This is a genomic window from Paenibacillus nanchangensis (genome assembly GCF_046543445.1).
Classification (GTDB): Bacteria; Bacillota; Bacilli; order Paenibacillales; family Paenibacillaceae; genus Paenibacillus_AQ; species Paenibacillus_AQ nanchangensis.
Genome location: NZ_JBHOFD010000027.1, coordinates 1 through 57671, shown reverse-complemented (window position 1 = coordinate 57671; position 57671 = coordinate 1). Strand labels below are relative to the sequence as shown.

Annotated in this window: 51 protein-coding genes (1 of these 51 running past the window's edge); 4 read left to right on the top strand and 47 right to left on the bottom strand. The window is 48.0% G+C overall.

Going from position 1 to position 57671, the window contains the following annotated elements; translation table 11 throughout:
* Positions 1 to 93, bottom strand: partial view of a hypothetical protein gene (locus tag ACE6ED_RS20545; protein ID WP_410829277.1) — the start only. Its footprint begins 648 nt before the window's first position; only the first 93 of its 741 coding nucleotides appear in the window; its start codon is at positions 91 to 93; its stop codon lies beyond the left edge, outside the window.
* Positions 94 to 298: 205 nt separating this feature from the next.
* Positions 299 to 1246 carry a ketopantoate reductase family protein gene (locus ACE6ED_RS20540; RefSeq protein ID WP_410829276.1) on the bottom strand — a complete coding sequence of 316 codons (948 nt, stop codon included), beginning with the start codon at positions 1244 to 1246 and terminating at the stop codon, positions 299 to 301.
* 163 nt (positions 1247 to 1409) lie between these two features.
* On the opposite strand from ACE6ED_RS20540, the gene ACE6ED_RS20535 reads away from it, so the two are divergent.
* Positions 1410 to 1961 carry a TetR/AcrR family transcriptional regulator gene (locus ACE6ED_RS20535; RefSeq protein WP_410829275.1) on the top strand — a complete coding sequence of 184 codons (552 nt, stop codon included), beginning with the start codon at positions 1410 to 1412 and terminating at the stop codon, positions 1959 to 1961.
* A 41-nt stretch (positions 1962 to 2002) separates the two neighbouring features.
* Here the strand turns inward: ACE6ED_RS20535 and ACE6ED_RS20530 are convergent, their stop codons facing one another.
* Positions 2003 to 2509, bottom strand: a complete 507-nt coding sequence (locus ACE6ED_RS20530) for a TetR/AcrR family transcriptional regulator (RefSeq protein WP_410829274.1) — start codon at positions 2507 to 2509, stop codon at positions 2003 to 2005.
* 129 nt (positions 2510 to 2638) lie between these two features.
* On the opposite strand from ACE6ED_RS20530, the gene ACE6ED_RS20525 reads away from it, so the two are divergent.
* Complete coding sequence (locus tag ACE6ED_RS20525) at positions 2639 to 2770, top strand: hypothetical protein (RefSeq protein ID WP_410829273.1); 132 nt, start codon at positions 2639 to 2641, stop codon at positions 2768 to 2770.
* Positions 2767 to 3744 carry an alpha/beta hydrolase gene (locus ACE6ED_RS20520; RefSeq protein ID WP_410829272.1) on the top strand — a complete coding sequence of 326 codons (978 nt, stop codon included), beginning with the start codon at positions 2767 to 2769 and terminating at the stop codon, positions 3742 to 3744. Before ACE6ED_RS20525 ends, ACE6ED_RS20520 begins: the two co-directional genes overlap by 4 nt.
* Positions 3745 to 3944: 200 nt before the next feature.
* On the opposite strand, the gene ACE6ED_RS20515 is transcribed toward ACE6ED_RS20520, so the two are convergent.
* The 26 genes from ACE6ED_RS20515 to ACE6ED_RS20390 all read right to left on the bottom strand — a co-directional run bounded on the left by ACE6ED_RS20515 (position 3945) and on the right by ACE6ED_RS20390 (position 38922).
* Complete coding sequence (locus ACE6ED_RS20515; RefSeq protein ID WP_410829314.1) at positions 3945 to 4184, bottom strand: NifU family protein; 240 nt, start codon at positions 4182 to 4184, stop codon at positions 3945 to 3947.
* A gap of 47 nt (positions 4185 to 4231) precedes the next feature.
* Positions 4232 to 4444: a hypothetical protein gene (locus ACE6ED_RS20510; protein WP_410829271.1), complete on the bottom strand. Its 213-nt coding sequence runs from the start codon at positions 4442 to 4444 to the stop codon at positions 4232 to 4234.
* A gap of 45 nt (positions 4445 to 4489) precedes the next feature.
* Entirely contained in the window at positions 4490 to 5887 is a 1398-nt protein-coding gene (gene sufB, locus ACE6ED_RS20505) for a Fe-S cluster assembly protein SufB (RefSeq protein WP_410829270.1), read from the bottom strand.
* A 51-nt stretch (positions 5888 to 5938) separates the two neighbouring features.
* Complete coding sequence (gene sufD / locus ACE6ED_RS20500) at positions 5939 to 7240, bottom strand: Fe-S cluster assembly protein SufD (RefSeq protein WP_410829313.1); 1302 nt, start codon at positions 7238 to 7240, stop codon at positions 5939 to 5941.
* A 29-nt stretch (positions 7241 to 7269) separates the two neighbouring features.
* Positions 7270 to 8049, bottom strand: coding sequence for a Fe-S cluster assembly ATPase SufC (gene sufC, locus ACE6ED_RS20495; RefSeq protein ID WP_410829269.1), 780 nt, complete (start codon positions 8047 to 8049; stop codon positions 7270 to 7272).
* Positions 8030 to 8551 (bottom strand): MarR family transcriptional regulator, encoded by a 522-nt coding sequence (locus ACE6ED_RS20490; protein ID WP_410829268.1) that lies wholly within the window; start codon positions 8549 to 8551, stop codon positions 8030 to 8032. Before ACE6ED_RS20490 ends, sufC begins: the two co-directional genes overlap by 20 nt.
* A gap of 272 nt (positions 8552 to 8823) precedes the next feature.
* Entirely contained in the window at positions 8824 to 10695 is a 1872-nt protein-coding gene (locus ACE6ED_RS20485) for a beta-L-arabinofuranosidase domain-containing protein (RefSeq protein ID WP_410829267.1), read from the bottom strand.
* A gap of 27 nt (positions 10696 to 10722) precedes the next feature.
* Positions 10723 to 12747, bottom strand: coding sequence for a right-handed parallel beta-helix repeat-containing protein (locus tag ACE6ED_RS20480; protein WP_410829266.1), 2025 nt, complete (start codon positions 12745 to 12747; stop codon positions 10723 to 10725).
* A gap of 147 nt (positions 12748 to 12894) precedes the next feature.
* Positions 12895 to 13098, bottom strand: a complete 204-nt coding sequence (locus ACE6ED_RS20475; RefSeq protein WP_410829265.1) for a hypothetical protein — start codon at positions 13096 to 13098, stop codon at positions 12895 to 12897.
* A 351-nt stretch (positions 13099 to 13449) separates the two neighbouring features.
* The gene (locus tag ACE6ED_RS20470; RefSeq protein ID WP_410829263.1) at positions 13450 to 14733 is read right to left on the bottom strand and encodes a Gfo/Idh/MocA family protein; all 1284 of its coding nucleotides are present in this window, start codon (positions 14731 to 14733) and stop codon (positions 13450 to 13452) included.
* 29 nt (positions 14734 to 14762) lie between these two features.
* Positions 14763 to 15614, bottom strand: coding sequence for a glycoside hydrolase family 43 protein (locus ACE6ED_RS20465; RefSeq protein WP_410829261.1), 852 nt, complete (start codon positions 15612 to 15614; stop codon positions 14763 to 14765).
* Positions 15615 to 15631: 17 nt separating this feature from the next.
* The gene (locus ACE6ED_RS20460; RefSeq protein WP_410829259.1) at positions 15632 to 16465 is read right to left on the bottom strand and encodes a carbohydrate ABC transporter permease; all 834 of its coding nucleotides are present in this window, start codon (positions 16463 to 16465) and stop codon (positions 15632 to 15634) included.
* Positions 16465 to 17409 carry a carbohydrate ABC transporter permease gene (locus tag ACE6ED_RS20455; RefSeq protein ID WP_410829257.1) on the bottom strand — a complete coding sequence of 315 codons (945 nt, stop codon included), beginning with the start codon at positions 17407 to 17409 and terminating at the stop codon, positions 16465 to 16467. The genes ACE6ED_RS20460 and ACE6ED_RS20455 overlap by 1 nt, the downstream gene beginning before the upstream one ends.
* A 90-nt stretch (positions 17410 to 17499) precedes the next feature.
* Entirely contained in the window at positions 17500 to 18801 is a 1302-nt protein-coding gene (locus ACE6ED_RS20450) for an ABC transporter substrate-binding protein (RefSeq protein ID WP_410829255.1), read from the bottom strand.
* 127 nt (positions 18802 to 18928) lie between these two features.
* A complete protein-coding gene (locus tag ACE6ED_RS20445) occupies positions 18929 to 20506 on the bottom strand; it encodes a response regulator (protein WP_410829253.1) in 1578 nt (525 codons plus the stop codon).
* Positions 20503 to 22260 carry a sensor histidine kinase gene (locus ACE6ED_RS20440; RefSeq protein ID WP_410829251.1) on the bottom strand — a complete coding sequence of 586 codons (1758 nt, stop codon included), beginning with the start codon at positions 22258 to 22260 and terminating at the stop codon, positions 20503 to 20505. Before ACE6ED_RS20440 ends, ACE6ED_RS20445 begins: the two co-directional genes overlap by 4 nt.
* 285 nt (positions 22261 to 22545) lie before the next feature.
* Positions 22546 to 22707, bottom strand: coding sequence for a hypothetical protein (locus ACE6ED_RS20435; RefSeq protein ID WP_410829249.1), 162 nt, complete (start codon positions 22705 to 22707; stop codon positions 22546 to 22548).
* 49 nt (positions 22708 to 22756) lie between these two features.
* Positions 22757 to 23917 (bottom strand): glycoside hydrolase family 27 protein, encoded by a 1161-nt coding sequence (locus ACE6ED_RS20430; RefSeq protein ID WP_410829247.1) that lies wholly within the window; start codon positions 23915 to 23917, stop codon positions 22757 to 22759.
* Positions 23918 to 24021: 104 nt separating this feature from the next.
* Positions 24022 to 25836: a family 43 glycosylhydrolase gene (locus ACE6ED_RS20425; RefSeq protein WP_410829245.1), complete on the bottom strand. Its 1815-nt coding sequence runs from the start codon at positions 25834 to 25836 to the stop codon at positions 24022 to 24024.
* Positions 25837 to 25938: 102 nt separating this feature from the next.
* A complete protein-coding gene (locus tag ACE6ED_RS20420) occupies positions 25939 to 27453 on the bottom strand; it encodes a glycoside hydrolase family 43 protein (protein WP_410829243.1) in 1515 nt (504 codons plus the stop codon).
* Between the two features lie 363 nt (positions 27454 to 27816).
* Positions 27817 to 28734 carry a carbohydrate ABC transporter permease gene (locus tag ACE6ED_RS20415; protein WP_410829241.1) on the bottom strand — a complete coding sequence of 306 codons (918 nt, stop codon included), beginning with the start codon at positions 28732 to 28734 and terminating at the stop codon, positions 27817 to 27819.
* Positions 28735 to 28749: 15 nt separating this feature from the next.
* Positions 28750 to 29721 (bottom strand): ABC transporter permease, encoded by a 972-nt coding sequence (locus ACE6ED_RS20410; protein WP_410829239.1) that lies wholly within the window; start codon positions 29719 to 29721, stop codon positions 28750 to 28752.
* Between the two features lie 101 nt (positions 29722 to 29822).
* Complete coding sequence (locus ACE6ED_RS20405; RefSeq protein WP_410829238.1) at positions 29823 to 31511, bottom strand: ABC transporter substrate-binding protein; 1689 nt, start codon at positions 31509 to 31511, stop codon at positions 29823 to 29825.
* 135 nt (positions 31512 to 31646) lie between these two features.
* On the bottom strand, positions 31647 to 33368 hold the full coding sequence (locus tag ACE6ED_RS20400; protein WP_410829236.1) for a sensor histidine kinase: 1722 nt from the start codon (positions 33366 to 33368) through the stop codon (positions 31647 to 31649).
* 12 nt (positions 33369 to 33380) lie between these two features.
* Entirely contained in the window at positions 33381 to 34937 is a 1557-nt protein-coding gene (locus ACE6ED_RS20395) for a response regulator transcription factor (protein ID WP_410829234.1), read from the bottom strand.
* A gap of 316 nt (positions 34938 to 35253) precedes the next feature.
* Positions 35254 to 38922, bottom strand: a complete 3669-nt coding sequence (locus tag ACE6ED_RS20390) for an alpha-amylase family glycosyl hydrolase (protein WP_410829312.1) — start codon at positions 38920 to 38922, stop codon at positions 35254 to 35256.
* 615 nt (positions 38923 to 39537) lie between these two features.
* On the opposite strand from ACE6ED_RS20390, the gene ACE6ED_RS20385 reads away from it, so the two are divergent.
* Complete coding sequence (locus ACE6ED_RS20385) at positions 39538 to 40407, top strand: helix-turn-helix transcriptional regulator (protein WP_410829232.1); 870 nt, start codon at positions 39538 to 39540, stop codon at positions 40405 to 40407.
* A gap of 83 nt (positions 40408 to 40490) precedes the next feature.
* Here ACE6ED_RS20385 and ACE6ED_RS20380 read toward each other — a convergent pair whose 3' ends face one another.
* From ACE6ED_RS20380 to ACE6ED_RS20295, 18 genes are all read right to left on the bottom strand, one after another.
* The gene (locus ACE6ED_RS20380; RefSeq protein ID WP_410829311.1) at positions 40491 to 41642 is read right to left on the bottom strand and encodes a glycoside hydrolase family 88 protein; all 1152 of its coding nucleotides are present in this window, start codon (positions 41640 to 41642) and stop codon (positions 40491 to 40493) included.
* 167 nt (positions 41643 to 41809) lie between these two features.
* Complete coding sequence (locus ACE6ED_RS20375) at positions 41810 to 42565, bottom strand: ABC transporter permease (RefSeq protein WP_410829230.1); 756 nt, start codon at positions 42563 to 42565, stop codon at positions 41810 to 41812.
* Complete coding sequence (locus ACE6ED_RS20370; protein WP_410829228.1) at positions 42562 to 43344, bottom strand: ABC transporter permease; 783 nt, start codon at positions 43342 to 43344, stop codon at positions 42562 to 42564. The genes ACE6ED_RS20375 and ACE6ED_RS20370 overlap by 4 nt, the downstream gene beginning before the upstream one ends.
* Positions 43341 to 44063, bottom strand: coding sequence for an ABC transporter ATP-binding protein (locus ACE6ED_RS20365; RefSeq protein WP_458782636.1), 723 nt, complete (start codon positions 44061 to 44063; stop codon positions 43341 to 43343). The genes ACE6ED_RS20370 and ACE6ED_RS20365 overlap by 4 nt, the downstream gene beginning before the upstream one ends.
* Positions 44064 to 44146: 83 nt before the next feature.
* Positions 44147 to 45157, bottom strand: coding sequence for a HAMP domain-containing sensor histidine kinase (locus ACE6ED_RS20360; RefSeq protein ID WP_410829224.1), 1011 nt, complete (start codon positions 45155 to 45157; stop codon positions 44147 to 44149).
* Entirely contained in the window at positions 45154 to 45831 is a 678-nt protein-coding gene (locus ACE6ED_RS20355) for a response regulator transcription factor (protein WP_410829222.1), read from the bottom strand. Before ACE6ED_RS20355 ends, ACE6ED_RS20360 begins: the two co-directional genes overlap by 4 nt.
* A gap of 322 nt (positions 45832 to 46153) precedes the next feature.
* Complete coding sequence (locus tag ACE6ED_RS20350) at positions 46154 to 47140, bottom strand: SIS domain-containing protein (protein WP_410829310.1); 987 nt, start codon at positions 47138 to 47140, stop codon at positions 46154 to 46156.
* Positions 47141 to 47242: 102 nt separating this feature from the next.
* Positions 47243 to 48658 (bottom strand): aspartate ammonia-lyase, encoded by a 1416-nt coding sequence (gene aspA, locus ACE6ED_RS20345; protein WP_410829220.1) that lies wholly within the window; start codon positions 48656 to 48658, stop codon positions 47243 to 47245.
* Positions 48633 to 50090: an NAD-dependent malic enzyme gene (locus tag ACE6ED_RS20340; RefSeq protein WP_410829218.1), complete on the bottom strand. Its 1458-nt coding sequence runs from the start codon at positions 50088 to 50090 to the stop codon at positions 48633 to 48635. The genes aspA and ACE6ED_RS20340 overlap by 26 nt, the downstream gene beginning before the upstream one ends.
* Before the next feature lie 40 nt (positions 50091 to 50130).
* Complete coding sequence (locus ACE6ED_RS20335) at positions 50131 to 51330, bottom strand: MFS transporter (protein WP_410829216.1); 1200 nt, start codon at positions 51328 to 51330, stop codon at positions 50131 to 50133.
* A 224-nt stretch (positions 51331 to 51554) separates the two neighbouring features.
* Positions 51555 to 52208 (bottom strand): amino acid ABC transporter permease, encoded by a 654-nt coding sequence (locus ACE6ED_RS20330; RefSeq protein ID WP_410829214.1) that lies wholly within the window; start codon positions 52206 to 52208, stop codon positions 51555 to 51557.
* A complete protein-coding gene (locus ACE6ED_RS20325; protein ID WP_410829212.1) occupies positions 52159 to 52887 on the bottom strand; it encodes an amino acid ABC transporter permease in 729 nt (242 codons plus the stop codon). Before ACE6ED_RS20325 ends, ACE6ED_RS20330 begins: the two co-directional genes overlap by 50 nt.
* 26 nt (positions 52888 to 52913) lie before the next feature.
* Entirely contained in the window at positions 52914 to 53654 is a 741-nt protein-coding gene (locus tag ACE6ED_RS20320) for an amino acid ABC transporter ATP-binding protein (protein ID WP_410829210.1), read from the bottom strand.
* A gap of 31 nt (positions 53655 to 53685) precedes the next feature.
* On the bottom strand, positions 53686 to 54600 hold the full coding sequence (locus tag ACE6ED_RS20315; protein WP_410829208.1) for a transporter substrate-binding domain-containing protein: 915 nt from the start codon (positions 54598 to 54600) through the stop codon (positions 53686 to 53688).
* A gap of 63 nt (positions 54601 to 54663) precedes the next feature.
* Positions 54664 to 55497 (bottom strand): TIM barrel protein, encoded by an 834-nt coding sequence (locus ACE6ED_RS20310; protein ID WP_410829309.1) that lies wholly within the window; start codon positions 55495 to 55497, stop codon positions 54664 to 54666.
* Positions 55498 to 55529: 32 nt separating this feature from the next.
* Complete coding sequence (locus ACE6ED_RS20305) at positions 55530 to 56351, bottom strand: sugar phosphate isomerase/epimerase family protein (RefSeq protein WP_410829206.1); 822 nt, start codon at positions 56349 to 56351, stop codon at positions 55530 to 55532.
* A 276-nt stretch (positions 56352 to 56627) separates the two neighbouring features.
* Positions 56628 to 57056: a secondary thiamine-phosphate synthase enzyme YjbQ gene (locus ACE6ED_RS20300; RefSeq protein ID WP_410829204.1), complete on the bottom strand. Its 429-nt coding sequence runs from the start codon at positions 57054 to 57056 to the stop codon at positions 56628 to 56630.
* Positions 57044 to 57671 (bottom strand): amidohydrolase family protein (locus tag ACE6ED_RS20295; RefSeq protein ID WP_410829202.1); only part of this gene is annotated, 628 nt, incomplete at its 5' end. The genes ACE6ED_RS20295 and ACE6ED_RS20300, both read right to left, overlap by 13 nt.

Genomic DNA, 57671 nt, shown 5'->3' with positions numbered 1-57671 from the left:
CTTTTTCAATCGAAGCACAGCAATCACAGAAATGAATGTCGCCAATACTGCTCCACCAATAGAAATGATAAGTACCGATAGTTGGATCTTCACCCAGTTGTCCTCCGCTCCTATTTTCTTCATTATACACTTTATCCACTTATTGACTAAATCTTGGGATGGTATCTAACTGCTAAAGTCTTTTGTTCGATCACACAAAGGCACCGTCAATGCTGCATAGAAAAGAACCCATGTTTTTCATGGGTTTTAACTAGTACCTTATAAGTAAATCTGTTACAAGGCGAGCATGCTCTCTTTTTCATCTAGCGCCCAAAGACTTACATGATTGAATAACCCAATCATTCTCTAACGCGTCCCAGTTTGGCGTAGGCACATCCGACCTTGCCCTCCATTCGGCAAAGGCTTCATTCAAGGCTGTGAGCTCAACTGCCGTTCCATCAATCAACCGGCTAACCGGAAGCATAAAGAAAATCTTTAAAGCCTGGCGGATGAAGTTTGGATAGCGGGTAATCCAAGACGCCTGTATCGCAGGGGTTAACGGATACCCCAGTGATTCAAGTACACGGAAGCCTTCCCCCATCGCCGCCACTAACTGACGCATTCGCTTGTTGTCGCGGGCAACCTGTTTCATCTGGAAGCTATGGAACAAAATGACCATAATCATGGGCACGATCAGCACCATGTGGTTTTTTAGCCAGGCATCGATCTGATCATGGTAACTGAGCTTGTACTTGGTTCGCGTGAATGCCTGCTCCAGCAGAGAGCGAAACGGAATGGGGCCGTTTAGACCACCGATGACCATCCCTCCATGACCGCCACGGATGCAAATGACTCGTCCGTCGGTACGTGTACCTGCCGTAGTTTGAAATCCAAAAGCGACCTGTTTGGGCGGCTGTCCGTGTTTATTCAAATGGTCCTGCATGGTGTGAGTATCCATATTGTTACCGACCAATACGATATGACGGCTAACGTTTTCTGCGAGGGTGGGCAGTACAGCACCGAAATCCGAATACTTCATCATGACGAAAATCAAGTCATACGCGTCACCTGATTCCAATCTACGGATTACGCGAACCTGATCGACAGTTGTCTTGCGCTGAAGGTAATGCCGAATGACCAGTCCCTCCTGTTCCAGTTCCTCCGCTCGCTTTCCTCTTGCCAATACAGTCACGTCATGACCGCCCTTTACCAGAACATGTGCCAGATAGCTTCCCTGCACACCTGTACCATACACAAGTATATTCACTAATATCCCTCCTTTTATAATTAACAGTTGTTGTATATCTTACATCTGTGAATTACAATCAAGATATCATCGGAACGGTTGCAGGTGCAATGGTTAATCGCTTTCGTTTCTGTTGAAAAATGAACAACGAATACTGGATGTGTTCAGAAAAGAGGGGGAAACTATGGATCGGCGCATTGTGCGATCAAGACAAATGATTATGCAAGCGTTTATCGGGCTGTTGGGAGAACAGGAATTTGAGAGGGTCACCATTCAAGGGATTGCGGATCGGGCCAATGTCAACCGCGGAACGGTTTATTTGCATTTTACTGACAAATATGACCTGCTGGAACAGAGCGTGGAAACGTATCTGATGATGCTTGCTGAGAGTTGTGTGCCGGAGAATGGGCAAACCAATGAACTGTCCCGGGACTTGCTGATTCGTGCGTTTACATATCTTAAAGAGCATGCAGAAATCTATCGCGTTTTGATTACCAATAAAGGGATTCCCACATTCAGACACCGTATGACACAGATCATTGAAGCAAATATCACCTTGGTGGTGAATCAAATGAAGCTAGACACCGGTATCCATAAGGATGTATTGGCGCAATTCTTATCCGTTTCCATTACAGGGTTGATTGAGTGGTGGGTCGTCCATTCTATGCCATATACGCCTGAAGAGATGGTTGAACAGATGGCTAAGATTTTGGAAGCAAGGCTGCAGCTATGGTAAACAAATTAAATTATACTTGACTGCTCCCAGTTAGATATTTATTATCTCATTCCGGAAGAGGCCAGCTTCTCCGACATGGTCTCTGCTGATTCCTGCATACCTCTTGCAATCCACTCTTCAATCCATCCATATGTTCCATAAGTTACAAAGGAAACGACGTATGCTGTCATGTTATCCTGCTCCGGTTTTGTTCCATACAGCTCTAGAAAAACCTGTAAAAACATGTGAAAAAGGTTCCGCTTCTTCAGAAGCAGAAAAAAGTCTTTGTGTTCCTTGAGATGTTTGAAGAGATCTCCGTAAAGTTCTGCATTGGAATTCATTCCGGATCGTTCATAGTCTGCCTGCCAGCTTTGCATCATAGAGCGGATATAATGCAGAAGGATATCTTCTATAGCGTTATAGTTTCTATAAAAGGAGTTTCGGCTGACTTGTGCGGTCTGGGTGATTTGAATGATGGAAATTTCTCTGAATTCATTATTCTCTAAAAGGCCGATCAACGTATCAGTTATTCGTTTTTTGACATATGTGTTTTTTTCTTCATTGTTCATGATGGAACATTCCCTCCAGTTTTGTACCATTTTCATCACATCCCTTGATCTCTTAAATTCGAGATGGTACATTTGCTACGTCAAAGATGGTACAGAAGTGCCATCGTAAAGTCAAGGAGGATTTGAAACATGATGACAAAGCCAAGATGGGCCATTCTTCTGATTGTAATTTTGGCAGGATTATTTTTTGGAAGATTCACCGTTCGTCTTTTCTTTAACTTGATGGTAGGCGGTTCGCTGTTCGGAGGTAATTTCTTATGAGAAACAAAAAACAGAAAGGAAATAAAAGAGGGATGTTTGTCATCGTGTGTATTCTGGCATTCATCATCTCATTTGCTGGCTCTGCAGTATTTAAGTTAACTTATAAACCCTCCGCTTTTAAAAAATATACAGTGGAATGGAGCGATGCAATCGGCACTTCCTATACAGATATAGCCTATGGCGAAGGAGAAAAAAACAAGTTCGATCTCTATGTTCCAGCGGACAATACAAGAAAAACTTATGGACTTATTGTTTATCTGCATGCAGGCGGATTTACATCCGGCGATAAATCGGATGACGCCTCCACCCTACAGTGGCTCAGTTCAAAGGGATATGTCACAGCAGGTATAAATTATACATTGCGAGATAATGATCACCCGGAGGCCAGTATCTATTCACAGTCCATGGAGATCAAGCAGAGTATTCCGGTAATTGTAGAGGAAGCGAAGAAGCTTGGTTACAATCTGGATGAAATGGCTATTGCCGGTGGGTCTGCAGGCGGAACGCTAGCCATGCTGTACGCATACCGCGATGCTGCGGATTCCCCTGTTCCAGTAAAAATGATGTTCGAAGCGGTTGGACCTTCCAGCTTCTATCCGGAAGACTGGGGTGTTTATGGTCTCAATGAGAATCCGGAAGCTGCAGCCAATCTTTTTGGCATCATGGCAGGGACGGAAATTACAGCGGATATGTTTGGAACAGAAGCTTATGAAGAGGCGATAAAGCCGGTCTCGGGTTATATGTGGGTTAATGAAGATTCCGTACCATCTGTCATCGCTTACGGCGTCTATGACAAAGTATGCCCATTCCTGTCTGCAAGACATTTGGTGAAAGCACTGGAAGACCATCAAGTTACTCATGAGTATATTGAATTCCCTCATTCCGGTCATGCGTTACAAAATGATAGTAAGCTTTATATGAAGTATCTGGATACAGCACTTGAATATCTGGATACCTATATGCCAATAAAGTAACGTAAGTAAAGGGTACTCAACCTCCCGGGAAGCTTCAATGAAAAACAACCCCAACTAAATCACATTTGATTGGGGTTGTTTAGTATATGGTTGCCATCTAGGAAACACTAACATGATTCTATTTACAGAATTATCTTCTCGGCGTGATAGCTTCTGACAAGAAGATCCGTTGTAACTACTGTAGAAACTGCAGGAGGAATCTAGAATACTTGTATCACTTCTTTAATGTCATCGATTTCCTCAAGAATAGCGCGTTCAATAGCGGCCTTTAACGTAATCGTAGCACTTGGGCAACCGTTGCAGGCTCCCAAAAATCTTAATTTCGCAATACCGTTCTCAACCTCGACCAATTCAGCATCTCCACCGTCACGCAATAAGAAAGGACGTAGTTTGAGAAGCACTTCCAGTACTTCATCAAATAAAATACGATTATTTTCCATACTATCTACTCCTTTCATAGTTTACCCCCATTCGATTCATGCGCTTTTTATTCTAGATGGTCTGATTGATCCTTCGCTTTTTGTTTGAGAAGGGCCTCTTGAGCTGAAAGTTCCATTAAAATCGTATAAAGGGGATCTGTAGGGATCACCACACCACAACTTCCGCTCAATCCTAAGAGCATATTAAGGTAGAACTGAACTTTCTTTTTCTCTCGAGTAATTTGTTCTAATTCTGAGTTGTCCGAGTTTTTTTTCTTCATTAAAATACACCCCGTGCCTCTTAAAAAGTTGATCAAATTAATGAATCAACCGATGCTTCCCTCCATCTCGAATTGAATCAGACGATTCATTTCAACGGCATATTCCATGGGCAATTCTTTGGTAAACGGCTCAATAAAGCCCATTACAATCATTTGTGTGGCATCTTGTTCGGTAAGCCCGCGGCTCATTAAATAAAATAACTGCTCCTCGGACACTTTGGATACGGTTGCTTCGTGCTCCAACGTTATCTGATCGTTTTTAATTTCATTGTACGGAATGGTGTCTGATGTGGAGAGGTTGTCTAAAATCAACGTATCGCATTTAATATTGGACTTGGATCCTGCGGAATCCCGGCTGAAACTGGACAATCCCCGGTAGTTTACTTTGCCGCCGTGTTTGCTGATGGATTTAGATATAATGGTAGATGTGGTCTCGGGAGCAAGGTGAATGACCTTCGCGCCGGCATCTTGATGCTGTTCTTTTCCAGCGACGGCAATAGACAGGATAGACCCTTTGGCTCCCCGTCCTTTTAACAATACAGCCGGATACTTCATTGTTACCTTGGAGCCGATGTTGCCGTCCACCCATTCCATTGTGGCGTTTTCCTCTGCTACAGCTCTTTGGGTTACCAAGTTGTAGATATTAGGAGCCCAATTCTGAATGGTCGTGTAACGGACACGGGAATCTTTGCGGCAAATAATTTCAATAACCCCGCTATGCAGAGAACTGGTACTATAAATAGGTGCTGTACATCCTTCAACATAATGGACAAAGCTGCCCTCTTCGGCAATAATCAATGTCCGCTCGAATTGGCCCATATTTTCAGAATTGATACGGAAATACCCTTGTATAGGAACCTCACACTGAACGCCCCTCGGAATATATACAAAGCTGCCGCCTGACCATACCGCACTGTTAAGTGCCGCAAATTTATTGTCTGCGGGAGGGATGATCGTTCCAAAATATTGTTTAAACACTTCGGGATATTGCTTTAATGCCGTATCCGTATCAAGGAAAATAACGCCCTGATCCTCCAGTTCTTTCTGCATGCTGTGATAGATTACTTCCGACTCGTATTGAGCGGATACACCCGCCAGGAACTTTTGCTCTGCTTCAGGAATTCCCAGCTTGTCAAAGGTTGCTTTGATCTCGGAAGGAACCTCCTCCCAGGTCTTTCCTTGTTTTTCAGAAGGGCGAACGTAATATTGGATGTCATCAAGATTTAGTCCGGACAAATCAGCTCCCCATTGTGGCATCGGCATTTTGTTGAACTGATTCAAAGCTTTCAGCCGAAAGTTGAGCATCCATTCCGGTTCTTCTTTGATTCGGGAAATTTCCCGGACGATCTCTTCAGTCAATCCTTTTCCGGATTGAAAAATAGATTGGTGATTGTCGCGGAATCCATATTTATATTCGCCCATATCCGGTGCTTTTTTAGCCATTCGTCTCACTCCTTTTTTTACCTTTCAAGACTCCTTTTGATTTGCTATGATCTATGATCTGCCGAGCTTGCTCTCCACTAAATTTTGCAGACGACCGCGAACACCCTCCAGCGGAATCTCCGAAATAACAGGAGCGAGGAATCCGAAAATAACCAGATATTCGGCTTCACTTCGGGATATCCCCCGCGACATCAGATAATAAATTTGTTCTAAATTTACTTGCCCCACGGATGCAGCATGACCGGCAGTTACATCATCTTCATCGATCAGCAGGATTGGATTGGCATCGCCGCGTGCTTTGGGACTTAACATCAGCACGCGTTCTGTTTGCTGACCATCACAATGGGTTGCCCCTTTTTCAATCTTAGTGATGCCGTTGATTATCGCCGTAGCCTCATCAAGCATGACTGCACGTGTAATCATCTGGCTCTCCGAGTTTCTGCCAAAATGCCGGGCTTGCGTGGTATAGCTCGATTTTTGACGGCCCGTTGCGACTGCAATCACTTTAGTGTCCGAAACCGATCCGTTGCCTTGAAGCAGAGTCTTGGTATCACTGGCGGTATAACCATTGTTCATCTCACCGATAATCCACTCCACACCGCTATCAGCAAAAGCGACCGCCCGCCGCTGGGTGAAATCAGTGGTTGCTTCAGCAAGCTGATGAACCGAGGCAACTTGCACCTTGGAGCCCGCTCCCGCAAAAACTTCAACCACACCGTTATGTAACACCTTTACGTCATCCCTGCTGGATACGCAATGATCCACATAAATGATCTTGCTGTTGCTCCCGGCCACAATTAAGATGTGCGGCGCAAAACGTACACCGCTTGTATCGTTAAAAAAGATCGCTTGAATGGGCGCTTCAACCTCTACACCGTCCGGCACATATAGAAAAACGCCACCACTCCATAAGGCACTGTTTGCAGCAGATAAGCAGTGTTCTTCCGGCTTCACTGCCTGATAGAGATAACGTTGAACCAGCTCCCCATGCTCTTTTGCCGCAGTATGCAGGTCCGTTAAAATCACTCCCTGGGCCGCTAAGCTCTCCGGCAATGTCGTATACACTACATCCGAATTGCACTGAACAATTAGTCCGCCTTTCACTGGAGAAGTTACCAAACCTCGAACAGCCTCAGGCGCATCCTCCAAACCTGACCACGCATTTTCAGTTTTGTAATTTCCGCTTTCGTAGAGTTCCCATTTTTCAAGTTTGATTTTCTCCACACTAGGGAGCGCCAGCGTCTCTGCCAGCTCGAGTGCCTGCATCCGGCGTTCAAGCAGCCAGCGAGGTTCACCCTTAGCACTTGACCAAGCGCTTAATTTGTTTGCATTTTCTGAGATTTTTGCCTGCATCCCCACTTGCTTTCCCTCCTCTTCCGCGTTTAAACTTCCTCGCTTACTGTTTCATCCATAATCCCAAGCTCCTCTTTCACCCAATCGTATCCTTCAGCTTCCAAACGGTGGGCAAGCTCCGGACCGCCAGATTTAACAATCCGGCCCTGCATCATGACGTGCACAAAATCTGGAGTGATATAATTCAACAGACGTTGGTAGTGGGTGATGATTAAAAAACCTCTATCCGGACTGCGCATCTCGTTTACCCCATTCGCGACAATACGCAGTGCATCAATATCAAGCCCGGAGTCTACTTCATCCAGAATCACAAACTTGGGTTCAAGCAGCATCATTTGCAAAATCTCATTCCGTTTTTTTTCACCGCCGGAAAATCCCTCATTCAAATAACGATGGGCAAACTCCGGATTCATCTCCAGCCCCTTCATTTTGCTCTCCATTTCACGGATAAAACGGATTAAGGAGAGCTCCTCGCCTTCTTCACGCCGTGCATTGATAGCACTTCTGAGAAAGTCCGAGTTCGTTACGCCGGCAATTTCACTTGGGTATTGCATAGCGAGAAACAAACCAGCCCGGGCACGCTCATCCACTTCCATCTCCAGCAGATCTTCATTGTCCAAGGTCACCTTGCCGTCCGTAACCTCATATTTGGGGTGGCCCATTAAAGCTGAAGCCAACGTACTTTTTCCAGTCCCATTAGGCCCCATAATCGCATGAATCTCTCCGCCATGAATCTCCAATGTGAGCCCTTTTAATATTTCTTTTCCTTCAATTTTGCTTCTTAATGCTTCAATCTTTAAGGTCGTCATTTTCCCCTGCTCCCCTTCCGTAGTCTTCTTCAGCACGCGCCAACAAATCACTTATAAATTTTCCGATAGTCTGTAACTCAGCCTCTGAATAGGATTCAATGAAACGGTAAAAACTTTCTTCTTTCTCTTGATGCAGCTTTTTATGCAAATGATAAACACGTCTTCCCTTATCCGTTAAGCTAAAATAAATTTCCTTACGATTGTTGTTCAGCTGGCTTCTCATAATAAAGTCCGTTTCCATCAGCTTTGAACAAATATTAGTAATGCTGGCTTTGGACAAATCCATTTTCTTCACAATTCCGGTATGGTTTATAGGTTCATAATCACCAATGCAATCGATAACGTGTACACTTGTAATATTGTTAGAGAGCATGTCAATTTGTTGCTCCCTGGCTAGTTCCCGAAACCTGTCAATTTCCTGCTCCGTGTACAACTCATTCAGATGCAGCATTTTTATATACTGTTCGTAAAGATGGCCTTTAGATGGATGCAGAAACTCCAATTGCCCAATCTCCCCTCTCTTGTATTCATTGTTGCAGGCCAAGTTCATTAGCCGCAGCAGACAACCGGTCTTTTTGTTCAGTACTGAACAAAATGTATAATAACATGAATGAGAATGATTTTCAATATCATTTATGTTCTGTTAGGCGGATAACCTATCTTTTGATAAATGCTATTCTGTGATCATCCATTTACTCATTCGATGCTCCAATTTATTAATTTATTAAGACGCAAAAAAAAACCCATCCCCTTAGGGACGGAGTTGTTACGCGTTTATTTTAATTTTGCCCGCGTTACTTTGAAGTAAATTTGATAAGGTTCGTACCCGATATCCCGAATTCGTTTGAACGTGATGGCAGGATCCTGGTTGACTGTCTTGAAAAAATACCGCCAGCTCCCCCACTCGCGTTCATTTTCGTTTTCGATAACGGACGCAATCTCCTCATCCTCCACATAGAGCTGCCGTTCTGTTTCGCACAAGCCGGCCAGCACTTCCGGCCCGTATCGGAATGCACCTGTCCGTTCGTCGTCCGGCAGTGGAACAAACCGAATGCCGATTGGCAGCATAATCGAGACGGTATCGCCTTCCTTCCATGCTCTATGGAGGTCATAAAAGTTCTCGCTGTCCCGAGTCGTTCCCTGCAAAACGTCATTGACGTAGACGGATGCCTCCCCCGTGATCCACTCCGGTATGCGGAAGCGGAGCGTGAACGTTGTCAAAGCAGCAGCAGAAACTATGAAATCGTATTTGCGGAAAGCAGGTATATTTTCATTTGTCGCCGCTGTATCATTAATGGCTTGATATCCGGCCGTATTAGACGAGGATAGGAGGCTGCCGCTCATTTTATCCTGCGTTTGTATGATTTTAACGTCAGTTCCAGCGATGTTTGTCCGCAGCTCGGAATCGAAATATTGACTGATATAGACGATATCCCCATCCTGATAATAGATTCCCTTGTTCCAGGCTGCATTTGCCTGAACCATCGTGCCGTGGCAACAGAAGAAGCTGTCGGTTTCCGTGCTCCACTCCTTGCGCAGACCTGCCTTCATGGGGAGGAAATAGGTCAGCAGGCCGGTTCGGGGATAGTTAGGCTGACTACCCGTCAAGCCATATTCCTGATAATAGGCTTGAGCCATGATGCCATTGTACAGATTGTATTCGGTATATTGCGCGAAGGAGGGGTCGCCCGATTGACGAAATAAAAAATCTGCTAGTCGTATCATGTTATAAACAGTGCAGTGCTCCTGATTTTTGTCACCCAGGCGAGCTTTCATCTTCATCTTCGGCATCCAGACCTCTCCGGCGGTTTGACCGCCTGTTGCGAGACTCCCCCTTTCTGCAACAGCGCATTTCCAATACGCTTGTACGATGGCCAGCCACCTTGCGTCTCCGGTAACCTCATAAGCTCTAGCACAGCCGATCACTTCCGGTATCGTAGTGTTGGCATGCATGTTCGTAAGCGGATCCTTCCCCTCCAGCAAGGGTTGAAACAACCGGCTGCGATAATACCGGTCTAACAGCACACGATATTTGTCCGCTCCGGTTATCTGCAGCAAATCAGCCCAAACCTCAAGCATTCCGCCCGTCTCCACATCGAGAATATCGTCGAATTGCTCTCTTGTGAATGTGCCGCTCCATCCGGCAAACCAGTCTGCGAACCGGTCCACGATATCCAGAGCCTGTTGATTACCTGTATATTTCCAGGCGTCAACCAGCCCCATTAAAATTTTATGTAAATTGTATTGGGGCGCCCAGATGCTTTTTCCTTGTGCAATCCAGTGCAGATATTTTTCGGGAATCGGACCGACCCACTGACCGCCGTTATCCTGTTGGCATTCCTGCAACTCCTGCACAATAGCATCCAGTTTGGCCTTTAATTCGATATCCCCGCTTTCTTCATAATGGAGCGCCGCACCAGACAACCAATGACCTAGAAAATGGCCGCGCAATTGGCAGACCGGCGATTCCCAACCGCCGTGCGCACCTTCGGGAATCGTTCTTCCATGAAATCTTCCGGCCTCCAAGTGATAATTAAACAATAGGTGACCGCTGTCCAATTTCATCAGATAGCTTCTGTTCGCTCGTTCTCGGCGAATCAGTTCTTGGTCTTTCAAAATGACCTGCTTGCCGCTCAGTGCTATCATTCAATTTCCTCCTTTCGCCGCTTCTATTTACAGAACGATCTCTATCGGAGCGTTATCAAAGATTTCAAACGGCCCTGGTGTTACATTTTTTTCTGGGCGCGGCTTATGAAAAAAGTCGTGGTCGAAACGGTAAGAAGATCCATCCGTTTCCTCATAGAACATCTCGGCGTGATGGCTTCTGCCAAGAAGATCCGTTGTGACTACTGTAGGAGCTGCAGCACGTATGGTTTCCGGGCTTTGAATATGCACTTGTACCCGGCAAGCAGCCGGGTCGGTTTCGATCTCGATCCCGTTGCCGACATAAACCTTTGCACCTGATTCATGGCTGCTTGGCACTGCGCCTTTCAAATACAGATTGCCTTTTATCGTAACGGGAAGTGCCATCTTATCGGGCTCCCATGGCTTTCCGGACTCCTTTAATGATGCAATTTCATCCTTGGTATATTCCCACCACTGCTTTTGATGAGAATTCGGATAGCCATTGTAACCGCCCAGCCCGACAGGATGAAGATAACAGAGAGAGTTATCTGGCACACCGTCCATCACTGCGGCGCCTCCGTAATCCATATTCTCCCTTGGCGTGAGCGGAAGATGCTCGAAGAAGGTCATAGGCTGCGGCTTTTTGCTGGGATCATCGTCACCTATAAAGATGTTATTGTAATACCTGTCGTCGCCGCCCGTGATGTTGCTGTACCCGGCAACCGCTGTTTCATGAGGCATATGGTAGGGGGTATAGCGGGTAAGTTCGGAGCGCACTACAAATCTGCCGGTAAACAGATTGTGAACAAACGCGCCGCCTTGCGCCATATTGCGGAAGTTCATAGGCGATAGGAACAAGTTATGATCTACCAGATACGGGCCGTGGCAGACCTCCACAAAGAGATCCTCGGACAGATTGTCATAAAAAATATTTCGGCTGATGCGGGTGCCCTGCGCCTGCCAATCCAGCCAAAGTGCCCGATAGGAGCTGTAGATGACATTCCCGCTAATCTGGGTATCCAGCGCGGCATGGAGTTTGATTCCCGCTACTTCTGCGCCATGGAAGATGCGTTTGTGGTGAATATTATAAATACGGTTCTGATAGATCTGGCTAAAAGCAGCGCCTAAATGTCCAACGATACCAGCCTGCTCACAATCATGAATTACGTTGTTGCGGACAATATGGCTTCCGATGTGATCCTTATGCCAATCTTTGCGCAATGCACAAAAAATCACCTCCTGCTCCCGTTGCGTTCCGCCTTTGATGCGGTTGTTCGAGTATTCGTTCTGCCCGGTAGTTATCTCTTTACCTAAGCTGATCCCTGTACATTTGGACTCGCTAATCAGGTTATTCTCAATAATCCAGCCTTTGCTCCAATGAGGACCTATAAGTCCTTCTTGCAATGCCGTTGGCGGAGCCCACTGCGGGGAAGCCTGCCGGAGCGTAAACCCTCTGACGGTTATATAGTTGCGGCCGGTTTTCTCAGGCCAAAAGCAATAAGGACGCACATTGATTTCCACATTCTCTTGGCGGGGGTCCTTGCCGCCGAAGTTCGCCCATAGGGTGGTGGTAGTTGAGCTTACTTCCGCATACCATTGCATCAACGAGTCCTCCGCATATTTGGCCTGCGGCCAAACCTGTGGATTGTGCAATTTGTTAACGCTATCAACTTCATATAGAGATTTTCCGTCAAGATACACATCCCCCAGATGCGGCTCGAACTCCCCTTCAAACAACCAATCACCGTACAATTTCGTCTGATAGGGATTGCGGACGGTAAACAAACTGTTTGGCACCTCCGTCCTCCAGACACCGTTCCCTTCGTTTTTCCAGTCAGCCACAGGCTCAGCACCCGTAATAACCACTTCTCCATCCCCGGCGGATTGGTATAGTATCCTCTGTTCCTTTGTTCCCCCATTGGCAGGGTTGATCCATTCCCTGTATACGCCGGCATGCACGGTGACGATATCTCCCGGCTCTGCTATAGCCGCAGCGCGGGAGATCGTGCGGAAAGGTTGTGCCTCTGTTCCCGGCGCTTGATCGCTTCCTTGAACTGCAACATGATATTCCACTAGATAACCACCCTTTCCTTTCATGTTTTAAGTTAACCGCTACTATGTACCTCATTTTCAGATACGGTTGCTGCCAGCGGTTAAACTCCAGAACAACTTCCATGTTGTCTACTTCATCGATTACCGGTTGTTTATCAAACACACCACCTATAGTTTATAATGCAACACTGAAGCAGCGCATTGATATATCCAGTGCTTTTGTTGATCTATCCAAAGATTAAGGAGACTATGAAAGGTTAACGAATCAAAAAGCGGTTTGAGTTTCTCCGCACAATCCGGCTTTAAGTAAACCGTATTCTCTCCAAATTCTACCCATGGCAACAACTTGACCGGCACAATTGGCTGGGTCATAGCCCGACCTCCTTTAACTTATGTTTCAGAATTGGAAAGTATCGGATAGGCACCGTGTTTTTCGGTGCCAACCGATTCCCGCATTAAACTCAACAAGTACTTTACTTTTGCTTCAGATAAGTCGTTCAGTACTTTGCAACTCTATGGTCCTTTGCAATTTATGTTCATGTGCAGATCAATGAATACTTCTTTACCTTTAAGTTCTCCATGCCTGTAATGTTGTCCTTCTGTTCGAAAATACAGCCTCAATGAGCCTGAAATTGCCTTCCGTTCGTATTCAGCCGTGCAGAGACGTTCTTCAACACGTATCACTCTAGTACCCGCAGCAAGAATAGAATTATGATCTTGCTGTCAGGTATTATGCAGGGATACAGGATACAATAAATCTCCGATGGATACCGCTCTGCCCTCACGGTTAGATACCCATACTGCTTCGCCAGCCGCTATAGAATACGCTCCTGCTTCCGCACCGGCAAGAATCTCATAGCCCCGGTGCTTGTCCGGGTGATCAAACAAGTCACGGAGCAGCACCGGATCTCCGCCGCCATGTCCGCCTTCCCCCCGCACCACGTAAATGATTTCTTTGGCTCCGAATAACGGGTAATAATCAATAGTCTGCTCGGGGACCGGGAAAGGCACGCGGCTCGGTTCATGATATTCGGTGCTTTCGATTCTTCCCAGCGTTCCATTGATGGCCAGACGGTATCCCTCATAAGGGGCCGAGAAGTTAATGGAATAGCTGAGCAGTGTTCCCTGGTCATACTTGACGGTTGCCGCGTAGGTATCCTCTATTGAAATATCGGAGTCAAATATGCAGGCGTCCGTGCGGTAATTGGTGTACTTCGGAGTCGTATTATCTTCAGCCCGCAGATGATCATCACGCACATCGGCGGCAGACCAGCGCATGACATAGCTGCAGTCCTCACGCTCCTGACAGGATTCACAGAAACGCCCGTCCCGGCGGGATGGATTATGCGGGGAGTCCGCACCGTAATAATTCAATCCGCCGAAAGCGAATACTTTTTGCGGCTTCTGGTCCAGCCACCAGTTGACCAGATCAAAATGATGGGTCGATTTATGGACAGACAATCCGCCGGAAAGCTCACGGTTTCTGTTCCATCGGCGGAAGTAGCTGGAGCCGTGAAAGGTATCGACATACCAGTTCAAATCGACCGAGGTTACACGCCCCACCTTCCCGCTGAGAATCATTTCCTTGATTCGCCGGTGGATGGGGTTATAACGGTAGTTGAACAGAACAGTTACTTTTCCTTTGCTGGCCGCTTCTGCCGCCATTACTTTAGCCGCATCAGCGGCATGGATGACCATCGGCTTCTCAGCAAGTACATCCATATCATTACGCAGCCCAGCCAATATGTAGCTGAGATGAGTATCATCGCGGCTGGAGACGATCACTGTATCGGCCCGTGTCTCCTCAATCATCCGGTCAAAGGCTTCCGGCGCGTACACCGGAACCTCAGCCAGTGCCGGAAACTGCGATCGTGCTACTTCAAAGCGCAGCGGATCACTATCAAGCAGTCCCACAATCCGATGCTGTCCAGCAAACGTGGTGAGCAGCGGCTCAATGAACATAATTAACGCCCGGTTGCTCACCCCGCAGATCACATAATTCTTCATCGCTCATTTCCCCTTCTTTCTTTACGCTATTAAAGTACTTCCGGCAGACGGAGGACGGATGCATGCCTCAGCCCGGAAGGCAGAGCAGTTTCACTGGCAGGAATGCGTTCCCAATGCTCAAGATCAGCCGATCCCATTACCGTATAGGTAGCATCTTGAAACCCGTCTGCCAGCATCACCCAACGGTAACAGGCGGCATGATTTTCCGGAAGCACGTATAAGGTTGGTCCTTCCGTAAGAGCCGGGGTCAGAAGTTCTGAGATCCGTCCAAACCGGACGCTTCCATCAGGTTCGTTGTAGACAGGACAGGAACGGATCGCTTTATACTCCGTCCCTTGAACATTACTGCCCCGTTCATCCTTAAAAAGCATCAGATAATCATTGTCCGTATCGCCTGTATCAACAATACTGGCATCAATGACATTGTATCCCGGATCAAAAAACAGAGCTGCGGGCGAAAACGATTTGAAATCCATGGTTTTACTTGACCAGATCCGGTGATTTCGCACCCCTTCGCCTACAGTGGACGACCAGATAATCCGGTAAGCTTGTAGAGATCTGTCATAGTAAGCTTCAGGAGCCCACACGTTTTGTGTTTGCGGCTGATGTTCCATGAGCGGGATCAGCCGCTCGTCCCCCCACTGCTTCAGATCAACTGAGGAGGCATAACCGATACTGCGGCTGCTCCAGCCGTCCGTCCAGAGCAGATGATAATGCCCGCTGCTGTCCAGCAGGAGAAAAGGGTCGCGGATTCGTCCCGTTCCAACACCGGATTTATGTAACGGCAGCCCGCCGTTTTTTTCACTCCAGTGCAATCCATCTTTACTTTCAGCAAGAAAAAAGTGTTCAGCATCTTCTTTAAAATAACTAAGCAGGTACACAGTGATCTCCTCCGCAATTATTTAAGTCCGCTGGTGGCCACACCTTCCACAAAGTGCTTCTGAGCGATAAAGAAAATTAGCACCGGCGGGATGATGGCAATGATCGACATGGCGAACAAGGAGCCCCAGTTAATTTGGGCGGCATTGTCGACGAACATCTGTAGTGCAAGCGGTACTGTATACTTCCGTACCTCGTTAAGATACAGCAGCTGATCGAAATAATCGTCCCAGCTCCACAGAAAAGCGAAGATGCCCATAGTGTAAAGAACCGGCTTACAGTTAGGCAGCAAGATATTATAGAACGTCCGGAATGGCCCGCAACCGTCCATAAGGGCAGCTTCATCCAGCTCCCGCGGAAATCCGCGCATGAATTGAATCATCAGATAAACAAAGAAAGCATTACTGGCCACAAAATATGGGATGATGAGCGGAAGGATCGTGTTGATCCATCCCAAATTCGAAAACATCACATATCGGGGAATCAGCAGCACCTGGGTCGGCAGCATGAGTGTTCCAAGCAGTATGGCGAACCAGATTTTTTTTAGCGGGAAATTCATACGGGCAAACGGGAAAGCCACCAGCGAGCTTGACACTAGGCAGCCAGCCACGGAGAGCAGCGAGATCAGCAGCGAGTTCAGGATAAATTTGCCGAAGGTGAAGCCGGGAACAGCTTCCCACCCTTTTGCATAGTTGCTCCACTGAAATTGGCTTGGCCAGAGACTGGTTGCCGTAAAGATTTCATCATTGGCTTTAAAGCTGCCGAGAAACAGCCAAATTATCGGATAAACCATCGTTAGTGCCATAAGGACAAGCAGGGCATTTTTGGCTACAGCCGCCGTCTTTAACTTCATTATTTCCTCCCCGCTTTCGTATCATTTTCATAATAAACCCAGCGTTTGGAAGTCAGGAAAATGATTGCTGTCACAGCTGCAATCAGCAGCAGCAATGTCCAGGAGACAGCCGAAGCATAGCCCATCCGCTGTTGCTTGAAGGCCAGATCGTAAATATACAGTACGGAGAACAACGTTTCGTCCATTGGTCCGCCTTTGGTAATAATGTAGCCTTGGGTAAAGACTTGGAAAGAGCTTATAGTCTGCAGAATAAGGTTAAACAGCAAAATCGGTGAGATCATTGGCAGTGTAATCTTGAAGAATCTGGCCATTGAGCCCGCTCCGTCGATTTGGGCAGCTTCGTAAAGGTCACCCGGAACATTTTTAAGCCCCGCCAGAAAAATAACCATTGACGAACCAAACTGCCAGACGACAAGCAGGATGAGGACATATAATGCATAGTCGGGTTGACCTAGCCATTCTTTTCCGGTAATCCCCATTAAGCTGAGAAAACTATTAAGCAGGCCGTCCAGGCCAAAAATATTACGCCACATTACCGCTACGGCAACACTTCCGCCAATTAGCGACGGCAGATAGAACAACGTTCTGTAAATCGTCATTCCCAGCGAAGCCTTGTACAGCAGAATGGCCACGAACAATGCCATAGCCAGCTTGAGCGGAACCGACAGAACGACATATTTAAGCGTAACCTCCATCGACTTCCAGAAGCGGGCATCGCCAAGCATATCCAGATAATTTTGCAGGCCGATAAAAGTGGTGCTTCTAAGGCTGCTTTCAGTCAGTGATAAATAAAAGGAATTGATAAAAGGCCATAGAGTCAGACCGAACAGTCCAATTAGCCAGGGAAGCAGGAACAGGTAGGCGATGATGACGTTTTTGGATTTGCCCGCCTTTTTGGTTTTGGCTGTAACGGCAAGATTGGGCCGGGGTTGCACAGTTTCCATCGGGCGTAAGCCCTCCTTTCTCAAGTGTGAACCGGGGGGAGGAGCAGAAGCAAAAGCTTTTTGCTCTGCTTCCTTGTGCTGTTGCTCAGGTTACTTGCCCCCGTATGCCGATTCAACCTCTTTCATTAGCTTTTTTGCCCCGTCTTCCACACTGATTTTTCCGAAGGCAATTTCCTGCCCGATCTTTTCAATCAAACCCTTCCAGCCCAGTACCTGAGGTCCGCTTGGCGGAGGCGCAATGACAACACCCTCCAGCTTATTGAGCTGCTGAATCAGGTCTATATTCTTTTTGTCTCCGTCTGCAAGATCGGCATTGGCCAGCAGTGCCTCCTGCTGTTCGGTCGTAGGAAGCACACCGCGTGTTGTTTTCAGCGCATTAGCCGCATCTGTGTCATGAACAAAGAAATTAATGAACTCCGCTACTTCCTTCGGATGTGCGGTGTTGGCGCTGGCTACGAGTACCTGGCTGGTGCCCGGCATCACGGTTCTGCCTGTCGTTGTGCTTTGAGGCATCATAATCATATTCAGGTTATTTTGAGTCTGGCTTTGCAGCCGGCTGAAGGAGCTGGTGGCGATCGGCACAAAGGCAGCTTTTCCTTTGACGAGCAGGGAGTTGGCTGAATCGTCAGAGGTTGCCGACAGGTCGGGCGGCGCTACAGCACCGGCTTCGCGCAGATCTGCCCAGTACTGGTAGTAAGCACGAATCTGCTCTTCCGTAAAGGTAAACGAGCTTTCATCGTTAGGAAAAGGCTCCGGGGCATCCAGAGCGGTTACTCCAAAGATTCGGAATACATCAAAGGCAACAGATGAATCCACTGCACCGTATACTTTGCCGCCGGATTTTTCGGAGACTTCCTTAAATTTCGCAGCCAGATCATCCCAGCTGTAAGGTGCGGTTGGCGGTTCTACACCAAGCTGATCCAGCAGCGTTTCATCATACAGATAAGCATCACCAGCCAGTCCGATATAGGCACCCACGGTCTTCCCGTCCATTGCAACCGAATCCATAATGGAATCGCTCATGCCGGTAGTATCGAGGAGTCCGTCTAGAGGAAGCAGGGCTTCTGCACCAAGGCGGACGTTGATTTCACCGGTGGATTGGAACAAATCGGGAGCGCTGTTGCCGGCAATTTGCGCCTGTAACTTGGATTCATAGCCGTCAAATCCGGAATATTCCGGTAGAATTTTGATATTCGGATGTTTTTCCTCAAATATTTTGATCGCATCAAGGGTTGCAGTATGCCTGTCTTCAGAACCCCACCAGGCAAATCTCAGCTCCACCGTCTCAGGCGCATCACTTGCTGATTCGCTTTCAGGTTGGGCATTGGAGCAGGCGGGAAGAATCAGAACCGCCGCCGAAAGCAGTGCAAGGGACCATCTTTTGAATTTCATGTTATGACCTCCATATTTGTGTTGGATTCGCTTACATTTAAAATTGTAAAGGCAAGCGCTTACAGGATGTAGATAACACTTCAACAATAAACATCACATTTCTACGGAGATCATTGTCTGCTCTTTATTACTTGTATTGGGAAGGCTTTACCCCGGCATATTCTTTAAAAAGCTTGCTGAAATAATGGGGATTTTTGTATCCGACCTGCTGCGAGACTTCATAGATGCGGCTGCCTGGAAGAAGAAGTAATCTCTTGGCATGCTCCATTCGCTGTATCATCAGATAGTCTGAAAAGTTTGTACCCATGGCTTCCTTAAAAATACTTCCAAGGTAATTAGGGGTCAGAAAGACCTTCTGCGCCAGTTCTTCCAATCGGATTTCCTCATCCAGATGATTATGGATATAATCCAGGACAGTACGTATAGCTTGGCGGTTTTTTTTATTCTCACTCTGCTGGGGAAGATCCAACAATAAGGAGTACAGCCTTTTGACGGCTTCAAACACCAGCTTAGGGTCGTTCTCGCTCTGAATACCGGCCACGATATCGGGTTCACCGGGAATCAGCCGGCCAATAGATTCGTTCCGTTCATAAAGAATTAGCGAGAGCAGCATAATCAACTCCGCGCTTAACTTGTGGATATACCTGGCAGGATAGAGATGCTGCGCTGTTCTGTACTGCCGCTGCAGATCGTCCAATTGCCCGATAACCATCTCACGGTTGCGTGCATACACGGCATTCAGCAGACGCTGTTTTTCTTTGCGCGGAAATAAAGTCCTTCCGCTTTCAAAGGGATCATCCAGGCTTGACCCGCCCCCGTGTTCTTCAGTACTACCGGAGAATAACTTGTGCTTCAGCAATTCTCTTGCTTCCTGGAAGGATTGGGGAATCTGGTAGGTTTCACCGCAGGGTTTACCTGCGGCAAAGTTCAACTGAAGCTGTTGTTTCATTTTGAACTCCTGTACAATCTTCTCTAAAACAAGTGCCGATTCGTTCATTTCCTCAGGGCTGCTAAAACTCATAATGAGAATGAAGCCGCGGTCATTATAAGCAAGGCAGACCGGATCACCGGTCTGGCGGAGTGCAGCAGAAACCTTTTGCCGGACAGTCTCCATGTCAATGTTCCAGACGCTGCTGCCTTCAATGTAACCTATCGCAGCCTGGTAAAGCGGGGCAGCCATTGGCAGGCCGACATAACGCATGAGCTCAGGCTCATAGGAGCCGTTCAGCAGACTGAACAACAACCGTTCGTAGATGAGCGGCAGCCCTTCATTTAACCGGTGTTCCACCTGGGCGGTTTCCAGAGACTGCTCCTTTTCGGTACGAATAACCTTGACAAGTCTTTCTACAGCCAGTTCAATGCTTTCGAGCTCAACCGGCTTCAGCAAGTAATCAAAAATCCCGTAACGGATCGCCTTTTTGGCAAATTCAAACTCTTCATGTCCGGTGAGCACTATGATTTTACAGGGATAACTTAAGGCCTTCAGGGCTTCTGTCAGCTCGAACCCATCCATCACCGGCATTTTTATATCAGTGAACACCATATCTACCGCCTGATCGGACTGATTTAAAAATTCGAGCGCTTCCTTGCCATTGTTGAAGGTTCCAGCTATGCTGATCCCGAAGCTCCCCCAGTCTATCGCTTCCTTTAATCCTTCCAGAACAAAATCCTCATCGTCGACTAACAGTGCTTGCAGCTGCATCATGCTGTCCCCTCTCCGTATATTTTTTTAGGGAGTCTGATCTGTGCCAGAGTTCCTTGATCAACCTCCAGGAAAGTTAATCCGAAATTATACCCGTAGTGCAGCCGGATACGCTGATTCACATTATGAATGCCATAACCAAGTCTGGATTCAAAACCCCGTTGGAGCGTGCTGTTCAACCACTCGACATCTACGCCGGGGCCGTTATCCCATACATCGAAAACGATATGGTCCCCCGTCACCCGGCCGCTTACTATTATCTTCCCTTCGCCTTTGTTTGGCCCCAAGCCATGCACAAAGCAGTTCTCCACCAGCGGCTGCAGAATAATTTTGATTGTTTCACAGGATAACAGCTCAGGTGCAATATTTTCTTCATACTCAAAACGGTCATTGTGCTTGTAACGCATAATGTGGACGTAAGCGCCCAAATGCTCCAGTTCAGCCGCAATAGTGGTCAGCTCATGTCCTTTGTTAAGACTCAACCGGAAAAATTTGCCCAAATTCGCCGTCATTTTGCTGATTTCCGGTGCCTTCAGGCGGATGGCCATCCAGTTAATCGCATCAAGTGTATTGTAGAGAAAATGCGGGTTAATCTGCGACTGCAGGGCTTTAAGCTCCATTTCCCGCAGCTGCTTCTGCTCCCTCTCACTTTCTTCCATCAGTTCATGAATTTTATCCGACATGTTCAGAAACCGCTCATTCAACTGGCCGATCTCATTGGTATAATCCGAGTCGAGCTGAATGTCGAAATTGCCGTGGCCAATCTTGTTCATCTGCCGGATCAGCCGTTTGAGAGGCTGGGTAATCGATCTGGAGAAAAGAATGACCCCGATTACGGCAAGCAAAAAGCACAGAAAGGCAACCAGCAGCAGCCTGGTGAACAAACCCGAAATCCCTTCAACAACATCCTGATACGGCTTAAACAGAATAATCCGCCAGCCGAAATCGTTAGGAGAAGTGAATATACTAAGATACTTTCTGTTTTCAATATGCGTAAAGGTATACCCCTGCAGATGATTGGCAAAGGATCGCAGCATATCATCCGTTGCGGAGTCGGAGAGGTTGCTCCCTTCAGCGTTATACATTTCGTTATTTTCATCGGTATAATACAGCTGGTTCCCTGCTGATGCTCCTTGCAGCAGATTCTGAAAACTGCCAAATTGAAGATTGATAAATACATATCCCAGACTTCTTCCCTCGTAAGCGATTTCATGGAAATACGTCAAAATTTTCGGATTGTATCCGTCATTGCGCATATCATTGGAACGAGGCGGAATAAAGCCCTCTTTCCGCCCTGCTACATAAGCCCACATCGGCTTGTCCACAATTCTGTTCATTTCATACAAACCGTTTGGGTTAGAGTAATTGTAAATACTGAGCTGGTCGGTAACGATAATAATTTCACTGATGTCAGATCTTGAATAGGCAGCATTGGAGAGAATCCGTGATGCAGCACTATTGCTTCTGATCTGTTCATAAGTGTCTGCCGTACTCCCCCGGACCAAAATGCCTGTAATTTCGGGATTGATGACAATAGAGAGTGCTGTTGACCGGATAGAAGACATACGCTGGTTCAATAGAGAGTTGACCTGCTCCAGTTCCGCCAGTGAAGCTTCGCTAAGCTTGGAAGAGATCAGCCTGGAGGTCGAATAGTACATGACGATACTCAATAATCCCATCAGCAATAAAATAAATAAACTGAGCAAAACAACAAGCGTAGGCTGCAATCTGCGTTTTTTAAACCAGCGTATGTGCATAGGTTTCTCCTAACTCAAAGGATTGTCGATTTAGTCGCCTTGAAAAGCGGCTTTAAGAATAGCATCTGATTTTCAGGATGGCCAGTAATAATTTGACTCTTTATAGAATAAAAGCACCCTGCCCGCTTAGGGAAGGATGCTGCAATATATCCAGGTCTATGATCTAGCAACACTATTAATTATAAAACATCATGTTACTGTTTCGTATATCACAATTCAATAAAAACTAACAAAAATCTTGGATTTGGAGTAAGATTCGGGTAATTATTGCACATTCAAACCAACTTAGCGGAACAGCACACATTTCCCGGATTCACGGAAATACTTAATCAGCTGCTCAATGGGGCCGCGTCCGCAGTTCAACTGCTCGCCCAAACAATCTATACATAAAAAGTCTTTAGCGTTTCGCGTTACAAGCTTCAGGTAAATCGCTACATCATCTGTCATTAAGGGGACTCCGCATTCTCTGCATGTTCTGTTTATGCTCATGTTATCATTACACCAATTTAGCCCGCACAACCAAACAGTCATGAGCTGGAACCACAGGGGCATATCTTTCTTTAAATACGCCGATTTCCTTGTGCTCCCAGCAATCATATAACGACAGAGATCTACCTGAAGCATAAGGCAGCCCGACATCCCAGAATTGTAATGAGATTTCCCTTTGACCGTCACTCAGATTGAAGAAGCCGATCGCAAGATCTCCGTCGGATAATACCTTTACCAGCATGAACACATCATCCGCATGGAACCACTGAGGTTCCGGCTTAATGCGGTAAGCACCACGGCATTCCACATCCTGATTAATAGCGAGCAGATTTCTGTTCAAGAGAATATCCTTGGTTTGCTGGTTTGCTTTGCGGATATCGCAGCCCATCATCAGGGGCGAACCCATCATGCTCCATATAGAAAAATGGGTCTTATACTCCACATCGTTGCACCCGCCAATTTGACTTCCAATAAAACCGTCGTTGCTTCCTCCATACATGCCGACCACCAGCATATCCATATCATTATGGCAGTAGGATCCTGTAAAGCTCGCTTTACCGAGCTGTGACAAGGTTAGCTTTTTAATGGATTCCCAGTTGTCCTGTATGTCTCCCGTGGACCGGTACATATGTGCGCCGGATTCGCGAATCCAGTGATATACGTTATCTTCGCCCCAATTACATGCAGAGAACAAGATATCTCTTCCGCAGTTTTTAAGTGCCAAGCTCATTCGTTTATACAGCAGCTCCCCCGAAATCTGTCTGGGTTTGAAGCAATAATCGTACTTAAGAAAATCCACGCCCCATTCTGCCAGTAACTCCGCATCCTGAAATTCATGTTCAAAGCTCCCCGGATACCCTGCGCATGTATGGGTACCTACACAAGAGTACATCCCGAATTTCAGCCCTTTTGAATGAATATAATCTGCAAGCGCCTTCATTCCATTCGGGAATTTAACGGGATCTGCAACTAATTTTCCCTCCGCATCTCTTTCTTTCAGACTCCAGCAGTCATCGATCACAATGTACTCATACCCGGCATCCTTGTATCCTTCTGCAACAAAGGTATCGGCGGCTTCCCGAATAAGCTGCTCATTTATATCCCATGTAAAGGTGTTCCAGGAGTTCCATCCCAAAGGCGGTTTCAGACCGAGCAGATGATCGTTCATTTTATTGTACATCCCTTCTTGTGAGTTATTGTAATTTCCGGTTGCTCCAGTATTAAGCAGAAACAGAAACTGCATCTCTTAACCTTTTAAGTCTGGTCTGCTGGTTAGTTCACAATCACTTCTACGGATACTTTCTTTAGCTCCGGATTCAAATCCTTATCCTCCGTCATATTTAGAACCGGCATACCATCAATGTCAAAATGCACACGGCGCAGGCCTGAACTTCTGGGTCCGTCAATTCCCGGTCTTGCGTGATAGGCGTTCCATAACGTTCCATCTTCGTCTGTCACATAGGATGTATGCCCCGGTCCATATTCCCCCGGCACACTTCTGGAGGTTAGCAGCGGATAATTCCCTTTGGACCAACTGCGGATGTCCAGCAAATCTGCATCTTTTTCGGCTGTTAAGAGACCCACAACATAGGTTGCATCCACCGCTGCGCTGGAAAAGGTCAGAAATAATTTGTCCCCGGTATAGATGGCAAACGGTCCTTCATCCACAAAGGTGTGATTATTAGCCCAGCCATAATCTGGTTTTGTCAAAAGTACCGGGTCACTGGTCAGCTTCCACGGCTCCTGCGGGTCGATGGTCGCGATATAGATCCAGGCCCCAAGATCGACCGGCACGAACTGGCGCTCCGACCATGCGGCGTAATAGTTCCCGTTCCATTGAATTACGGTCATATCAAGGGATATAGTTTTGCCCGCTTCACACAAGTATGTACCGTCTTTTTTTACTACACGCTCAGGCATCGACCAGTCCGCAGCTTGCATCGGATCTCCGCCCGCCCGCAGCTTCATGACATGTGCTTCTTCATGCAGGAATTCCCCCGGTGTCGCTGCATGAAAGATATACAGTTCATCCCTGATGATGTGAATTTCCGGCGCCCACAGCAGTCCGCCTATGTGCCCGTATGTAACCGAATCCAGAATTAAGACTTCTTCGGCATCCGCGAGCCCGGGGATCGTATCGGCTTCTCGCATAAACAGCGTGTGATTTTGGTCCGCATCATTGGTGGCAATGAAATAATACTTTCCTTTCCATTTCGCAATGCAGGGGTCCGCACGGTCGAACACCATTGGAAAGGGGTAATGATCCTGATGAACTTCACCCGAAATATTATAGATTCCGGCCTTGCCCCAATCGATGTTATCCGTATTCCAATTTACTCTTTTGAGGGCTTTAGTACCGTCACTATACAGAGCAGTTGCCCGGAGGGATTGTAAATCCTCTTTTGATGCCGCCGATACTCTGTCCGGGATTTCAATAGCGATGTTAGTTGGAACCGTAAGCTTGCAGTACAGCCTGTGGGCTTTTTCCTTGGAGACCATAATGCTGTTCCGCGGCAGAATCCCTTCGATATCGGCAGGTATATTTTCCAGCGAAAAAGGCTGGGCCGGCTCAGGTGCTGTGACCCCCTCCAAGCTCATAATATCTGCTATAAAATTTTGATAGCCGTTCCCTTCGCCGTCGATCCAGCGGATCAAGTAGCCATTCAGGTCAGCATAAAATTCACACGAAACGTCGTTTACAAATGTATCTGTCTTAAGCTCCAGCAGTCCAATCTCTCTATATTGAAGCAAATCGCTGGAAGAGAACAGCAGCACTTTTCCCTTGCTCTGTAGATCAGCCTCACCGTTCGCCTCAGTCCGCACTGCAATCACCCCGAAACCTCCTTCGCAGGTGTGGAACAGATAAGGATTCTTCAGGCTTTTGGCGCAGAGTGTACCGTCTTCATTCTCTGTGGCCTTGGCGAATAAAACACCAGAATTATGATTCAGTTCCTGAAATTGAAGCCCGTCGTTACTCAAAGCCAAGTGCATGCTGTGCGCCAGCTTCGGTGCGTATATCATCTCTTCCTGCGGCAAGCGGGTATAACACAGGACATAGTTGCGATCATCATTTAGTTGAGGTTTCATTGCAAAGCGGCTCCTTCCATGCAAAAAGCGGTCCTGTTTGGCCGCCCTTTGCACTATGATTGATTGTGATAGGATCATGCTCTCTACACTTGCAAACCGGGACTAACGCTGCCTGGTGTAATGGAAATAATCGAAATCTGCATAACCGCCGGGCTGGCGGGTTGTATAATTGAAAAGTCCGATTCTGTATCCCATAAAATGATCCAGTGTGTATTTCATATGCAGCGTCCGGCCGATCGGGATCCACACAGCCCCGTCTCTTGAATAGTAGAACTTTGCCTCGTCCAGGCTATCCTCAAAATTGAAATCAATTTTGAGATAAACCTGTCTACCAGTGAACATAACACGTTCTACTGTCTCTTCGTGACCATCGCCGCCGTTGACACACATGTCGATGCTGAACTGGCCCTGGTCCCCGGCTTCGATCCTAATAGTGCCAAATCTATTCTGCAGCGCCACCATGCCTGCCCGGTCGCCCGGCAGCATGCCGGAGAGATCCACCACCGTCTCCGCGCTGCAAGCCGGACCCTCCGTTCGTTGGGTCAATGTATTGCGCGCCCGCAGGATGCTGTCTGCCGGTTGGCCCGTGCGGAGACGCAGATAGCCCGGGCGCTCCGTGACTGACCACAGCCTGTTGTCCGGGTTATGATTCCACTGCCAGTTCAATGCCAGCTTGTTCGTCTCATAGTCGAATTCATCACTGATGACAAGCGGCTTTGGTTCCGCAGCAGGAAGCTTTGTCTTAAAGATTCGTGGTGCCGTACCCTTATCCCCGATGACTGGCCAATCGTTAACCCAGCTCACAGGAAGCACGCAGGGAATCCGCCCGACAGCATCATGATCCTGGAATAATACGGCATACCACTCCTTATCCGGAGTATCTACGATACCGCCTTGCGCCACACCATTATTATGGTAGCCCAGATCATCGTCCAGAATTATTTTGAGTTCATAAGTTCCCAGAAGCTCACTCGAACGATAGCATAGCTGACGCCTGCGCTGATTCCCGCTTCTTGGCCATTCAATAAAAAATAAATAGTAGTAACCGTTCAGTCTGTAGGCATGACAGCCTTCGATCCGAAGTCCAATGTCTGTCCGTTCGCCTTCGAGCAGCAGCTGATCGGTTCCACCCGGCTTCACAGCGGTAAGGTCGCCCGTTAACTCCTTAATGCGGATATCACCATTACCATAGATTACATAATTACGGCCATCGTCATCCAGCAGCAGGCCGGGATCATGGTAAAGCCCCGGGATGACCGAACGCTCCCAAGATCCATGTTCAATATCTTTTGTACGATAAATATAGAACTGGTTCATATCGTTAGAGGAAAAGCAAACATAAAATGTCCCCTCTTTATATTTAAGGGAGGCTGCCCAGGAGCCCTTGCCGTAAATGCCTTTTCCGTCCAATAACCGGTGGGCATCGTTATCCTCCAAGGTATCATATACGTAATTTACAATTTCCCAATCGCTAAGGTTAACGGATTTCATAATCGGACAGCCCGGCATAGAATGCATACTGGTACTGACCATGTAGAAGTTAGACCCTACCCGGATCACGTCAACATCCGGTACATCGGCCCACATGATAGGATTCGTTATGGTAGTGGTATTCACGTTCAACCCCCTAAAAAATATTAAATATTCAATAAATTGTGTGCCAGTCCTGAATCATAATGATTATAGTCAGATGCTTACAATGAAGTCCATGATGTATAGGCATTTTAAGTTGATCTATTCTAATGTTAATAATGGCCGCATACTCCCCGGACCTGGCAGCCTTGACGAGTTTACTCCTTCTGCATAGTTCTTTTATTGTTTTCGTTTATGACTTTGTGGTGTTGTTTTTTAATTGAATTTTGCGCACTCCATTGACATAAAAAATAACGCCTCTTAGACCGCAACAGGTAACCCAGCGTGTAACTCCAAACGCTGTCCTAAGAGGCGTATTTAACAATTATAAGATATCATTATTGAGAGCTACCCTTTTACTCCTCCGACGGTCATCCCCTGAACAAAATATCTCTGGAGAAACGGATACACCATTAATATAGGGATACTTGCGATGATTGTCATCGTCGCCCGTAATGAAGTAGGCGTAACCCTTACATTGTTTCCTGCAGACTGGTAGGCCTCCACCGCTCCTGCAGTAGCAGACGTGTTGGTTGTCTGTAGAATTTTCATCAGCTCATACTGGAGTGTACTCAGGTTGATATTCGATGAATTATACAAAAATACATCAAACCAGGAATTCCATTGTCCTACTGCAGTAAATAAAGATACTGTCGCCATGGCTGGAACGGTTAGCGGCAATACTACACGAATAAAGGTTGTGAATTCTCCGGCACCATCAATTCGGGCCGATTCGAGAATCCCTTCAGGCAGGCCTTCAATAAAGGATCTTACGACAATCATGTTAAAGACTCCGATAATACCCGGAACAATATAGACCCAGAAGGAATCCGTTAAACCCAAATTGCGGATCAGCAGATACCCGGGAATCAGTCCGCCGCTGAAATACATCGTAAATACGAAGAACACAGTAACGAACTTACGCAGTACAAATTCCTGCCGGCTGACTGTAAAAGCCAGCATCGCCGTACAAAAAACAGATACCGCTGTCCCGATCACGGTGCGCAGAAATGAGATTAAGGTTGCATGGTAAATATCTGATTCTGCGAAAATGAATTTATAATTGTTCAAAGTCCACATTCTCGGCCACAAATAAATACCGCCTCTTACGGCATCGTTCGCATCATTTAGAGAAACTGCGATCATATTAAGGAATGGATATATAGTAACAATCATCAGACACACCATGAAAATAATGTTGCATATATCAAATATGCGGTCTCCAAGACTGGATTTGCGAAAACGGGCCGTTTTCCTTACTTGCATGACATAAACCTCCTCCTAGAATAATCTGCTTTCTCCCATCCTCTTAGCTATATAGTTGGCTGAGACCAGGAATATAAAGCTGACTATGGTTTTGAATATGCCTGCCGCAGTCCCCAAGGAGAAGTTGCCCATCCCCAAACCATACTTCAACACAAAGATGTCCAGATTTTCCGAATAATCAATATTCATCCCGTTGCCCAATAAGTATTGCGGCTCAAAGCCGGATTCAAGAATATTGCCCAAATTCATAATTAACAGGATTATGATCACCGGCTTGAGTCCGGGGAGCGTAATGCTCAGCATCCGCTGGAAGCGGTTCGCTCCATCGATTTCAGCCGCCTCATATTGGGACGGATCAATCGCGGTAATGGCTGCCAAATAGATAATGGTGTTCCAGCCTACATCTTTCCAAACTTGTGTCGCTCCGAGAATTCCCCAGAAATATTCTCCTTTGCCCATCCAGAGCACCGGCTTATCAAGGATATGCATCTTTGTAAGCAGCAGATTGATGATGCCGTCCGGGGATAACACAGTTAATACGATACTTGAAGCGACAACCCAGGAGATAAAGTGAGGTAAATAGCTTACGGTCTGAACCACACGCTTAAAAAGAATATTTTTCAGTTCATTCAGCAGCAGCGCTAGCGTGATCGCTGTAACAAATCCCAGCACTAATTGAATGGTGCTCATCACCAGGGTATTTCTTAGCACACGATAAAAGGTACTGTCTTCAAATAGTATCCGGAAGTGCTTTAGTCCTACCCATTCCTGTTCCGAGAAACTCCTAGCAGGCTTGAAATTCTGAAATGCCATAGTCCAGCCCCAAAGCGGGAGGTATTTAAACACGAAGGCCCAGATTACAAAAGGTATACACATAAAGACCAACGTTTTTTGCTGGACCAGACGTTTAAAAAACGAATGGGTTTTATTTAAGCCCGCTCCATTATATTTTGGCGGCGGGTTTAAGGCAGTAATGGGTTTCTCCACTTGTTCTCTCCCTTCTCCATCTCGATTGGATAATGCCGGGAATTGAAAACAATAGATACTATCAATCCCCGGCTCATGAGAGTCTGGCACAGTCTTTTAAATCACCATTTGCCTGCGATCCGGTCCTTCACCTTTTTAGTGATGAAATCCTCATACGTTTTCTTATCGAGCTTGTTGAACTGGCTCATATATTCCTCCCAGTTCTTCTCGAAATTTGCAGGATTGTCTAATATCATGGAAGGCAGAAATTTACGCTGCAGATCATCTGCTTTGGTTATAAACATCTGTTCAGGCGACCCCTGTTCCAGCGCAATGGACCAGGCAGGCGCCCACGGGCGCTCGTCCGGAGGGCTGAAGAGCTCACTAAAGGTCTGCACATCATATTTTGCAAGCAGCTCCTTGTCACCTTCTGTATATCCGTAAGTTGCTACCTCCGGCTGGTTCCCAGGCCCATAGGAATTGCCATCCTTCAGTACGGAGTTGTTACCATACCGCGGCCAACTGTAATTGAAGTAGTCAAACCCGAATTTAATGCTCTTTTCCGGATCCTCATGCATTTGACGCTGTTCCTCATTGGCATAAGTGAACCGGCCGTTTTCGTCAACCGTATAGGTCTGATCTTTGATCCCCCACTGTACCAAAATCTGATTTTCCTCTTTCAGCAGGTTATCGAAATACTTGATAATACGGACAGGATCTTTGGCATTTACGGTGATACCTATCCCATAGTTATTTACAAAACCCGGAGGGTCGATATATTGATCTTTGATATCCTTGTCGAAAACGATTGGCAGCGCGACATAACGCTTGTCATCATTGCCTGCTTTCTTCAGGTTGTTGGTTGCATCTCCAACCTGCCAGGAATAGCTGAAATAACCAAGCACACGTCCGGAGGTCAACTTGGCTAAATACTGGTCTCTGTTCATAGTGAAGGATTCAGGATCGACCAAACCCTGACTGTTAGCCTCATTCAGCTTCTTTATCCATCTTTTCTGATAGTCCGATCCTCCCACCAGCTTGGCTTCATGTGTCTCCATATCCACGATGGTACTGCCGTCATTAGGATAGCCTGCCAGGTGATTTGCTGGATTTTGAAGTGTAAAGAAACTGCCCTGCTCTCCTGCAAAGGTAGCGAAGCCAATAGTATCCTGACCGTCTACCTGGGGATGTTTCTCTTTGTACTGCTTGATCAGATCAAAATATTCGTCAAGTGTTTTAATCCTAGGGTAATTAAATTCTTTCAGGACTGCGCGCTGGATATAAAACCCCGTCTGAAAATTTGGCTCGGAGACGTACCCGATGTTGGCATCATAGGGGAAGAAATAAATTTTTCCGTCTTCCTGTCTGAATTTGTCAAAGTAAGGTCCATAAACACGCTTAATATTGGGGCCATACTTTTCAATTAGATCATCCAGCGGAATAAAAGCTCCTGCGTCCATGAGTTTGGCCATTTGGTTGCTGGAGTCGATGATATCAGGATAGTCTCCGCTGGCAATCATAACCCCTGCTTTAGTGTCACCATCACCGACCAAATATTCTATGTTCCAGTCAACTCCGGTTTGGTTTTGTAATTCTTTGCCGATGGTTGTTTCACTAGCCAAAACTTGCTTTTTCGGTGCGCCAAAGCTGAAATACTTGTAGGTAACCGGAGAAGTATCTTCGCTGCCCGCTGAGTTCCCGGACCCTGCTGCACTATTTACCGATGAGTTATTGCTGTTACCACTACAACCTCCCAAGACTGCCGTCAAGACGAGTGCCAGACCGGCGGTTAGAAATTTACTTTTTAACATTTCCGTCCCATTCCCCCTTAGTATTTAAAATTATTCCAGGCTTGCAAGCACTTACAATATAACAAGAAAACGCTTACCTGATTACCCGCTAAACCATACCTTGTACTTAAAAAAACATATTCCTCTTGCTGTGTTCTAGAGGTTTGATTCGATTAGCGGAAGAGAAATTTCTATGAGGGTACCTTCCCCTTCCCCGGTATGGATAGCGAATTCAAAGCGGTTCTGGAAACAGAGCTTTAAACGGTAATAAGCATTTTTCATTCCGACGTGCTCGCCCATATCGTCACTTTCTTTCAGATAACACTGTATTTCCCTTAGCTTATCCGGAGGCATCCCGATTCCGTTATCTTCCAGTTTGAAAATAAGCCGGTCACCCTGCACAGTTACAGAGATCAATATAATCCCTTTATCCGGGCTTGATTCGATCCCGTGGATACTGGCATTCTCGACAAATGGCAGCAGTACCATCTTCGGAATCCGGTGTCCGAGCGCTGCTGGGTCCACTACAATGCTGTAATCCAGCTTATCTCCAAAACGGTATTTCTGGATCTCCAGAAAGCTGCCGATAAGCTCCAGCTCCTCACGCACGGTAACAAAGTTCTGACTCCAGGAAATGGATTTACGAAACATCTTCGCCATATGCTGAATGATATTTGCAGTCTCTTTTTCCCCTTTGATGAGGCTTCGCATGCGGACCGATTCCAGCGAATTGAACAGAAAGTGGGGGTTGATCTGGCTGTAAAGAGCATGCAGCTGTGCTTGCTGCTGCCGCAGCTCGAGATCCTTTTTTTCAATATCCGCAATGTAAACTTCATTGATCAAACTGTGGATCGTTTCGGTCATCCGGTTGAACTCCATTGTCAACTGGCCGATCTCGTCTCTGGATTCTTCGTGGGGAATCGTCTGAAAGTTCTGCGCTTTTACCTTTTTCATATGCTTGAGAATCCGTACCAGCCGTACGTGGATCGACCTTGACATGGCCGCAATAATGATGGAGGGAATGATAAAGTTAATGCTAGCCAGCCAAATGACGGAAATACGCGACTTCCGGACGTCTTTCAGAACGATTTCTTCGTCCATAACACCTTCCAGACGCCACCCCTCCAGATAATTGATTCCTGTGTAGGCGGATTTAAACGTAAGCGAATTCTTAGGAAGAGGAATATCCTCAAAAGAAACTGCATCCGGTATTTCCGTCTTATCGTTCCGATACTGCACTTTTCCCTGGGGGTCCACCAAGTATACTTTGCCGTTAAATCCGCTTGTTTGGAATAATTGTTGGATTCGTTCCATATTAAGATCAATTTTGACGAGCTGTTCGATGCCGCTCGTATAGTAATTATTTAATTTTTGAATAAGGCTGAGCTTCTGCTCGGAATAGATGAGGGTTGGATAAGGAGTGGAATAAGCTTTGGACTGTTTATACCAGTCAGATTGACGGATTTTGTCCGTTAAACGCTCAATATTTCCGGAGGACAACACGGTTGGGTTGTCAGTATAAACCTGATACCAGTGAACCCCTTGTGCATTTTGATTGGCAAGTGCCCCGCGTAAATAAGAATTAAAGGTTTCCACATAATCCATATCACTTGTAAATTTGCTAGCAATGGTTTTATTAAAAATGGAATCGGCATATAGCGAATAAGATAAACCTACCCCCTGATCGATATTTACCTGCAGATCGTTTTTAAGATTATTTAGTGCCATATCTGCGTCACGAACCTTTTGATTCCGTATATTTCCGGTTGTGACATTATAGAATACGACATTAGTGAGAACAATCGGAAGGAAAACCGACAGCACGTACATCAGCAGCAACTTGTCACGCAATTTCATATAATTCAGGAATTTATTCATATGGCAACCCCGCTATTCTTTTTCAATAAGCATGTTCCTGTATTCTGTCGGTGACACCTGTTCCAGTTTCTCAAACTGGGTCACGAAATAATCGGAACTTTGAAAACCGACTTTCTCTGCAATCTCGTAGATTCTCATGTCGCTTTGACGAAGCAGCTTTTTGGCTTCCTCTATTCTGAGCTCAAGCAAATATTCGTTAAAATAGACGCCGTATGTTTTACGGAAAAGCCGTCCCAAATATACCGGATTCATGTAAAACTCAGCGGCTATACTTTTAAGACTGATATTTTCTCGGTAATGGCTATCGATGTACCGTTTGATAGGCTTAACTCCACTACGGCTATGCGCCTTACGAAGCTGCCCGATATATTCTGCCGCTTCCTGTACAGCCAGGATAAAATTTTCCTTAAGCATCTGCAGGCTCCACTGCTCATTATTTCTTTCAGCGAGCTCTTTAAGTCTCAGGATATCCTCTTCGCTGCCTTCCATCTCCTTTATTACGCCAAGGATTCCCGTCATACATCTGGAGAGGGAGCCTGTAACGGCCTGTGCAGTGAAACGCTGCTCTTGAAACAACCGGAACATATTGTTTATAGTCTCCAGGTAATCGTTGCTGCTTCCCTCCTCAAGTTGAGTGATAAGTTTATTGGTCAGAGCAGGATTCATATCGAAAACATATAGCGGCTTGTCTTTGACATAGGAGTACATAATAACCCCGGAGTTCTCGGCATATTTGTGACGTGCTGCTTCGTTTGCTTGCGAAAAAGAAAGGTGAACACGGCTCAAAGTATCGACAGGATTACCTGCATAAAGACTTAGCCTCATATTCAACTGATCTGCTAAACCGGAACGAAGCGTTTCCATATGTATGATAAGGCTGCCCTCATCTTCTATTTTTCTGGCTGAGCAGAGCAGCATTCCGAATACCCCCGGCTGCTGTTCATGCGCAATGATGCGGGTACATGGAATTTCCAGAGACTGAAGTGTCTCTTGAAACTGCTTCATAGTAACCTGCTTGTCAAGTAATCCCGTATGAATCTCGGCAACGGCGTAAAGGAAACCTCGAAATCCTTCCAGCTCCAGCGCTGCGGCAAAGGATTCAGCCTCCTCTCCCATAAGATGGCTTTGTACAAGCGCTTCCAAAATTGCACTGGTTGCGAGATCAGCGTTCGTTAGTGTGGCGATTTTTTTCCTTCCCAAGAGATAAGAAAGCTTCCGTACAGTTGCGGTCATTTCCTCTTCATCTATGGGCTTTAGAATATAATCGTGAACACCATACCGCAATGCCTGCTGAGCATACTTGAAATCGTGATAACCGCTGATAACGACGAATATCAAATCCGGGAAGGAAAGTTCTTTCACACTGCGGATCAGATCCAGCCCGTCCAGGATAGGCATCCGGATATCTGTAATGACCAGATCAGGCTCATGCTGTCTGATCATATCCAGCGCTTCCGCCCCATTGTTTGCCTCTCCCACTATATTGAATTTCAACGTTTCCCATGGGATCAACTCCAGTAGCCCCTTACGGACATATATCTCATCGTCTACCAGCAATACTTTAAACATGATTTTCCTCCTTCTGATAAAAAAATGGTTCCCGTCGGCAGAACCCGTTCGTCCTCTCATAATACATGACTGAATTCACATTTTATAGATTTCCGTCAGATCAGGGTTCTGCTGTTCGAGCTTCATGAATGTAAAAAGGGATCTCTCACATTGTTAATTTATAGTGTGGACTTTGACAACGTAAAAAAAATCTTGGCTTGTAGACCGCACTGTTGCAGGTGCTGGTGTACACTCCAAGATCATTTTTACTCCAAAAGGTGCTTCCAATTAGCGGCAAAATAAGCCGCTATGGATTTCCTTTATCTGAAAATCGTATCTACTTCAGATAGGTACCGCTCTCTCCGATCCCGCCGCTGCCGTTCAGCACATAAACTCTTGCATTGCCTTTGCCGGAGCAGTTCAGCGTGACGGTGCCGCCAGTCACCGTTTTGGTATCCCCGGTCACGGCATCCACATAAGTTCCGTTAGGAATGCCCGTAAAGGTGGCGTTGCCCGAAATGGTGACCAGTGCAAAGCTGTCGATGCCTTTGGAGGCATCGGTGTATCTTCTTTTGAATGCCAGATTACCGCTGACGTTCTCTGTGGAATATTGCCCTTTTTGCAGGGCAGGTACAGCCCTTCTGATCAGATTGAGCTGACGGATGTGCTTGGCCAGCGGATGATTTAGTGATTCAGCCAGTGTGCCTGTAGCGTTTGTATATCTGCCATAATCCTGTACGGTGACACTGCCTTCAATATGATTCCCAAAATAAGCACGTCCTGTCGTACTGAGCGGCGCATTTGGTCCAACGTCAATTGCTTTTCCCTTCTGGAACTCGATTTCCGAGCCGTAGAAGATGGCCGGGATACCGCGGAAAGTGAACATCAGCGTCAGGTTTTCAGCCCAGGTGTCCTGTGTTCCGGCAAAACGTTGATTTTCCGGCGCCTGGTCAGGGGCATAGTCGTGGGAATCCACATAAGTCACGTTCCAGGTAGCATCATTATAGAACTGGTCACCGCTGCGCATGCTGAACGCTTCCTGCGCGGTTTTGAATGCCCAGTGCATCGGGAAGTCGATCACATCCATGCCGGATTTCATCGAATAGTCCGGAGTATGATAATTGTTGCCGATCAGAAAAGCATTGTTCGACGTCGGCTGGCCCGCTGTTGTGGTGTTATCCGCCCATTCCTGTTCGACGGACAGCTTGTTGGTGGCGTAGTCATTTTTGCCGTCGCCTGGGTAGGGTTTTGCCGATTTCCAAGTATAAAAAGGCGTCGATATCGCCGGAATCCCGCTATTCCAGACATCTCTGTACCGGGTAGCCACCTCTCCAAAAATGAAGAAGTTGGAGCCCCCTCTTTCCTTCCACGCCGGAATAAAGTATTTGTTAAAAATATACCGGCTGACATGCTTCACCGTATCCAACCGGAAAGCATCAACCCCCATATCGATATACTGGTTGTAGCTGTCGATCAGATACTGGTTGACCACAGGATTCTCCGTGTTGAGGTCCACACAATCCCCGGCGATCTGTCCGGTCTGGACAGTGTACGACTCCCAGGAAAGGCTTTTTTCCGTGTGATACATATTGTTGTTGGTCTCGGCGTTCTTCATCAAGGCCAGTCTGGCCTGATACTGCTGATCCGGAGTCATGGTATCGTAGTTGGCCGGCAGCTTATCGGTGATTTTGAGCAGGTTAGCGCTCGTATCCGGCTTGGCGGGATCTTTTTTGAACATCGGGAACAGATTCTCCTCCCCAAAATTGCCGGTATGATTGACGACGATATCCTGGATGACCTTGATGCCTTTGGCATGAGCGGCGTTGATCAGATCCTGGTAGGAGGCGCCTGCTGACTCGTATCTCGGATCGACTTTGGAAAAATTCATCGCGTGGTAGCCGTGATAGTCATAACCGCTGGCATTCTGAACAACGGGCGTAATCCAGATCGCACTGAAGCCAAGCGCTTTGATGTAATCCAGCTTTTGGATCAGGCCCTTAAAATCCCCTCTCCAAGCAGGATCGGAAACCGGATTACCGGCCTTTGCATCCTCCCAGGCATGGGCGTTATTGCTGGAATCACCGTCATAAAAGCGGGAAGTCATTACAAAGTAGATGGAATCCTCGCGAAAATCCCCTTTGCTGCCGATGCTGTAGACAAAGCTTTGGGTCGTCCGGTTACCGGCGGCGTCAACTACAAGAAACTTCAGGGTGGTTGTTTGAGATATCAGAATCTGCGGTCCTGTCACTCCGGCAAGAGTATTCCCCGTAAGATATACTTTGGAGTTAGTTGTAGGCTCGGAGCCATTATCGGTATAGTAGGCGGTTACGGCCGCAGCTTTGTTGTCTTTGATGTTAAAAGAGACATTGACCGCTGTAGCGGACTGGCCTACCGGCAGATTCGGGGTAATAACCGGCGGCTGTAAATCGGCGTTCGGGTCAATCACATAGGCAAAAGAAGCAACACTGCCTGCCACGCCGTCCGCGTTAACGCCAAACGCTTTTATCGTCAGCGAAGACGAAACCTGAATGGGGGCAGTATACAAGGCTGAGGCCGTCGTCGGTGTAGAACCGTTGATCGTATAGTAGATTTTGTCCCCGCTGTTGCTGCTGGTTAATGCAACCGTTTGTGCTGCATCATATGTTTTGGGAGCCGGCGAAACCGTGATTACCGGTGTCTTTAGTGCTTCCGGATTGGAGGTATACCAGACGTTGTCTGTGTAGTACCAGCTCTCTTTTACATTACGGGTTAAATCGCCTGTCTGTTTGCCGTTGCTGTCATTAAAAATCAGGCTGGTGCTTGCCGCGCCAGGTATAGTGTAGCTGTACCAGTCGTTCCCGTCCGCCTTCATAAGAATACCCGGCCAGGCTCCGCTGACCGGTACCGATGACGGACTGAGGTTCCAGTAATGAATACGCATAGCCGAATTCCAGCTGATGGGCTTTTTCACATGGACGGTGATGCCGGCTGCAGTTGCTGTAGGTGATGGTGTTACGCTTGCGGTAGGACTTGGAGTAGGTGTCACAGTTGGTGAAGGTGTTGGAGATGCTGTCGCTGTCGCGGTTGCTGTGATTGTAGGTGTTGGTGTTGTAGTGGCTGTTGGTGTATTTGTTGGAGTGGCCGTTGCTGTATTCGTAGGCGTTGGAGATGCTGTTGGCACAGGAGTTGGCGATGGTGTAACCTCTGGTGTAGGTGTAGGTGTAGGTGTAGGTGTAGGTGTAGGTGTAGGTGTAGGTGTAGCAGATGGAATGGCCGTGGGCTGGACCGTTGGTGACGGGGTTGCCGTTGGCGCCGTTCCGGCCTGGATCGTTACATAATCCATATTAATATTTCCGCTGTCGGTTGAGTCGTATTTGTAGGTGATGGTATTGCTGCCGGCCTGCAGGCTGAGCGATTCACTCTGTTCGCCCCAGGTGTCCCAGCTGCTTAAACTCTCCAGTGTGATTTGCTTAATTTTGGTCCCGTTCACATAGACAGATACCGTTTTGGCGCTGCCGGTTGCGTTCGCATAACGCAGCGTTGCGTTATAGGACCCTGCAGCTGAAGCCTGCACAGCAAAGGCTGCGGATGCGCCGCTGGCCGTAAATCCGTCAACAAAGCCAGCCCCCGAGTAGCCGGTATGATTGGTGTTAATCTTGGCACCGCCGGATAAGGCTGCATTCTCCGCTTCATATCTGCCGGCCGAGGGAATGGTAACGGTCCAGTTTTTGCCGCCGTTATTATCCCAGCTGTCAGTTGGCGCAGTGATGTGATAGCAGTACGAAAGAGTAGCACCTTCTGCGACTGATAAATTAGCCGTAAAAGTTGTTCCGTTTCTTGTCATTTCGGTGTCTGTCATGCTCGACCAATTATCGGTCGTCCAGTGCAGGGTCACCGCCGTTGCCGTGCTGTTCGTGTAAGTAACCGTATAGTTGGTGCTGCTGGCGGATGCACCGCCGGATGGACCAAACAAGCTAAAGCAGAGCGCAAAAATGACTAACCAGGAAAGAAAACGCCTTGTTTTCATTTTTACCAAATAAACAACCTCCTGATCAAATGATTGGTAAACCCAACATCCTTATTGCGCAAACGTTTGCAAAGAAGCGGTTAAAAAACGCACCTGGCTATTGAATTGCCGTGACTATACCCTGCATGTTACCAACCTTCAATCAAATTACTCCACAATCATCTACCCGTTACCCCACAACGATCAACCCGTTACTCCCTCACCCCATCACCCCCCATGGACTGTCGGAAAGCTTCATTGTATGCGCTTGCATAATTGGGGTAAAAATAAAGCGGCGACTGCTGCTACTGCTCCAATGAATTTTCCTGATTCTGATTATAGAGTCCGGCATAGAGCGCGGTCAAATGATCTATTGAGTTCTTAACAAGAGGTTTATCTGGGTAATGCTCCCATTTTCTGCGAATTAAGCATGCGGAAACCGGTTTCCTGATTTTTTCGGCAAAAGCGCCTTTTGCACATTTGACTTCGGCTGCATTTTCTCGCCAGAATGAAGTTTTTTTAGTCTCATGTGCAGGAATTTAAGCTGTTTCCAAGTGCACTGGCAGTCCTTCTTCATTTGACCGGATAGGCTTGTTATACTAAATGCAGTACAAGTTGACCTATGCGGAGGACATAATGAATTATTTGTTCGAGCACGTTCAGTTAGGTAACCGGCCGTTCCTTTACGGTCGAACCACACGTTCGACGGCATCTTATCCAGGCTTTTATCATTGGCATCAATGCTGCGAGCTGCTCTACATTCACGAAGGCAACGGATTTGTCATTTTAAATCAAAAGACCTACGAGATGAAGCCGGGCATGCTGTTTTTCTTCCAGCCCTTCCAACTGCATAAGGTCTACGCCAGCGTAAGCGATGACACGCCTTATGTGCGGACGATGATGTTTGCGGACCCGCATTATTTTCATCGGACGCTGCTTCCTTTTCGTTCCCGTCATGCCCTGTTCGAACGGCTATGGCGAAGCACGCATGCCGAGCCGCTGGACCTTCAGTCCCGAAGCGGCTATCTGGAGCAAGTTTTTGCAATGTACAACGATCGATTCCAAGCGGGCAGCGGGTTCAGTGAGGAGGAAGATATGACGATGCTGCTGCTACACATGCTCGAGGCTGCAGTATCAGCAGGCGGGATACAAAAAGACGCTACTATCGAGGTTCGCCCTTTCTCGTATGTTGAGCGGATGATGAGCTGGATCGAAACGCATTACGCTAAAGAGATTCATCTGGAGGATATCGCCGGGGAGCTGCATCTCTCCAAATTTTATATCTCCCGGTTGTTCCAGCAGGAGACCGGCGGCAGCATATCCGACTATATTATGGCGCGGCGTATCAAGCAGGCTTGCCGGCTGCTGCAGAATTCCGACTATTCCGTCGCGCGGATCGCGGAAGAGGTCGGGTATCCAAACGCCTCGTATTTTATCCGGTTATTCAAAAAGGTTATCGGCACCACACCGCTTAAATACCGGACCGCAGCCCGGCAGCTGGAATAAAAAGAGGAATCGTGTCAATTCGGGAAGCTTTCATCCCGGATCAGCTCGACTCCTCTTGTTCTTTTTTTTGAGCTATAGGATTTCTACCATAGATAGAGGTCGTTACCTTTAAGTTTGAAGATAGCCTCCATGAAAAAATAATCACCGTAGATGATCGGCTGATGGTGGATTTTGTTATGATACGACGCAGAACCGCGCTGAACGATGGCATCTGACGCAGTGGACCAGTCGCAGCGTATATCGACCGCTTGGAGCAATTTGACCGCCGCATCGAGATAAACCCGCTGCTCGTATTCACCAACGGCCTTCGCGATCTCAATTAACCCGCATGCCGCGATCACAGCCGCCGTATCGTCCTCCAGCCGCGGCTTCGCCGGTTGTCTGAAATCGACCGGGATGACGCCGTCTTCCGGGATATTTGCGATAAAATAATGCGCGATGCGTTTGGCTGTCTGCAGATACTCGTCTTTCCGCGTATGCGTGTAACTCATCATATATCCGTACAATCCCCAAGCTTGGCCTCTCGTCCACGAGGATCCTTCCTCATACCCTTGACCGCCGTAAGTACGAACGACACCGCCTTGCTCGGGATCGAATTCCACAATATGATTAACCGATCCATCCGGCCGGACGAAGGCGTCCATCGCCGTATCCGCGTGCTTCATTGCGATCTGCTTGAAACGGGGATCACCCGTTTCTTCCGAGGCCCAATAGAGCAGCGGGAGGTTTAACATGCAATCGATAATCGCCCAGCCTCTTGTATCCCCTTCCTCCGGATCGTTCCACGCCCGGATAAAGCCGCCGGCCAGATTAAACCGCCCTGCCAGAAGATTGGCGGCATGCAAGGCCCGTTTGCGCGATACCGGGTTCTTCGTCACTCTGTAATTCGCGACGCTGGTCGGCAGCCACATGAACCCGACATCATGGTGCAGCCCGTAATACTCTTCAAAGCAGCGGTCCAGCATCTCCTCCGAAACGGCGGCAATGTCTTTGTAGGCCTCTCGGCCGGTCTCATGATACATAAGCCACATTATGCCGCCCCAAAAACCATTGGTCCACCAGTTGATTCCGTCTGCAAAATCCCCTGACGGATTGTGGGCAGCACGGTCATCATGCGTGCCGTCAACCGTTGTGTAGGGGATTTTGTTTCGGGATTTCTCGCTGACCCATTCCATCTTCTCGGTCATTCTGCCAATGACGTCCTGCAGCCATTGCTGATCTTTTGTTTGCAGCATAATCGTATTCCAACCCTTCGTATCGTCGATTGATGAGCTTGTCATTCGCTTCCAATGACTTGATTATAGCTCCGCAAGACAAACGAAAGTTGCCGTAAACAGACTAGAAATGTTTCTTTCTTGCACTGTGCGCAGGTGGCATAGGCGGCGGGGGGTATCGGGGAGAGTTAGGCATCCCTTTTACAGTAAAATACAACAGCAGCTGTAATTAAACTCAGTGTCCATAACAACAATATACCTGCCCCTTGTATTGAGGTAAGGACATTTATTTCATTAGAGGAAGACAGCGTATACATATGAAATCCTGCCGTATCCGGGGTATAAGTACTTATACCAGGCAGATAATTTTTCGTTAACGGACTGACAATGAAGTAATAGCCAAGCAATATCACTAATGCTGGCGTGGTTCTTCTTAATAAAGCTCCTGTAGCTGCACTGAGAAGTGTGGTTAAGGTCAGGTAGCCTGTTGCCCCTGCTAACGCCTTGATTATCGGGTTTATCTCAATCACTGCGGCGTCTTTCATCATAAAAAATGAACACAGTACACCCGATGCAGCAATAATAAACGCTGCGGGAAGGGTTATTACGGCCAACGCCAGAAACTTAGCGGATAATTGAGACACGCGCCATGGTGTCGTAGTTAAAGTAGTTCGAATCTGTCCGCCCGTATACTCCGAACAAGTGGCTAAAATCCCAAAAATAATAAACCCTGCTTGAAGATACCCCATAGAAGCAAGTCCTAAATTCAACAGGTTTTGCGCTCCTGCCTCCCCTTGTAGACCAGCGGAAGTAAACGCTGCGGCTAAAACTAAATTAAGAAGGAATGTACCAATCAGAGTGCGCCCTATCGATGGTAACGTAACTAATTTATCCAGTTCAGCGCCAAGGATTGGTGTTATTTTTTTGTTAAAAGAGACACTCATGAGGTAACGTCCCTTCTATGAAATACAATAGCTGCAGTAATGAAAATAACGGCTACCCAGGCAAACATAACTAAACCGCCTGTGAATGGAGTGTGAAATCTTTCGAAAAAACTGCCTGTGATCGGGGTGTGTCTATCATTCGTAAACAAAAACATTTCAGTACCGGCCCTATCGGGAATGTAAAACGCCAACTTTGTCACCTTAGAAAGCAGGACACCAAAGGATACAACGGATGAATTTATAATGAGTACAGCAAGCGGGATAACGCCGTTTTTAGTCAGAACAGTAATCCCTAATCCTAACAGGGCAGTGAATATCCAATAAAAAACCGCACCAATCAATCTAGACCATTCAAAAGCGGGAGCATATTCACCAAGAATTAGATGCGTTGCTGACATGGTTGTCATAATAGCAACAATACACACCAGTATGCTGGTCACTGTCACAGCGCCTGCTTTTGCCAGCAAAAAATGAAGCCGGGATGGAACAACAGTCAAACTTGTTGTAATCTGCCTCCCTCCGCCAGATTCACTGCTCTCTGTCGAAAACTCACTGCTGACAGCAAGCACACCCAGAATAATAACACCCTGAACACCAAGAGCTAATCCAATATAGCCAACTTCGGATAGCCGTGTGCTAACGCCAGCTAGGATCTCTTCTTTTTGTGCTGTACTATCTAAGGCAGCAATAACCGCAGGGGCAAACGCTCCAATAAGAAAGGCAAGCCAAATGCCCGGCAGGGATAATAATTTTGATAGTTCCGCGTGGAGTACTCTCATATAGCATCACCTGCATGTTCAGACGTCAAGGTAAAATAAGCGTTCTCCAGCGTGGAATGGTTGCCAATGACTTCTTCCAAAGTTCCATCTGCAACGACTTTTCCATGGTTAATAATCACCACATCGTCAACCGTCTCTGCAAGCTCTCCCATGAGATGACTGGATAATAACACGGTGTTACCCGACGCAGCGCGTTCACGCAAAAATGTCCGAATCCAGCGAATGCCCTCCGGGTCGAGCCCGTTTACGGGTTCATCTAAAATCAATATTTGGGGATCGCCAAGCAGCGCGGCTGCTATCCCAAGTCTTCTCCCCATACCCAGGGAGTAGCTCCCGACTCTTTTGCCAGCTGCATAAGTAAGACCTGCTATTTCCAGAACTTCCTCGACACGTGAGAGGGGTAATCCTGCAGCACGGGCAATCCAACGCAAATGCGCCCGGCCTGTGCGCATACGATGAGCCCCAGATCCATCAAGGGCGGCGCCCACTGTTGCTAGAGGATTTTGTAATGCTGCGAATGGCTTTCCATTAATCAGCGCGCTCCCTGAAGTGGCGCGATCCAGTCCAAGCAGGATGCGAAGTGTAGAGCTTTTACCAGCCCCATTGGGTCCTAAAAATCCGGTGACTCTACCTGGTCTGGCTTTAAAACTGATGCCTGATAAAATTTCTTGATTTCCGCGGCGTTTGACTAAGTTATGAATAGTGAGCAACCATAACACTTCCTTTCTGTTATGGTTTTAAGTATAGAGAAGCAAAGTTACATCTCCGCTGTCAGCCTGTTTAATTCTGGGTTAACTTTAGGTTAAGCGCGGGCAATCGCTACCCTTGTGCCCTTGTCATCCGATGTAAAGTCGGCTTTTAACTTCATTTTTGTCAGCATATAATTTGAAGCCGATAAGCCAATCCCCGCTCCGCGCTCACAAGAAAAGTTATCCATCCCTGGGCCTCTGTCTGCAACAATGATTTGTTCTTTTTCTACATCAACCCCAATGTATGCATATTTCCCGTCTGCTGCATGGCGAAGAATATTCTGAAATAAATTATCGAGCACCCGTGTCATCCATTTCGGATCAGCTTCCCAATAAAAAGTTTTCTCTGCCGGTAAATCAACTTCGAGCTGAATTTCTTTTGCTTCAAATGCAGCATACCATGCAGCAACAGATGCTCTTACTAAACGTACAATATCTGTAGAAACGGGCTCAAAAGGGTATTTCCCCGAAGTAAGCAAGGTATAGGAAAGGAGATCATCCATTAAATCTCCGACTCTTGTAATGGTTTGGTTCATCTCTGTTAGTGAGTGTTGGCCTTCTAAACTTATTGATGTTTTATTTAATCTGCTGACATGCCCTCGCAAAATGGTAAGAGGCGTTCGTAAGTCATGGGATAAATTCGCAATAAGCCGATGCCGTAATAATTCTTCTTCGTATTCCCGTTTGCGGCTGTCTTCAAGCTGCTGGATCATCCAGTTAAACGAACTTCCTAATTGGTCTATTTCATCCATACGATCCGTTTGAATTGTAATCGGTTTAGGAAATGAATTAGGGTTAGCGGAGAATGACATGGCTTCCTGTAAGGTAGTGAGACGTTTACGAATTCTCAAGAAAAATAGCCAGGATATTACTATAAACGCGACAATAATAAAACCAAACAAAAGCAACGCAATGTAAAATAGTTTTAATGTATTCAGATCCTCTTGCGGGACGCCCTGAATCCCAAAAAACGTAGAGATGAAAATTAGCACCAATGGAGGTAAAAAGATAAACAGAAAATGCACTTTTAGAAAACGGCGGAATAATGATCTGCTCTGTTTCATAGCTTCACCCGATAACCTATCCCCTTTAACGTTTCTATAATCTCCGGGGCATCGGGATTACGTTCCAGCTTTTGACGCAGCCGGCGGATATGTACCATTAATGTTTTATCGCCAGTGATAAATGTTTCTTCCCAAATGGCTTCATAAATTTGTTCTTTTGGTAACACCTGATTAGGGTGGCGTAAGAAGTACATTAGAATTTGATGCTGCTTCCCTGTCAAAATGATTTCTTCTCCTGTTCGTTTGTCATAAACCATTTGGATTTCCGGATCTACTTCAATATGATTTCCCAATAAAATGCGTTTGGAATGTGTTACGTTTCTTCGACGGATTAATACTTCTAATCTTGCAACTAATTCATCCGTATGAAAGGGTTTGGTTAAATAGTCATCGGCAAATTGCAAGCCGTCTACCTTATCATTAATGGATGTTCGGGCAGATAACAGCAAGATAGGAACATCAGGAGCTGCCTTTTTTAATCGTCTTCCTACAGTGAATCCGTCTAAACCGGGTAACATGATATCCAGGATTACGATTTCAATCTGATTTACTTCTTTTTCGGCTCCTTCACCCGATAGCAGCCACTGCACTGAATATCCGCGCTGTTCCAATTCTTCTTTTACCCAACTCCCTATTTTTTCATTATCTTCTATGTATAATATGTTTCTTTTCAAGTAACATCCCGCTCTCTAAATTTTGATTTATACTGATCATTCAATAAGAACCTGATACTAATAAAACCGGTTATTATACACTTTCGCAAGAACAAGTAATGCGAGCTCATTTGAGAACAGTATAGATGAAAGCAGGAAAATTCCATAGTGCAAAATACTATACGGGAAACAGCTGCCATTCAGTAAATAGTGCCGAGTCAAGTAAATAGTGCCGAAAAACAAGCAAACTCCTGCCAGGGAAAATTGTAGTAACCAAAAAAAACGGCGGAACCCGCAGAGCAAGCTCTGCAAGGTTCCACCGTCTAATATATTCCTGTATTTCTTAGTAAGGCACTTTAAACATGTAACGGCGGTGCTCAAGCGGGTGTTTGCGGGCCGCAGCCAGCTCGACCGCATAGACGCGAAGGATAAAGTTAAGCGCAAGCGGTGCGAGGTAGCCTTTCATCTCTTCATCAACGCCGGCCCAGTCAAGTTCCTTGGCGTCAAGCACCAGGAACTTCTCTCCGTGCTCCTTCAGGAATTTCAAGGCGCGCTCTTCCATCGGCCGGGTTGCATCAAGTCCCATCAGCAAAATAAATGGCATTTTCTTATCCAGTATTTCAAACGGTCCATGGAAGAACTCGCCGGCATGAATCGCGTGGGAGTTGATCCATTGCATCTCCATCAAAATACAGATTGCAAAGGAGTAGGCGATGCCGTAGTTTGAACCGCTCGCCATCGTATAGATGACGGACTCATCTTTGTAAGCTGCCGCGAATTCTTTGGCCGGGGCTGTATAATTTGTTTTGATAGATTTCATGACGGCATCCAGATGCGGCAAGCTCGTCAGCAGCTTCTCGTATTTCTTGTTGCCTTCCTTGACATAGAGCAGGCCCATTGTCAAGCGGTACAAAATCGCGTAGTTGGCGATCTCCGGATGCGGGTCAAGCTCCCCGGGAGGTGCCCAGCTGTAGTTGACGATATAATCGGACTCGTCAGCAAGCGGCGCAGTCTCCACGTACATAAGCGAGACGGTCAGCGCGCCTTTGCTCTTGGCGAATTTTGCGGCTTCTGTCGTTTCCGGGGTTTTACCTTTGTGGGAACAAAGGATTACCAGCGAATTCTCACCGAGCGTGGCCGGATCACGGTAGATGAATTCATTAGAGTTGAACACCTCTGCGGTGATCGACTTCGATTCACGGTCAATGAAATATTTGCTCGGATACATCAATGCGGACGATCCGCCGCAGGCGACCAGGAATACCCGGTTAATTGTTCTTGACTTGTAAGCCTCGATAATTTGATTCACTTGATCTTGCGCGGTTTGCAATACGTTAGCTACGCTCATGAATGTATCCTCCCGTTTCAACATGTTATAGGTTGTTATATATACACTTATACAATCCTTGGCGTAAAATGTCAATGTTTATTTTCATAACCCTGCTTCGCCGGCAATTCCGGGTGTCGTCATCCGGTATGGATCGAGAATCGCATCCAGCTGTTCTTCATCAAGCAAATCATATAAAAGCACCAGCTCCCGGACAGACTTGCCCGTCTGTATGGCTTCATTTGCGATCCTGGCGGATGCCTCATAGCCCAAATACGGATTTAGCGCCGTCATAACGCCTACGCTCTTTTCCACGTTTGCCCGGCAGCGCTCCACATTTGCCGTTATTCCGTCAAGACAGAATTGACGGAATACGCTGAAGGTCCGCTTCATCATATCAAGGGATTGCAGCAGATTGTACACCATGACCGGTTCCATGACGTTTAGCTCCAGCTGGCCGGCCTCGGAGGCAAGACATATTGTATGGTCGTTACCAATGACCTGAAAGGCCACCTGGTTTACAATTTCGCACATGACCGGATTCACCTTGCCGGGCATGATCGAAGAACCCGGCTGACGAGACGGCAAATGAATTTCATTAAATCCAGCTCGCGGACCAGAAGCCATCAGGCGAAGATCGTTGGCGATCTTGGACATATTGATCATGCATATCTTAAGGGCGGAAGATACCTCGGTGAACGCATCTGTATTTTGCGTCGCATCAGGCAGGTGCCCGGCCTGACGGAGCGGCAGTCCACTTATCCCTTTTAGCTCCTCAATGACATGGCTGATATAGCGGGGATCCGCATTCAAGCCGGTGCCGATTGCAGTCGCGCCCATATTAATCTCCAGCAGATTCGCCCGGGTACGCTCGATCCGTACAATGTCCCGCTTCGCTAAGCGGGCGTATGCCTCAAATTCCTGGCCGAGCCGGATTGGAACGGCGTCCTGCAGATGTGTCCTGCCGATTTTAATCACGTTATCGAATTCCTGTGCTTTACGCTCGTAGGTTTGCTGTACTAAACGCAGCTCATGAAGCAACTCATCAATGAGATTCGCTGCGGCAATATGCGCAGCTGTAGGGAAACAATCGTTGGTCGACTGGGACATGTTGACATGTGTATTAGGACTAACGTGGACGTAGTCACCCCTCACACCGCCGAGCAGCTCAATCGCCCGGTTCGCCAATACCTCGTTCGCATTCATGTTAATCGACGTGCCAGCCCCGCCCTGCAGCGGGTCGACAACGAATTGCTCATGCCATTTTCCGGAGATAACCTCTTCAGCAGCTTGCTCTATCGCAAGGCCGATTCTTGGATTAAGCCTGCGCGTCAGCTGATTGGCGCGGGCAGCAGCCAGCTTCACCATGGCGAACGCCCGAATGAGGCCCGCATGCAGCCGATATCCGGTAATGGGGAAATTTTCGACCGCCCGCAGCGTCTGAATGCCATAATACACTTCCTCAGGAACATGCCGTTCGCCTAAAAAATCCTTTTCAACCCGATAATCCCGGAGCTGCATAGACGGCCCTCCCTTCTTCCGAATCAGGGTCACGGAAATCCGGCGGGATCCGTCTAGCGACTCCGGTCTGGATGGCTGCCTTGATGATAGCGGTCCTTACTTTGACAACAACCTGATCGTTAAAAATGCTAGGTACGATATAATTCTCATTCCGCTCGGATGGGCCAACAACCTCCGAAATCGCCTGCGCAGCCGCGAGCTTCATCGTTTCATTGATCTCGCTGGCCCGGCAGTCCAGTGCGCCGCGGAACACCCCGGGAAAAACAAGCACATTATTGATCTGATTCGGGTAATCGCTTCGTCCCGTCGCAAAGATGCGGACATACGGCAGCGCTTCTTCCGGTGAAATTTCCGGCTCAGGATTCGCCATCGCAAATACGATCGGATCCCTCGCCATCTTCTTGACGTCACTGGAAGCCAGTACCTTTGCACGGGAGACGCCAATAAACACGTCCGCTCCTTCGATGACTTGAGACAGTGTGCCCCCGTGCGTGTCGACCTGGGGCTGTTCTGTCAACCACTGCCACATGGGATGCTCGTAACTGCCGCCCCGGACAAGGGCCCCTTCGCGGTCAACCGGCGTCAGATTGCGCACGCCTGCTGCAAGAAGCATTTTACAAATAGAAACCCCTGCTGCTCCGATTCCATTCACGACGACCCGGGCATCTTCCATGCGTTTGCCGACCACTTCCAGCGCATTAAGCAGTCCGGCAACAACGACGATCGCTGTGCCGTGCTGGTCATCGTGGAACACCGGGATATCCAGTTCCTCCTGCAGACGGCGCTCGATTTCGAAGCAGCGCGGGGAGCTGATGTCTTCGAGATTGATCCCCCCGAAGATTGGACTGATTGCTTTAACTGTACGAATGATTTCCTCCGTGTCCTTCGAATCGAGGCAGATCGGGAAGGCGTCGACATCGGCAAGCTGCTTGAACAGCATGGCTTTGCCCTCCATCACAGGCGCGGCCGCATGGGGACCAATATCGCCTAAGCCCAATACGGCGGTACCGTCGGTAATTACAGCTACCGTGTTCCGTTTCAGCGTGAGCGAGTAGGCTTTCTTCGGATCGTCCGCGATTGCCGAACATACTCTAGCGACACCGGGCGTGTAGACATGTGACAGGTCGTCGCGATTCTTCACCTGCATCTTCGGTTGAATCGCAATTTTGCCGCCGAGATGAGCCAGGAAGGTACGGTCCGAAATATGGATGATGGAGACACCGGTAATCGCCCGGATTGCGCCAATCAATGCTTCACTTCCTTCCTTGCCGGCTTGCACAGTGATGTCCCGAACGGAAGAGCCGCTCCCGGAACTGATCACATCCACTGCGATAATGTCGCCGCCGAATTGGCTGACCGTCTTGGCCACTTCGACGAAGGATGTTCGCTCCTGTTTAATTTCCAAGCGGAGCACTAAACTTTCATATCCCATCGCGTCTCTCTCCTTGTGTCCAAAATAAACTGAAACGAACCTACGTTGTAAAATTAGGCTGCTTATCTGCTTTGATCCGGCCCAGCAGCGCAAAGCCTGCTGCCCCGATCACGCTTAGCACAGCTGCACCGCCGAACAGTAGCCGATAACCGCCTGCTTCAATGATGTAGCCGCCCATATTGCTTGCCGTAATGCCGGCAATATTCGTGTAGACAACGATAAAAAGTGAATGCGCAGTAGTCTTCGTATGCGCAGGGCTTGCATCATAGGCATAGTTGATTCCAGTCGCCAAGAAGAGCGCATAGGTAATGCCAGACAAGATCTGGTTCAGCATCAGAATTCCGAATGCCGGTTCCAGCGAGAGAATATACCAGCGCAAAGCCCCGGCTAGCGACACGATCGCGAGCGTACGAACATAACCCAGCTTGCGGATAATGATGCCTGAAAAGAAAAAGACGGGGATCTCGGCGATCGAAGAGATCGTATATAAGATGCCGATTTTGCCGGAAACCTCCCCGCCGAAGTGGCTGATATACACTGAATAAAACGCATTGTTTAACTGCGGGCCGATCGCTGCAATAAATACGGGGATGAGGAACAGCAGGAACCGCCGTTCCTTCAGAAGCGGCAGCATCTCGCTAAACATTCCGCTCCTTTTAACCGGTTCCCCCTTCCCTTCCCCCTTCCGCGTAGAATCCGTGACCAGCAAAAAACTAAGACAACACATCAGCATCATGGTTGCGATATAGGCGGGAAACATCATAGACAGGCCGTGCTTGTCGTACAGGATGCCGAACAACGTAACGGACAATCCAAAGCTGATCGATCCAACGACCCGGATCGTGCCGTAACTGAGCGCGTTTTTTTTCGCGTGCCGGACGGTTACCGCATCCACAACCGGCAGCGTAGCCGAAGCGAAAACGGCCAGTACGATAGAGATTCCGACATAAGCCGCATAATGATGATTGGCGAATGGATACAGCACCATTACCCAAGGCGTAATTCCCATGCTCCCGATGAGAACCTGCTTGGCAACACCGTAATGGTCAATCAGCATCCCCCATACGGGCTGCATGAGGAAGCCGACCAAAGGTCCGATCGAGGCGATGAAACCGATCTGTTGAGCGCTCAATCCATTCTCCGCGAACCAATAACTTAAGTACGGCAGATAGGACGCGTAAGCGATATAGAAAAAATAGTTATACACGTGCATGGAGTATTTCCTGATGGCCCTTGGCATAAGCGCCCCCTTTTGTGCCCGCGAAAACAGCGTTGAAACAACCGCTTGTCCAAGGCATTCAGACTTGTCCCGAGCCGGAATCCGGGTCGAGATCATGTGTGGTGCGCATAAACGCGAAGGTCCAATAGACGCTGCGCCTGGCAGCCGCTGTGTTTCACTTGCTGCGATAGCTGCTGAGCGGCAAATGATCCTCCGCATCAGCAGCTGGTTGGGCAGCTTTACTGCTAGCGGTACGTCCGTTCCAGACGTTTTGCGAGCATGGATAACGGGAAACAAATGACAAAATAAACGGCCAGCACGAGCGTATACATCTGAGTTGCGACCGATAATCCTTCCATCAGCTCCACGCGTTCAATGACAAGCTGAACGGATTTGAGAAAATCCTGGTTGCCGATCAGTACCGACAGCGAGGTGGACTGGATCAGGTTGGACATGAGTCCGATAACCGAAGGCAGCATCCGGCGCACCGCCTGAGGCAGGATGACGTACCGCATCGTCTGTACTGTGCTTAATCCAAGCGCAACACTCGCTTCGGTCTGCGCCTTCGGAATCGATTGAATCGCTCCGCGCACTGCAACAGAAATGTTGGCGCTGCTCCACACACTGAGTGCAATCATGGCGGAGATGTAGCTGTTTACGTTGATTCCAAACTCAGGCAGCAGAAAGAATACGAGGAAGAGCGTAATGAGAATTGGCAATCCGCGGAACAGTTCCGCATAACCCCGCATGAGGAGTGAGAGCACCTTGTTATGCGCGGTCTGCAGCACACCGACCAAAACGCCGAGAACGAGAGCGATACCCAGGCAGCTTAGGCTGAGCAAGAGGGTATTAATCAGCCCGTCGAGGATAAAGCTTAAGTTTTTGAATAATACCTCCATTTAAGCCCCTGCCTTTCATAGTCTTCGTTTTGTAATCCAGCTTGCGTTCAATAATCCGGAACAGAAATGATGTGCCCCAGATCAGGATCAGGTAAATTAAGGCGATTGTCGACAGCATCTCGTAGGTCTTGAAGTCATAAGCAATTCTGTCCATCGCCATGAACGTCAGCTCCGCGACCCCTATACTGGTCATGTAAGCAGAGTTTTTGATAACGGAAACTGCCGTGTTGCTGAAGGCAGGGAAGCTGATGCGGAAACCGAGCGGGATGATGACGAAGCGGACAATCTGCCATGTGCTCATGCCGAGCGCCTGGCCGGACTCGATTAATGCGTGCGGAACAGCGTCCGTCCCTCCGCGGAAATTCTCGGCTGCAAACGCTCCTCCCCATAGGGAGAGGGCGATGATACCCACTGCGACGGCCGATAATTTAATGCCTAATGCGGGAAGGACGAAGTAAAGATAGAACACATGTACAAGCAGCGGCGTGTTGCGAATCAGATCGACGTAGATAACCACAATCTGCGACAGTATGGGAATTTTAAGCGTCCTGACCACTGCGCCGCTCATACCGATAATGAGCGAGGCAGCGATGCTTGCCACACTGATCACTAGCGTCATCTTAAGACCCGTGAACAGCAGCGGCAGTGTACTCAAAATGTAACCAAAATCGAAATTCACGGCCAAGCACCTCCTCCTGGTGTAGATTACATGGCGTTCCGAAGAAACTGCCGGGTGCGTTCTTCCTGCGGATTGCCGAATACTTGCTCCGGCGGGCCCTGCTCCACAATTACGCCCTGATCCATGAAGATAATCCGGTCACCAACATCGCGTCCGAAGCCCATTTCATGGGTGACAATCAGCATCGTCGTCCCGCGTGCAGCCAGATCCTTCATGACATCGAGCACGTCGCGCACACGCTCGGGATCAAGTGCAGAGGTGACTTCGTCAAACAGCAGTACCTCAGGGTTCATCACGAGCGACCGTGCGATCGCAACCCGCTGCTGTTGTCCGCCCGACAGTTGTGCCGGGTAGCTGTCCGCCTTATCGAGCAAGCCGACTTGATCGAGGAGCGCCCGGGCTTGCGGCAGAACCTCAGCCTTCGAGCGGCCCTGGACTTTCATCGGAGCAAGCAGCAAGTTCTCCATCACAGTCATATGGGGGAATAAATTATAACTTTGGAAGACCATGCCGATGCGCTGGCGAACCTTCTGCATCGACTGAGGAGTATATTCGATTTTCTGATCGTCGATAAACACCTCGCCGCCGTTGATGCTTTCCAGTCCGTTGATACAGCGCAGCAGTGTACTTTTTCCCGAACCGCTGGGCCCAATGATGACGATAACTTCCTTCGCATGCACGTCGATATCGACACCACGCAGGATTACGTTTGTGCCATATTGCTTCTGCAGATTACGGATCGACAATTTCGGTTGATTTGTACTCATGCTGTTCCCTCCTTCGTTTGCGCAGGACCGGTTATGGCCGCGGAATCATTTGCATCGGGTCAAGATCGCCAGCCTGAGGCATATATTCCTCAATCAGCGTCTTGAAGTAATCCTCTTTGCGCATCTGCTCCAGCGCCCCATTGACGAAAGTCAGCATCTCCGCTTCATTCTTGCGTACCCCAATCGCCATTGGAGCAAAAGCCACTTGTTCGCCAACAATGGTATAATCCGTCGAAGTCTTCACAAATTCGGACATCAGCACCGCGTCATGGAACATCGCATCGGCCCGGCCATCCTTCAGCGCGCGGAAAGCATCAGCGTTGCTTTCTATTTTGATTTGTTTGGCCGTCGGCACATTCTCATCGAGATAGGTGGAGCCTGTGGAGCCTTTAATTACGATCACCGTCTTACCCGCAAGATCCGGAATGGATGTGATCCCGCTGTCCTTCTTCACGACGGTCACGACGCCGCCGTCGAAGAAATTTGTAGAGAAGTCAAGCTGCTGTTTCCGTTCTTCGGTCACGCCAAGGGTAGCCGCAATAAAGTCGATTTTGTTTGAGTCGAGGTACGGGATGCGGTTAGTCGCGTTAACTGGCACGAATTCAACCGCATTTGCGTCCCCGAAGGCGTATTCGGCCATTTTTTTGACAACGCCAATCTCGTAGCCGGCGTTTTTCCCGTTTTCATCCAGGTAACCAAGCGGCGGATAGTCGACCTTCACGCCAACGACGAGCTTGCCGCGTTCCTTGATGGCTGCCGGAGGGGCAGGCACATCGGTAGAAGGCGCCGCTGCCGCCGCGTTTGCGTTTCCGTTCGCGTTGCCCGCTTTCGCAGCCTCTCCCGCCTCATTTGCCTGGTTTCCGCAGCCCGCAGCGAAGACCATCACCGCCATCGACACCATCAGCATCCATTTGCTCATTCCCGATTTGCGCACCAAGTTTTTCATATTCCATCCCCGCTTTCGTCAGTTCATAAATTTGGTATGCTTGATTGCGTTAATGCTTATCGTTTAGCAGGCGCTAAGCTCGCCGAATACTTTGGCCAGAGACTCCAGGCTTTCCTTCGTAAACCGTTCCGGCTCCCAATTGTATTGAGGACCAATTAATTCCAGCGTCAGATAACCGTTATAGCCGATCGCCTTTAAACTCTCCGCAAACTTCTCTAGCGGGAAGCAGCCCATGCCCCAGCCCAGATGCGCCGATGTTTTGCCGTCGCCGTCCAGGAAGTGAATATGCGCCAGGTCGCCGCCAAATGCTGCATCATATGTCTCAATGCTGTCGCCCCCAAGCGTCATCGGGACGGTATCCATCAGTACCTTAAGTGCAGGTGAGCTGATTTCGCTGTACATCCGGTGAAGCGACTTCAAATCGGTTATGAGATTGGAGCCCATTTTCGACATCGGCTCGAGCGCAAGAGTAACCCCCTGCTGCTGAGCGGCTTCGGCCAGGACCGAAAGCGATTCGCGGGCCCGGGCCCAGGCTTCCTCGGCCGGCTCGTTATAGAAGCCATAACCGGCGGTAACTAGCAAGAGCCCGGTTTCCAAGGTATTGGTCACCTCGATGCAGGTTCGGAAATAGTCGATACTCCGGTTACGCAGCGTATTGTCTTTTGCGGCCAAATTGATCGGATAGATGCACTGCTCCGGGGTAAAACAGACCAGTTCAAGACCTCGGCTGCGGATTTGCCGGCGGATGCTCAAAATGTCCTGATGAGTGGCATCGCCTACATATAGATGCGGCGCGCCTCCCCAAAGTTCGATTGCCTGCAGGCCAAGCCGGACGGTTGAATCAAGGAAATACTCAAATGGAAACCGGTGGTAATGAAAATTCATATTTGCGATCATGGCCACTGTTTAATCGCCTCCTCAAGTAGTCGTCATCTAGACATCGCCTTAAGCCGGTCCAGACATTTGCTGATTTCCTGCTCAGGTTCCAGATAATAGCGGTTCACGACAAGCTCAAGTGTCGCATAGCCCTCATACGACCGGTTAAGCTCTCTCCAGTAGTCCTGCATCGGAAATACGCCATCGCCAACTGCCATATTCGAGCCGCCTTTTCCGTCCCCGTCGCAGAAATGAACATGCCGAAGGCGGGAGCCGAATGTATCGAGCCATAGCTGTACATCCTCGCCGGCGGTATACATCGGGACCGTATCGAGCATTGGATCAACGAAGGGAGAAGCTACCTCGTCGACCAGCCGCTTGAGATCAGGGAGTGTGTTTACCAGATTCGTGCCGAACTTGGAGCGGGTTTCCATGACCAGATGAATGCCGTAGGATGCAGCTTCCTCGCCGAGCAGCTGAAGCGATTCTACCGAGCGCTTGAACCCCTCTTCCTTAGGTTCGTCGTAAAAGCCCGAACCGGGTACGACGAGCAAGAGCGGCGCTTCCAACTCAGCGGCTATCGCAAGGCTTTTTTTGAAGTATGAGATGCTGCGCTCGCGCAGCCGTTTCTCCCGGGCCGCAATATTAACGGGATAGACGCATTGTTCGGGTGTGAAGCACGTTACTTTAAGTGCTCTTGCGGTAATTTCTTGCCTTAGATGAGCAAGCGCCGTGGCGGGAAGATCCTCGACGTACAGATGCGGCTCAGCTGCCCATAGTTCGATTGCTTCTATTCCGAGCCGTACCATGGAATCTAGAAAATACGTTAACGGATACCGCTGATAGTTGTAGTTCATCACCGAAATGCCGCGCATTGTTTCGCTCCCTTCTTGCTGCTGGAATGCTTTGTTTATCCCATGCGGTGGATAGATATCGCTTTACTTCACGACAAGTGCCGGCAGTTTGGTCGCAACATTCATTCCGTTTTTTCATTCAAGGAGTTCCTAGATTTCCACATTGTTTGCCGGGAGTTCTCGGCTGGGTCAAAATTAAATCTTCTATTTATATAGAGGTGTCGTCTATATGAGAGGTGTCGTCCCAGTTCATTGTGCATAAAAGGGACCATGCTTGTCCGCTTCCGCGCTTCCGCCCTACTCGCCAATCACCTGAATGTAAACCTTGCGGCTTTTCGGCCCGTCGAACTCCGCCAGATAAACATCCTGTGCATCACCGGAGATCATCTTCCTGTCCTGCACAACAAACAGGCAGCTGTTGCCGGAAATCATCGATTTGAGATGCGAAGGCGAGTTGCTGCCCGTTGCCCCGTACGAAGGGAGAAAGTGGGCGTGCGCGTAAGGAAAGTCCTTCGGAGCCATCCGTTCGAGCAGCTCCTCGATATCCGTCTCCACGCATTCCAGTCCTTCGTTAACCATAATGCCTGTCGTCGTATGGGCGGAGATAACGGCCGCAAGCCCGTTTTGCACACCGCATTCCTCGATAAAGGTACGGATCTCCTCCGTAATCTTGATCATTTGAAACTCTGCTTCCGACCGGAGCACAAGCGTTTTTAATTTAACCATGGCCGTTCGTTCCCCCTTTCCCCAAGAAAGACCTGCGCATTGCCGCCCAAAATCTTATCCAGCGTCTTCGGTCTGAATTCCATTGCCTTCAGCGCCGGCAGCAGCCGTTTCGCTTTGAATCGGGGAGTGTTTGTGCCGAACATGACCTTATCGTTTAAGTTCCGTTCAATCCAGAGCGGGCCCATGTTCGTCTTGAACACCTGCTTGTAGAAATCAAGCGCGTTATCCATATGAAGCAGCGACGTATCGGTAAATACGTTCGGATACTTCAGCAGCAGCATGACCATGTCATGCACCCAAGGCCAGCCGAAGTGGGCAAGACACATGCGCAGGTCCGGATAGGCGATCGCGACTTCCTCGAAGTTCAGCGGGTGCGAATACTTGGCCGGCGCATCCGGCTCCCAGCTCATGCCGGCATGGAACAGAATCGGTTTGTTGTATTTGAGGCATAGCTCATAAATCGGCTTCATGCTGTCATCTTGAGGATAAAATTTCTGTTTGGAGGGATTCAGCTTCAGTCCCTTCAGGTCCAGCACACGAAATGCATAATCCAGCACCTCGATCGCATCGCTGCGGTGCGGATCCACACTGGCGAATCCGATGAACCTCTCGGGG

Bases quoted from the DNA above. Each gene is read 5' to 3' on its own strand.
- ACE6ED_RS20340 (WP_410829218.1), bottom strand. From the start codon at position 50,090: ATGGGATATGAAAGTTTAGTGCTCCGCTTGGAAATTAAACAGGAGCGA.
- sufB (WP_410829270.1), bottom strand. From the start codon at position 5,887: ATGGCTAAAAAAGCACCGGATATGGGCGAATATAAATATGGATTCCGC.
- ACE6ED_RS20530 (WP_410829274.1), bottom strand. From the start codon at position 2,509: ATGAACAATGAAGAAAAAAACACATATGTCAAAAAACGAATAACTGAT.
- ACE6ED_RS20455 (WP_410829257.1), bottom strand. From the start codon at position 17,409: ATGGAAACTGTGCAACCCCGGCCCAATCTTGCCGTTACAGCCAAAACC.
- ACE6ED_RS20435 (WP_410829249.1), bottom strand. From the start codon at position 22,707: ATGACAGATGATGTAGCGATTTACCTGAAGCTTGTAACGCGAAACGCT.
- ACE6ED_RS20445 (WP_410829253.1), bottom strand. From the start codon at position 20,506: ATGATGCAGCTGCAAGCACTGTTAGTCGACGATGAGGATTTTGTTCTG.
- sufC (WP_410829269.1), bottom strand. From the start codon at position 8,049: ATGACGACCTTAAAGATTGAAGCATTAAGAAGCAAAATTGAAGGAAAA.
- ACE6ED_RS20425 (WP_410829245.1), bottom strand. From the start codon at position 25,836: ATGAAACCTCAACTAAATGATGATCGCAACTATGTCCTGTGTTATACC.
- ACE6ED_RS20470 (WP_410829263.1), bottom strand. From the start codon at position 14,733: ATGAAGAATTATGTGATCTGCGGGGTGAGCAACCGGGCGTTAATTATG.
- ACE6ED_RS20380 (WP_410829311.1), bottom strand. From the start codon at position 41,642: ATGCTGCAAACAAAAGATCAGCAATGGCTGCAGGACGTCATTGGCAGA.
- ACE6ED_RS20405 (WP_410829238.1), bottom strand. From the start codon at position 31,511: ATGTTAAAAAGTAAATTTCTAACCGCCGGTCTGGCACTCGTCTTGACG.
- ACE6ED_RS20520 (WP_410829272.1), top strand. From the start codon at position 2,767: ATGAGAAACAAAAAACAGAAAGGAAATAAAAGAGGGATGTTTGTCATC.
- ACE6ED_RS20310 (WP_410829309.1), bottom strand. From the start codon at position 55,497: ATGATCGCAAATATGAATTTTCATTACCACCGGTTTCCATTTGAGTAT.
- ACE6ED_RS20330 (WP_410829214.1), bottom strand. From the start codon at position 52,208: ATGGAGGTATTATTCAAAAACTTAAGCTTTATCCTCGACGGGCTGATT.
- ACE6ED_RS20485 (WP_410829267.1), bottom strand. From the start codon at position 10,695: ATGATAGCACTGAGCGGCAAGCAGGTCATTTTGAAAGACCAAGAACTG.
- ACE6ED_RS20510 (WP_410829271.1), bottom strand. From the start codon at position 4,444: ATGAAGAAAAAAAACTCGGACAACTCAGAATTAGAACAAATTACTCGA.
- ACE6ED_RS20300 (WP_410829204.1), bottom strand. From the start codon at position 57,056: ATGGTTAAATTAAAAACGCTTGTGCTCCGGTCGGAAGCAGAGTTTCAA.
- sufD (WP_410829313.1), bottom strand. From the start codon at position 7,240: ATGCAGGCAAAAATCTCAGAAAATGCAAACAAATTAAGCGCTTGGTCA.
- ACE6ED_RS20535 (WP_410829275.1), top strand. From the start codon at position 1,410: ATGGATCGGCGCATTGTGCGATCAAGACAAATGATTATGCAAGCGTTT.
- ACE6ED_RS20390 (WP_410829312.1), bottom strand. From the start codon at position 38,922: ATGAAAACAAGGCGTTTTCTTTCCTGGTTAGTCATTTTTGCGCTCTGC.
- ACE6ED_RS20515 (WP_410829314.1), bottom strand. From the start codon at position 4,184: ATGGAAAATAATCGTATTTTATTTGATGAAGTACTGGAAGTGCTTCTC.
- ACE6ED_RS20305 (WP_410829206.1), bottom strand. From the start codon at position 56,351: ATGCGCGGCATTTCGGTGATGAACTACAACTATCAGCGGTATCCGTTA.
- ACE6ED_RS20375 (WP_410829230.1), bottom strand. From the start codon at position 42,565: ATGAGTGTCTCTTTTAACAAAAAAATAACACCAATCCTTGGCGCTGAA.
- ACE6ED_RS20475 (WP_410829265.1), bottom strand. From the start codon at position 13,098: ATGACCCAGCCAATTGTGCCGGTCAAGTTGTTGCCATGGGTAGAATTT.
- ACE6ED_RS20450 (WP_410829255.1), bottom strand. From the start codon at position 18,801: ATGAAATTCAAAAGATGGTCCCTTGCACTGCTTTCGGCGGCGGTTCTG.
- ACE6ED_RS20395 (WP_410829234.1), bottom strand. From the start codon at position 34,937: ATGTTTAAAGTATTGCTGGTAGACGATGAGATATATGTCCGTAAGGGG.
- ACE6ED_RS20320 (WP_410829210.1), bottom strand. From the start codon at position 53,654: ATGAGTACAAATCAACCGAAATTGTCGATCCGTAATCTGCAGAAGCAA.
- ACE6ED_RS20370 (WP_410829228.1), bottom strand. From the start codon at position 43,344: ATGAGAGTACTCCACGCGGAACTATCAAAATTATTATCCCTGCCGGGC.
- ACE6ED_RS20360 (WP_410829224.1), bottom strand. From the start codon at position 45,157: ATGAAACAGAGCAGATCATTATTCCGCCGTTTTCTAAAAGTGCATTTT.
- ACE6ED_RS20315 (WP_410829208.1), bottom strand. From the start codon at position 54,600: ATGAAAAACTTGGTGCGCAAATCGGGAATGAGCAAATGGATGCTGATG.
- aspA (WP_410829220.1), bottom strand. From the start codon at position 48,658: ATGCAGCTCCGGGATTATCGGGTTGAAAAGGATTTTTTAGGCGAACGG.
- ACE6ED_RS20335 (WP_410829216.1), bottom strand. From the start codon at position 51,330: ATGCCAAGGGCCATCAGGAAATACTCCATGCACGTGTATAACTATTTT.
- ACE6ED_RS20430 (WP_410829247.1), bottom strand. From the start codon at position 23,917: ATGAACGATCATCTGCTCGGTCTGAAACCGCCTTTGGGATGGAACTCC.
- ACE6ED_RS20440 (WP_410829251.1), bottom strand. From the start codon at position 22,260: ATGCACATACGCTGGTTTAAAAAACGCAGATTGCAGCCTACGCTTGTT.
- ACE6ED_RS20525 (WP_410829273.1), top strand. From the start codon at position 2,639: ATGATGACAAAGCCAAGATGGGCCATTCTTCTGATTGTAATTTTGGCA.
- ACE6ED_RS20415 (WP_410829241.1), bottom strand. From the start codon at position 28,734: ATGCAAGTAAGGAAAACGGCCCGTTTTCGCAAATCCAGTCTTGGAGAC.
- ACE6ED_RS20385 (WP_410829232.1), top strand. From the start codon at position 39,538: ATGAATTATTTGTTCGAGCACGTTCAGTTAGGTAACCGGCCGTTCCTT.
- ACE6ED_RS20460 (WP_410829259.1), bottom strand. From the start codon at position 16,465: ATGAAGTTAAAGACGGCGGCTGTAGCCAAAAATGCCCTGCTTGTCCTT.
- ACE6ED_RS20400 (WP_410829236.1), bottom strand. From the start codon at position 33,368: ATGAATAAATTCCTGAATTATATGAAATTGCGTGACAAGTTGCTGCTG.